We start from the raw sequence: 54,603 nt of genomic DNA on the forward strand, positions 1-54,603 counted from the left end.
GTGCAGGTCGATCATTCCTACATTCCGACCGCGGTGTTCTCGCAGCCGGAGGTCGGTACGGTCGGTCTGACGGAGACCGAGGCGCGTGCGCAATTCAGCCACGTCGACATCTACAAGACGACGTTCCGCCCGATCAAGGCGACCATGTCCGGCCGCGACACCCGCGTGCTGATGAAGCTCGTCGTCGATGGCTCGACCGACCGCGTGCTCGGCTGCCACATCGTCGGCGATTGTGCCGCCGAGGTCACCCAGGTGGTCGCGATCGCGGTGAAGATGAAGGCGACCAAGGCCGACTTCGACGCGACGATCGCGCTGCATCCGACCGCGGCCGAAGAGCTCGTCACCATGCGCACGCCGACGGCGCGGCATGTACGGCAGGCGGCGGAGTAAGAGCAGCACGAGCGGCTCTCAAGCGAACAGGATTTGGTCGAATTGGCGCGTGCTTACCCTCCCCCCTTGTGGGGGAGGGTGGCTTCGCGGAACGCGAAGCCGGGTGAGGGGTCTCTATCCTCACGAACGGTCGCGCCAGTGGAGAACCCCTCATCCGGCGCTTCGCGCCACCTTCTCCCACAAGGGGAGAAGGAAGAACACCTCCGGCGCCTAGCTGAGAACCTTCTACCCGTACAAATATCCAACCGGCTTGCCTTCGGTGCGCAGGGGGCGGACGTCCTTGTGCGTGATGATCTGGCCGGCGAGGCCGTCGATCTCGTCGCGCTGCGTCGGCGCCCAGCTGCGAAGCTCGTTCATGCCCTTCAGCAGGCCGAGCCTGAGGACCTGGGTGTTTTCGCCGACGCCAATGAGGCTGATCGACTCCTTGCCTGCCGTCACCACATCGCCGGCGGAAAGTTCAAAGCTCTCGCCGGACCTTTTCTTGAACTCGGCTGTGCCGCGAATGACGCGATAGATCACGACCTCGCCCTTGGCGAAACAGGTCGGGTCCGCGGCGATCGACGTGCTCTTCGGCAGGAGTGACTGGCCACGCGGGTCGGTTGCGATGATGTGGCCGGTGACGAGATGGCCGCTCGGCACTTCGATGCCGATGTCGCGCACGTACACCGGCATGGCCGATTTGATCGGACTGTCGACGAGCGGCTTGAACAGCGCGTCCAGCGCGAGGGGATCCTGAAGCCAGAAGCCCGCGTCGGCCGGCCGGTTGTGCAGAGGGTGGCTCCAGGCCACGCGCGGCGTCTCGGCCTCGTTGATCTGGTCCGGACCGACGATGGTCGGGTTCGGAAAGGTCGTCGGATCGGTCACGAAGGCTTCGAGGAATTTGCCGGAGTAGCCCATCGAGATCGGGTCGGGCACCACGGTCTGCGGCGTCTTCAGGCTTTCTTCGGTCGAGAGCCCCGACCAGGTGTAGAACAGCTGGCGGTGGACGATCGCGCTTTGCAGCATCGCCGCGCCGGGGCCGACATTGTAGAAGCGCCCGTCGTAGTCGAAGGTGAAGGCGCCCGAGGTGACCAGCACGAGCTGAAAGCCGCCCGGCGGAAGATGAAGATGGAAATCGGTGGGGCCGGTGTCCGGGCGGTAGATCGGGAGGTTCGTCGCGACTTCGTGCAGGAGGAAGGTTTCGTTGTTGGCGTGGAAGCCCTCGTTCGCGCGGTTGTAGAGGGCCTGCGGCCGGTACGTCGCCTCGAACCTGGCATTCCTGTCGCGATCGATCGCCACGAAATCCTGAGCGTTGAGGCGTAGTGGCGCGCCGTTCGGATGGGTGAGGCCGGTAAATTTGAGATCGCCGGCGGCATGCACGTTCATGGCACTCTCCGATCTTTGCCGCTCATCCGGTCTCCGGGCGCACGCATCTTGCTGCGCCAATTCGTGGGAGCAGGGAATCAGGCCTGACGCTGCCCTGCGAATTCTGGGCCAGTCGAGATGCAGCACGATGCGCGGGCTCGGCGGCTCCGCACGGCGCGATGAAAAATCGAGATTGCACCGGAGGTTAGATGGCGCGTTAGGCTGGCTTGCCCGGGCCTCATCGCCGAGCCCGCAACCCCGGCGACGGGGCGCGTCTTGTCTAATTTGTCGGCAAGCCCCGGCGCGGGCGTGCAGCCGCGCAGGTCGCGTCGATCAGCAAAGGCCGGCGGCCGGGCACGAGAAACCGCTCATTCGAATGGCTGACGGACGATCCGCTCGGGCTTGCCGATCGGGCTGTCCGCCCATTTCGCCATGTCCACTGTTCGCGCGTCGATGCCTTCGCACCAGAGGCAGCTGAGCTCCGCGCGGCCCTTGGCCGAAAGCAGCGGTACAAGTCCGTGGCCGCAGCCAGCGCAAGACGTGACGCGATTCACGCGTTCCTCCACGATCATCGAATTCAGGAGCGACATTGTCGTTCGCCAAGCTTGCGCGGGCGCTATGACGGCGAACGAACGCTTCCGATCGGAGCGCTCGCGCCCGAGATCGTCGAGGCTGCGATCCAGCGCGAGACCGCCCCGATGTCCTCCGAATTCTCGCGATAGGCGCGAAGCTGGAACTCCGCCGAGCTGCCGCGCTCCACGATGGTCCGGCAGTGCTCGACCTCGGCGGTGCAGTTCAGCGCGGCTGCGTCCTGGGCGACGTCGTCGATGATCCGGGCCAGCAGCTCCGAGATGGTGACCGGCCCGTCCTTCGAGGCAAAGATGCAATCGGTGCCGTAGCGCTGGGCCCGCCATTTGTTCTCGACCGCAATCGCGCGCTCGACCACTGTGACCTCCTTCGACCGATGCGGCCGCAGATAAAGATGGCGCGTCAGGCAGCGATAGAGCGAGGCGATGGCAACGGCGTCGTCGATGAAAGTGCAGGTGTCGGGCGCGCGAAGCTCGAGCGTCGGATGCCTCATGGACGGCCGCATCGCCCACCAGATGTGGCTCTCGTCGGGAATCACGCCGGAGCGTTTTAGCGCGCCGACATATTCGTCGTAGTCGTGCCTGTTTTCGAACAGTTCGGGCAAGCCGGTGCGCGGCAGCTCGGAATAGGCGGCAAGCCTGTAGCCCTTCAGCCCGGTCTTGTGGGAATTCCAGAACGGAGAGGAGGCCGACAGCGCGATGAACAGCGGCAGATGCGGCAGCATCGCCCGCATCACCGCCATGCGCTTCTCGGGATCGGGCAGCTGGACGTGCACATGCATGCCGCACATCATGTTGCGGTGGCCGATGCTGCGCAGATCCTCGATCATCTCCTCGTAGCGCGGCTTCGGACTCGGCTGCGACATGCGCCAGACCGCGGTCGGATGCGTGCCGCAGGCCATGATGACGAAGCCGTATTGCGCGGCGACGTTGGCGACCTCGCGGCGGAGGAACCGCAGCTCCTCCCGGGCGTCATTGACATCGACGTGAACGTTGGTGGCAACCTCGAGCTGGGATTGCAGCATCTCCCGCATCGCCTGGCCGCCGGTGGACCAGTTCACCGACTCGAACAGCGCGTTGGGCGTTTCGATGGCGACCTCGAGGCTGCGGCGATCGGCGAGGAAGTATTCCTCCTCGATGCCGAAGGAGTATTCAGCCGCCTTGCCCCGTCCGCCGGCAGAGCGGATGACGAGGTGCTGCTTGTCATCGGAGGAATCGAGGCGCAGCAGTTTCAAAACGTCTGACGCAAATGGCTCTGAAGCAAATGTCATGGGGCCACCCGGCAGTGGTATTACCTGCGGGCAATAATCCGTCTGACCCGGGCCGGTTCCGCGTCGGCCCCGGAAATTGCAAGGTCGAACGGAACAATCTTCACGGTTTCGGACGCGCGCGCGACCAGGGCGTGATTCGCCGGCACTTCCGTCCAGTCCGTTTCCTTGTCGAATGGCTCGGACACGACGACAACCTGGCCGCCGCCGGCCTCGCGATAATAGAGTGTGTTGGCGGCATCGTTGACCGCGACGCGAAACGCATAGAGATCCCTGCCGTTTGCGATCGCGCTGGTAAAGCGCAGGCGCTCACGAAGCTCGCCCTCGTTGACCAGGCCAATCAGCGATTGCAGCACGGTTTGCGTTGCGCCAATTGGATCGCGGTCGAGACCCGCGCCCATCATGGCGAGGAACACAGCTTCCGAATCGGTCGTGCCCAGCCGCGAGGGGTAATAGGCATCGGGGATCAGCGCCTCGACCTTGCGCCGAAGGCGATTCCAGCTGCCGACGAAGCCGTTGTGCATGAACATCCACTGGCCGCAGGCGAACGGATGACAATTCTGCCGCGTCACCGCCGTGCCGGTGGCGGCGCGCACATGGGCGAAGAACAGATGCGACCGCAGATGGCGGCAGAGGTAGCGCAGGTTTTCGTCCGACCAGGCCGGACGGGTCTCGCGATAAAGGCCGGGTTCCGGATGCTCGCCATACCAGCCGAGACCAAAGCCGTCGCCGTTCGAGCCCGCGGTGGATTGCAGCGAGCGGATACTCTGCGCGATCAGCGAATGCTCGGGCTCGGTGACATAGGGTTCGAACGAGGTGGTCTCGCCCCGGTATGCGATCCAGCGGCACATAAGGGTTCCTGTCAGGATGTGGCGTAAGGTTCACCAACAGGATCGCCTGTGTTGGGTTCCCGGCGATGTGTTCTGCAGAGTCCGGATCATTTCTGTGGCGTGTTTTAGACGTTCATTTACCCTGCATTGCGGGAACCCGCGCATTAATACATCTCTTAACGCCGACACGGTTAGGTTGCGCGCGAATTTTGAGTGCGCATCATGAGCCGATTTGTTCTTTTCACCTGCATGGCGTTCGTCTCCACGTTCGTGGGCGTCTCCTGGGCGATTCGCGGATTTCCGGTGTCGCACGTTTCGCCAGTCGGTGAATTGAGGCCAACGCTCAGTTCCTCGTTCGGCGATGAGCATTCAAAGGCCAGGCAGCGGAAGGATTGGGAAGCGGAGCACACCCTGCAAAGCGACAAGGACCCGAAGCAAGACGCACTGCGGATGGGCGCATTGCAGGCAAGCACCGCTTACGCGATGTCGCCGTGCGACGACACCATGAAGGCGAACCTGAGGGCGGCTACGGAGGCCTATGCGCGGGGCTGGGTGAAGATCTACGACTGCCCAAATCCGAGAATGGGCATGTTCTGCAGTGAAGAGAAGCGCGATCGGGCGAACGCCGCGTATTCCACGCCGCTGGACGTTCGCGTCAAGGCGCAGCTGGCCGATGCGTTCAAACAAAAGGGCATCGTCAAGGAAGACTTCCCGGAGGATATCCGCGACGTCGTTCTCTGGTTCACCGGGCCTGGTATGTTGTTTGATCCGTCTCCGGTATGCCTGCCACGGCAGCAGGCGTCGGCGAGCTTCAAATGAGCCGCGTCTGGTTCATCGTCTGGGCGCTTGTCATCTGGCAGGTCGCCGCCTGGGCATTCGCTCCGCAGAAGACAGCCCAGCAACCAGCAGCACCCGTCGATGGTCCGGGTTATGGCTCCAACGAAGAGATCTTCGTGGACGGTCGCGCAGGCTTGCGCCGCGAGACCGCTCTGGCGTTCGAGCGCCCTTATGGATCGCGTTGCGCGGGAGAGGGGCGGAAGCAATTCGTCGCCCATATCGACTACTACTATTATCGTCGTCAGAACGACATGGAACACTACCCCAAGATTTTCGGGAAAGCCGGGGCAGACTACATCGCCAGGCAATGGTCGACCGGAGACGACAAGCGCCTCGAACGCCTGACGCAGGAAGCCTACGCGCAAGGCTATCTTGCCCTATCGGATTTCGGTGACGTCGGGCGCAAACTGGCGGAAGCCGTTGTGAGGGGCGGGCGCGTCGTCGCGCATTCCTGCGCAAGCTGACTCAGGTTGGCAGCGGGATCAGCGCTGCGACCTCGCGATCGCCGTGGTTCTCGCTTGCGGCGAGACCCTGCGCGACGCCGACCCGATCGGCCTCGGGCCGGTTCTGGCTCATCTTGCGCTTGCCTTCGAACCGCACCACGGGGATGCGCACGCCGACGATCCCTCGCAACTGCGCGGCGATGAAGTCAGCAGGCGCGTCACTGACCGCCCACGGCTTTGCGCGCGCGCCTTCGTGCTTTTTGGTCAGCCGCGTCACGGCCTCGAGCAGGCGCTCCGGCTCCTGGAAGAATTCCACCGGGCCGTAGGCATGCACGGCGACGTAATTCCAGGTCGGCACGACCTTGCCGGTCTCCTGCTTGGTCGCATACCAGGACGGCGTCACATAGGCATCGGGGCCGTTGAAGATGGCGAGCGCATCGCCGATCGGCGGCAGCTTCCATTGCGGGTTGGCTTTCGCGACATGTCCGTACAACACGCCGTGCTCGCCTTCGCTCTCGTCGAGGAAGAGCGGCAGGGGCGTGGCGACAGGGCCCTCGCTCGTCGCCGTCACCAGGCTGGCGAGGCGCGTACCGCGGATGGTCGCGCGGATGCTGTCGATGTCGTCGTCCTTGAAGGCGGGCGGGATGTACATGGCGTGTCTCCGTTCTCGATGCGGAGATAGCCGGAATCTGGTCTATATGAAACGGCCAGTTCTGTATGATTTGATCAGTCCAGTTCGGCGACGGCCTGCGCGAGAAGCTTGCAGCCTCGCTCGATCTGCGCGATCTCCAGCGCCGAATAGCCCATTACGAGACCGACAGTCTTCCGGGTCCGGCTCGGCGGTCGGCTTGGGCCGACCAACAACGCCGAGACGGGATAGATGCCGACGCCTTTCGCGCGCGCCGCTCGGATCAATGCATCTTCGCGCTTCTGCGCCAGATCGTCGAGCCACGCCACCACGTGCAGGCCCGCCGCCGTGCCCTCGATCCGGACGCGATCTCCGAACCGGCGGCGCAACGCGCCGATCAGTGCCTGCTGACGCTCGGCGTTGCGCCGGCGCACGCGCCTGACGTGGCTGTCATAGGCGCCGCTTTCGAGCATCGAAGCGAGAGCGTGCTGTTCGATCAGCGGCGTGTGCCGGTCCATGATCTGCTTGGCGGCGGCGAACAGGGATCGCAGCCCGGCGGGCACGACGAGGTAGCCGATCCGCAGGGTCGGCGAGAGCGTCTTGGAGACGGTGCCGAGATAGATCACGTTGTCGCTGCCCTCCAGCGCATGCAGCGGCGGGATCGGTTTTGTGTCGTAGCGGTACTCGCTGTCGTAATCGTCCTCGATCACGTAGGCGTCGTGCTTGCGCGCCCAGGCGAGCAATTGGTGCCGGCGTCCGATCGGCATGACGCCGCCGAGCGGATACTGATGCGATGGCGTCACATAGGCGAGCCGGGCCTCGATGCCGTCGAGCCGCACTGTCTCCAGTCCGTCCGCGTCAACGGGGATCGGCACCGTTTCGGCGCCCGTCGCCGCGAGCGTGTGCCGCGCCATCTGGTAGCCGGGATCCTCCATCACGAAGCGGTCGCCGGCGTCGAGCAGGAGGCGCGCGCAGATGTCGAGGCCCTGCTGCGAGCCGTTCACGACAACGATCTGATCGACCTCGCAGCGGACGCTTCGCGATCGCCACAGATAGCCCTGAAGCGCGGTCCGCAGCCGCAGTGCGCCGCAGGGGTCGTCATAGGCCAGCCGCTCGGGCTTGCGCGCCATCGCCGCCGTCACGGCCTTCTTCCATGCCGGCTCCGGGAAATCCGACGGCGAGAGCTCGCCATAGCGGAAGTTGGCGATGAGCCCGCGCGGCGGCTCGGTCCAGCGCGGCGGGTCCGACCGCAGCCGCTCGCCGAAGGCCGACAGAAGCGGCTTGCGCGCCGAGGGCCGCGATGCGGCGCGCGCGCGTCCGCGCTCGACGACGGCGCGGGCAACCCGCGGCCGCGCGCCATGGCGTGTCTCGATAAAACCTTCGGCGGCGAGCTGTTCATAGGCGACGGTCACGGTCGAGCGCGCCACGCCCATCTCGCCGGCAAGCGCCCGCGACGACGGCAGCAAGCCGTCGATCCCGTAGACCCGCGTCAGAATCTGATCCCTCAGGGCTTCGTAGATCTGGCGCGCGCCCATGCGGCCGGCGCGATCGCCGGGAGTCGTCTTCATCTGGATCATCCACATTCCTGGCTCGGCGTTCGTCCGAACGGACGATGCTGGAATGTGGTTCTAATCCCGTTCGCCGAGAGTTTCGACGTAAGCCTTGCCGTAGGGATAAAAATGCTCCTTGTGGCCCTGATCCCAGAGGGCCTTCAGTCCGGGCGCGGTGATGTCCCAGTCCGGACGGCAACTCATGCTGACGGCTCGGAGATCCTGGCGAAGCTCTTCGACGGTCGGGCGTCCGAAGAACCAGTAGCCGTTATAGATCTTGTGAACGCGCAGGCCTGGCTCCAGCACGATGACATGCGGGATCATCGGATTGTGGACGGGATCGGTGTATTCGGCGATGTCGAGATCCTTCTGAACGATCCGCCGCGAATCCGACAGGAAAGGCCAGTGCGCCCCGACGCCGCTGCGATATTCGCTGGTCTGGGTGATGTTGTCGGTGGTGATCGTGACCAGCCGGCAATAGCCGACCTCCATCTCGCGATGGAGTTGCAGCAGGCCTTCGGCCTGGCGGCGATCCTTCGGACAGAAGCCGCCGCGGCCGAGAACGAGCACCATCGGATCGCCACCCTGGAGCTCGGAGAGCTTCCGGTGCTTGCCGGTGTGGTCGCTGAGCTCGTAATCGGGGAAGGTTACTCCCGGCATCATGTCAGGTCGCATTGAACTCTCCCATGTCTTCGAATTCTCGCATGTCTTCGCGCATGTCTGGCGTGAGCGCCGACACTCACAGATCGATCACGACGTCGCCCTGGGGCCGTGAACAGCAGATCAGAACATTGCCGTCCGCAGGTGCGTCGAGCGGGTCCGGCGCATAGCTGACCGCGCCGGCCACGAGCCCGCTCTCGCAGTTGTGGCACACCCCGGTCCGGCACGACCAGCGCACGGGAACGTCGCAGGCTTCGGCCAGTTCGAGCAGGCTGGCATATGATGGTCCCCAGCAGACATTGAGGCCGCTGCGGGCGAACGAGACCATCGGGCCCGGGCCGGTTGCGCCGGCCGGCAAGTGCGTCCGCTTCTGCGGGGAGGCCGCTATGCCGGGTGTCAGGGATGGTCCGGCGCCGAACATCTCGGTGTGAACGCGATCCGGCGCGACGCCGAATGCGGCAAGCCCGCGCGAGAGATCAGTCATGAACGGTGCCGGCCCGCACAGATAGAAATCGCCATCTGATGGGACGCCGAGGGTTTGAAGCACCCGGAGGTCCAGATGTCCGGTCGCGTCGAAATCCACATTGAGACGATCGCCCGGATCGGGCGCGCTGTAGCAGACATGGCTGTGATGGTGAGCCAGCCCAGCCAACAGCTCGCGCACCTCGGCGGCGAACGCATGTTCGCGACCGTTGCGGGCGCCGTGCAGCCACCAGATTTCTCGCGTCGATGCTTCCGCGGCGAGCGCGTGCAGCATCGCAAGCACCGGCGTCACGCCGATGCCGGCACTCAGCAAGACGACGGGCCGTGGATCTTGCCGCAGCGTGAAACTTCCGCGCGGCGCGCCGATCTGCACGGCGTCGCCAATCTTGACCTCGTCGGCGATATACTGGCTCGCCGCGCCGTGGGCTTCGCGCTTGATGCTGATGCGCCAGGACGCGGCATCGGAGCGGCTGGACAGCGAATAGCTGCGCGTCATCGCCGGTGCAGTGGCGGAGCCGAGCCGCACGACGACGAACTGCCCGGGCAGGGCGGCGGCGACGGGATGTCCGTCTGTGGGTTCGAGAATCAGCGACGTCACGTTGCCGCTTTCGGCGATCTTGCGCGCCACGCGAAACGGCCGGAAGCCGCGCCAGGCCGGAGGCGGGCTCGATGCCGGGCCGAGCCCGGCGTTTCCCGCTGTCGTGTCCATGCGTTGCTGCTCGAGCAGCGCCTCGAAGGAATGACGCCAGCCGCCACTCAGCGCCGGAATTTTCAGCGCGCGTTCCAAGCGGTCGCGCGGGTGAGGGGGCAGATACAGCAGCGCATTGATCTCGGACACGCTCATGCGCTCGGGCCCGCTGGCGACCTGCACGATCTCGTTGCCGGCCTCGACGTCGCCTTCCTCGATCACCCGAAAATAGAAGCCGGGCCGGCCGTGCCTGACAAGCAGGGCGGCCATGTCCGGCTCTTCCATGCGAATGCCGAGCCGGTAGCAGGTGACGCGCGGCTGCGTCACCTCAAGCAGGGCGGAGCCGATCCTGTAACGGTCTCCGATGCAGACGTCCCTGTCGGCGAGGCCCTCGACGGTAAAATTCTCGCCGAATTGACCATGGACGAGGTTCGATCGACCGAGGTGCTCCTGCCAGTATTGATAGGATTCCTGCTGATAGACGTAGACCGCGCGCTGCTCGCCGCCATGACCGGCGGTATCGCCCTGGCCATCGCCGTCGATGTTGAGCCGCCGCACCCTGCGCGGACCACTGACGGGTGCCTTCCAGATTCCGGTATGCACGGTCCTGCCTTGCCACGCGATGTCGCGCGGCAGGCCGACATTGAGGGAGAGCAAACGGGCCATGGGGTTCCCCGGCGTGACGGGCGCGGCTCTGGCGGATTCCAGGTCGCTGCAATGCCAATCTGCATCCATGTCGGATTTTTGGCCCGTTAGTCGTTGTTAGACGTTGCTAGCCGGTCTTGTCGCCGGCTCTCTGCGCCCCGATCTGGGGAGCAGACACCGCAAGACGGGAGAGCGCGATGGATGATCAGGTGATGCTGGCGGCCCTTCAGCGCCATTGGGATGCGTCGGACGCGAATGATTTCGAGGCCGAGCATGACATCTACCGCGAGGACGCGGTGCTCGACTATCCGCAGTCCGGCGAGCGCATCCGCGGCCGCAGGACGATTCAGGAAAGCCGGTTCGTGCAGCCCAACAAGAAGCGCTTCACGGTGCGGCGGATCATCGGCGGCGGGGATCTCTGGGTGAGCGAGTTCGTGCTGACCTATGACGGGGTGCCGTCCTATGTCGTCAGCATCATGGAATTCCGCGAAGGACTGGTGGCGCACGAGACGCAATATTTCGGCGAGAGGTTCGATCCCGCACCGTCTCGCGCTCATGTTGTCGAGCGGGTGAATTGAAGGAGCGACGCTGTCGAGCGCAGCGAAGCAATCCAGGCTGCCGCGGCGGAACGATTCTGGATTGCTTCGCTGCGCTCGCAATGACGATTCTGATGCAGTTGCGCGTCAAACGGCGGTCTCATGCCCCGGACGCGGCGCAGCGCCTCTTCGGCGGTGCGCTGCTGAGCCGGGGCCCATATTGCAGCGGAATGCGTAGCTTTCTGGGTCCCGGCTCTGCGCAGCAACGCGAAGGGCGTTGCAGCGCGTCCGGGACACGGAGAGACGCGCACTATTGCTGAACCAAACATAGTGACACGGAACTCGATGCGGCGGCTGGTCGCACTCCGTTCGCCTTGATTCCGGCCCACCCATCTTTATTTCTAGACCGAACAAGAATCCGGGCCCCTCTGGCGAGGACGCCGACCATGTCGGCAAAACCTCGCGATGTCGGATGACCTGTCCCGCGCGAATGCGATGGATCGGCCGATCGTCGGGCCTTCTCTGTTTCCTCCGACCCAATCGTCCCCATCGCAGCTCCGCGCGGTCATTTCGCAACGTAAGGGAGCTACGATGTCTGACGCCGCCACTTCAAATCCGACCGAGATTGAGATCACCGAACCGTCCAGGCTGAACGAGCAGGCCGCGGTCGCGTTGGTCATTGCCGGCGCGCTCGTCGCCGTCGCCGACCGGCGCGTTTCGCCGGTCGAGCGCGACGAGGTGATCCGCTTCATCAGGGATCGCGGACTGGCGCCGCACATGAGTGACGACCGGCTGTTTGCGATATTCGACGAACTGGCGGAACGGCTCGAGGAGCCCGACTTTGCCAATGTGGTGATCGACACGTTGCGTCCGGTCTCGGACCTGCCGCTGTCGGCCCATTTGATGGAACTGTCGGAGCGCGTCGCGGCTGCGGACGAGGACGTGCATCCCCATGAGGTGCAGGCGATCAAGCTGTTGCGCCTGCTGACGCTGGTGCTGCCGCGCGCAAAGCCGGTGACGCCGGGCAGCGCAGGCACTGAACGGCGCGCCGCCACGCAGGAGTGAGCATGAGTGCAACATCGGACGAGCGTACGACAGGAAACGTGGGCACCACCGGCCAGATGGCCGGTGGCGACCCGCGTCTCGACAAGCTCGTCCGTCGCCTGCCGCCGCGCATGGGCGACACCGTCACCTATCTGCTCAAGCCGTCCAGCCGTTGGGTGAGGATCCCGTCGGGCGCGCTGCTCATCATTGGCGGCGTGCTCTCCTTCCTGCCGGTGCTCGGAGTCTGGATGCTCCCGCTCGGCCTCGCATTGCTCGCCGAAGACGTTCCCGCGTTGCGCGCCTCGCGCTCCAAGGTCCTGGATTGGGTCGAGCGGAAGAAGCCGCAATGGCTCGATCCGTCTGCATCGAAAAATGATCAATCATGACTGAATTCATCACCGCCGACGCGCTGAGCGCGCTGCTCCAGGTCATCCTGATCGACCTCGTGCTGGCCGGCGACAACGCCGTCGTCATCGGCCTTGCCGCCGCCGGTCTGCCGGCCGAGCAGCGCCGCCGCGCCATTGTCGTCGGCATCGTCGCCGCCACAGCCTTGCGGATCGTCTTTGCCGGCGTCGCGACCCAGCTCCTGCAGGTGATCGGCCTGCTGCTCGCCGGCGGCGTGCTGCTGCTGTGGGTGTGCTGGAAGATGTGGCGCGAGCTGCGCGAGCAGGCCGCGCATACCGAGCTCTCGTTAAGCCATGGCGGCAGCGCGGGCAGCGCACCGGCGTCGCGCAAGACCTTCGGGCAGGCGGCGTTGCAGATCGTCGCCGCCGACGTCTCGATGTCGCTCGACAACGTGCTCGCGGTCGCAGGCGCCGCGCGCGAGCATCCCTACATCCTCGCGTTCGGACTGTTGCTGTCGGTCGCGATGATGGGCGTCGCCGCCGATCTGCTCGGCCGGGTGTTGCAGAAGCAGCGCTGGATCGCCTATGTCGGTCTCGCCATCATCGTTTACGTCGCCTTCGAGATGATCTATCGCGGTTCGCTCGAACTCGCGCCCGTCATCGCGAGTCTCTGAGGCGACAAGTCCTGCCTGCAATCCGGAGTGATCCATGACGCCTGAACCCAAAGCACCTTCGGCTCACGCCGGGCCGCGACCGAAAATCGGCCCATTCGCCCAACTCATCTTTGGCTCGCGCTGGCTGCAAGTGCCGCTCTATGTCGGCCTCATCGTCGCGCAGGGCGTCTACGTGCTGCTGTTCCTGAAGGAGCTCTGGCACCTGGTTGCGCACTCGTTCGACGCCAGCGAGCAGCAGATCATGCTGGTCGTGCTCGGACTGATCGACGTCGTCATGATCTCGAACCTGCTGGTGATGGTGATCGTCGGCGGCTACGAGACCTTCGTCTCGCGGCTGAACCTGAACGGCCATCCGGACGAGCCAGAATGGCTGAGCCACGTCAATGCCAGCGTGCTGAAGATCAAGCTCGCGATGGCGATCATCGGCATTTCCTCGATCTCGCTGCTCAGGACCTTCATCGAGGCCGGCAATCTCGGCACCACGCGCAGCAATTTCACCGAGTCCGGCGTGATGTGGCAGGTGCTGATCCACCTGACCTTCATCATTTCCGCGATCGGTATCGCCTGGGTCGACCGCCTCAGCGAGAGCGGGCACCGCAAGGAGAGCGGTCACGCCTGAGGGGCGGATCCGCTCTCTCAGCCGCGGATGGCCAGATACAACGGACGCCGTCCGCGCGTCAGCGTCTCGGACGGCGCTTCGCCGAAGGCCAGTCTGTAGCTCCTTGAGAAGTCGCCCAGATGCCAGAAGCCGTTGCCGAGCGCGGCGGCCTTGACGGTCAAGCCATCGCCCCCGGTCATGAGCTGGACGCGAACGGCCCATAACCGTTTGAGACGCAGATAGTGATGCAGGCTCACGCCGTGCACCGCGTGCGTCGCGACCTGGAGGGTGCGCACGGACACGCCGAGCGCGGCGGCGAGGTCGTTGCTGTAGAGCGGCTTGCTGCCGAACAACGCAACGACGTCGTCGAGATGCGCGATCAGCTTGCGGTGCTTGTCGAATGAACCGGGGCGGGCGGTGCGTGCGCCTGCCGGCAGCAGGGTGGCGTCGAGGCCGGCGAGCAGCGTTTCCTGGATCGGGCGGTAGAGCGCCTCGAACTGCCGGGGATCGTTGCATGCCGACGCCTGCGAGAACATCTCCACGATAGCCGCGCGCAGGCGCGCCATCGGATCCTCTTGCGCGCGCACATAGGCGAGGCGGGGGGCGAAATCCGCCCAGCCGCGATGGCGCATGTCCGAGTTGAATCGCAGCATCAGATAAGTGTTGGGATGATGCTCGATCGCCGTGACGGGGGTTTTGCCGCGCATGACGGCGATCGTCGAACTATCGACCTCGCGGCCATTGGCGATGGAGTGAAAGGTGAGGGGAACAACGAGGCCGACGCCGTTGTCGGTGCCGATCTCGGCCTCATACCGCCGTGCAAAGGAGCGCTGGAGCACGAAGAGCCCGTCGCGCAGCGGCAGGATGGCGCGAGACAGCGAGAATTCCCGCGGACGGAGCGGCGTGCTGGTGCCGAGTCCGAGCACCTCGTTGGCGCGAAAATCGTCGAAGTCCGAGAAGCGCTCGACGCCGAGGACGCGCGATGGTTTTAGCCGACGTACCGGCATTTCGGGATCCCAGGGCATGTCGGGGTGAGGGGGTTGAATTCGCAAAAGCGTATCAGAGGCCCGACCACCGGCCATATTCCGGGAAACTACTGCCTGCGCGGCTGCGACAGGGGAAGTCGGCGCGATGCTGTGAGGACTTCACGCGCAAGCACGCGAGTCCGGCAGTTCAGATCGTTCACTTCAGAATTTCTGCGCACCGTAGGATGTGATCCGACGTCAAGCCTCGCGTTGCTTGTGGAGATGCTCCGCCACCACGCTTCCAGAGCGTCGCGCTCGCAGCCGAGCCTGACGCTCATGCCGCCGGCGAACTTGATCCAGTCGGCGAAATGGTCTCTGCCAACCGCGATCACCACGGGAATGTCGGCGTCGAGCGCGCGTCCGATCAGATGGGACAGGCCCTTACCGTCGCGCTCGCGCTTGCCGAAGCGGTTGATGATGACGAGATCTGCGCCATGCGAGAGGGCGTCCGCGATCCGCATCCCCGCATTTTGCAGCCGCGCGAGATCGAGACGGCAGCCGCGGGCGGCCGGATCGAAATCCCGCGCGAGCAGAAGCGTCTCGCCGCTGTGAAGCAGCACCGCCGACAGGCTCGAATCCGCGCATTGGCCGGCCTGAACCATGCCGACGACGCGACAGCCACGCGCATTCAGATCCGCCGCGAAGCTGCGCAGGACTGCGTCGGGGTCCTGATGCGCCTCGTAGACGAGGGCGGCGAGGTCGCATTGCGCATCGAACATGGTCCGCCTCCGTTTGACGGCAGAGAATTGGGGCCGCGACGCTTCCGCCGCGGCCCCGGTTTTCCGATCAGGCCGCCGGCGGGCCGTTGATGATCTGGAGCTGGGTGAATTCGGCGAGACCTTCCTCGGCGAATTCGGTGCCGATGCCCGACTGCTTGGCGCCGCCGAACGGGATGTGCGGGGCCATGTCGAGGTGCTTGTTGATCCAGACCGTGCCGGATTCGAGCTGGTTAGCGACTTCGTGCGCACGCTTGACGTCGGACGACCAGACCGAAGCGCCGAGGCCGTAGGTGGTGGCATTGGCGCGGCGGATCGCATCGTTCTTGTCGGAGTATTTGATCAGCGGCAGCACCGGGCCGAACTGCTCCTCGTCGACCAGCTTCGAGCCCTCCTGGATGTCGCGCACGATGGTCGGCTCGATGAAATAGCCGGGACGGTCCATCGCCGAACCGCCGGCGACCACCTTGCCGTTCTTGCGGGCGTCCTCGAGGAACGTCTTCACCTTCTCGTACTGCATCTTGTTCTGCAGCGGCCCGAGCTTGGTGCCCTGCTTGGCGCCGTCGTCGACCACCGTGCTTTTGGCGATCGCGACCAGCTCGTTGCAGAGCTCGTCATAGACGGACTCGTGCACATAGAGCCGCTTGATGGCGAGGCAGACCTGGCCGGAGTTCTGGAACGCGCCCTCGAAGATGCCGGGAGCGACCTTCTTCGGGTCGACATCGTCGAGCACGATACCGGCGTCGTTGCCGCCGAGCTCGAGCGTGATGCGCTTGAGCGTCTGCGCCGCGCTCGCCATCACTTTCTGCCCGGTGGCGGAGGAACCGGTGAACGAGATCTTGCGGATATCAGGGTGCTTGGTCATCTCGCCGCCGAGGTCGTTGGCGTCGGTGATGAAGTTGAGAACGCCCTTCGGCAGGACATCCTTGATCAGCTCGGCGAAGCGCAGGGTCGCGAGCGGCGTGGTCGGCGCCGGCTTCACCACCAGCGTGTTGCCGGCGATCAGCGCCGACGGCAGCTTGAAGCTGAGGATCAGGAGCGGATAGTTCCAGGGAATGATGGCGCCGACGACGCCGAGCGGGCGGCGATAGGCTTCCACCTTGCGGTCACCGGAATCCTCGATCACCTTCATCGGCAATTCGAGCGAGCTGAGGTAGCGGAAGAACGCAGCCATGCCGAGGACCTCGCCGGTGGCGTCGCCAAGCGGCTTGCCTTGCTCGCTGGTGAGGATGTGGGCGAGCTCGCCCGAATTGGCTTCGATGACGTCGGCCATCTTGTTCACGAGCTTGCGGCGTTCTCCCATCGGGGTCGCGGCCCAGGCCGGGAAGGCGGCCTTCGCCGCGGCGACGGCGGCATCAAGCTGCGCCTTCGAGGCACGCGGACACTGCGCCAGAACCTCTTCGGTCGCGGGATTGAGAACCGGCATGGTCTGGTCGCCGGGCACCATCTTGCCGTCGATGAGAAGATTGTAGTCACTCATTGGTTTTGCGCTCCCTTGCAGAAACGGGCCGTTCGGGGCCTCGTTATATCGAACTATATATCACGACTTCGCCGAACCGACCATGGCGGCCGGTTCGATCAATTCCAGAAAAGCGGGCTGGACGCCGGTGGACATATCGATATATCGTGATGAATATAGCGAACCGCGTTCCGGGACTGGCGATGGAAATCAAGGTGAGGCAGCTCACGACCTGCGAGGTGGCGTCCGACGGCGGTGCGATCTCGCTGGGCTTCGAGGATCTGGCGGGCAATCCCGCTGCGGTCAGCGTCTCGCTCAACCAGGTCGGCGCCCTCATCATGACGCTGCCCGGGCTGCTCGAGGCGGCGCTGAAGGCCCGCTACGGCGACCAGAGCCTGCGCTACGCCTTTCCGCTGGCGTCCTGGGCGATCGAGCAGGCGACCGATACGACCCAGCGCATCATCACGCTTCAGACCGAGGACGGCTTCAAGGTGCGCTTCTCGATCCCGAAAGCCGAGCAGAGCCTGCTCGGCGAAGCGCTGACCCAACCGATGCCGGAAATGTCGGTGCGGCCGAACTAGCGGCTTGAGCCAAAGGCGCAAATGAAACGCGGCCTGAGAATGGAATTGCCGATTGGGCCGGTCAAACGCCGGAAATATTGCGCGCGTCGTCTGAACTAGAGAACCGCATTGCCTGTTCGCCAGCCTAAAGTTGCGGGCGCGTGGAGGTGGGCAAGCGATGAGCGATGTTCGAACGGGATTCCTGGATGCTATCGGCAACACGCCATTGATCAGACTGCGAATGGCGTCGGAGGCCACGGGTTGCGAGATCTATGGCAAGGCCGAATTTCTCAATCCCGGCGGCTCGATCAAGGATCGCGCGGCGCTGGCCATGATCAACGATGCCGAACGATGCGGCAAGCTTGGGCCAGGAGGCGTCATCGTCGAAGGAACAGCCGGCAATGTCGGAATCGGCATAGCGCTCGTGGCGAATGCACGCGGCTATCGGAGCGTGATCGTGATGCCTGACACGCAAAGTCAGGAGAAGAAGGACATGTTACGGCTGTGCGGTGCCGACCTGCGCCTGGTGCCTGCCGTTCCCTATTCCAACCCGGGTCATTACGCGCGCTATTCCGGTCAGCTAGCCGAGGAGCTCGGTGCCTTCTGGGCTAATCAGTTCGATAATGTCGCCAATCGGGAGGGACACTATCGCACGACCGGTCCAGAGATTTGGCGGCAGACGGATGGAAGACTCGACGGCTTCACCTGTGCCGTCGGGAGCGGCGGTACCTTGGGGGGGATCGCGCGGGCCCTCAAGGAGCGAAATCCCGGCATCAAGATTGCGCTCAGCGATCCCATGGGGGCCGCTCTCTACAATTGGTTCACCAAAGGCGAACTGACGGCAGAAGGAGACTCCATCACCGAAGGGATCGGGCAAGTCCGTGTGACCAGGAACCTCGAAGGTACGCCCATCGATACGGCATATCAGATTACGGACGAGGAAGCCTTGCCTGTTCTGTTCGACCTGATCGAGCATGAAGGACTGGTGTTGGGCGGCTCAAGCGCGATCAATATCGTTGGAGCCATGCGACTTGCGCGCGACCTCGGTCCAGGCAAGACCATCGTGACCATCCTTGCGGATGGCGGAGAGCGCTATCAATCCAAGCTGTTCAACCCGGAATTCCTGCGCAAGAAAAATCTGCCCCTGCCACGCTGGATGCGATAGCGAGCCGCCGGCGGCCCGGTTGCTACCCGTCCATGCGCGCCCGCCCGTTCACGATTTCCGCGAACGGCCGATGTCGCTCCTGAGTGCTTCCAGTTCCTTGTGCACGGCGCGGGCGGCGTCGCGCTCGATCTTGCGGTAGCGCGCAACGAGCTTTTCGCCAAACGGGGTCAGCATGGCGCCGCCGCCGTTCTTGCCGCCGGCCTGCGGCTCGACTGCGGCATGTCCGCAGATGCGGTTGATTTCGTCGACCAGATCCCAGGCGCGCTTGTAGGACATGTCCATCGCGCGGCCGGCCGCCGAGATCGAGCCGTGCTCGCGGATCTGCTCCAACAGCTCGATCTTGCCGGGCCCGATCCGATCCTCGCCGTCGAGGTCGATACGAAGGCTCAGCTGGGGGAGGGATTTGGCGCTCGCGCGCGACATGACGGGGTCTCTTGGGCACTGCCTTGCGAGATTGCCACTCTTGCCCGTCGCGGACAAGTCGAGGGCGCCCGATTTCCCAGAAGATGGATCTTTGTCGAGGTCTGCAGAGCCCGTGCCCTGATCGCTGCATCTTATTCCGCGGGGCTTCCGACCACCGCGCCCTGACTGACGTCCTCGCGGGCGAGGATCATCAAAAGGCCGACGATGATGAGCTCGACCACCGCGAAAGCAATGAAGGCGCCGGTGAACGAGCCGGCCGAGGCGTTGATGATGGCGCCCATCATCCAGGGCGCCACGAAGGCCGAGAAGATGCCAAATACCTCGGCGTATCCAATCGCGGCCGGTGCGAGCGCGTCGGAGTATTTTTCGCTGAGCAGGGCGAAGATAGCGCCGCCGCCGAGCAGCGCGATACCGCTGAGTGCTGCAAACAGCACCAGCATCGAGAACGACATCGGTGTGACCACGCTCCACAGGAACATCAGCGCGGTCAGGAAAGCGAGACATGCGGTGAGTTTGATCATGAACGGCTTGCCGAGCCGATCGGACATGTAGCCGCCAATCACCAGGAATAGCACCTGCGACAACCCCATGACGGTGCCGATGACAGCGCCGGCTTCCGGCGGCATGTGCTGTACTGTGATGAAGGCCGGCACCACCCAGGTGGCGGTGCCGGCGATCGCGAAGGTGCAGGCCACGATGCCGAAGCCGCCGACCGCGATCCATTTCGAGCGGAAGATCTCGCCGAGCGGCAGGTGCTCCTGTGGTGTTTCGTTGCCCCAGGTGAAACCGTCGATGCCGAGCTCGCGCGGATTGTTGCGGACGACGAGTGCGTCGACGGCTGCAACGAGCAGCGTGCCGATTGCCAGCACGGCGAAGAAGGTCCGCCAACCGGTCGCAATCGTCAGGGGAATGCCGAGCGCGAAATCCATGGTGATGGCGAGGCTGTAGGCGGCGAGGATGATGCCTACCACCGAGCCACGCCGACTTTGCGGAAACCAGCCGAAGATCAGCTTCATGTTGCCGATGAAGATGCCGGCGTCGAAGAAGCCGATCACGAGCCGGAGCATCACGAGCTGTGTGTAACTTTGCACGAACACCTGGAGCACCATGCCGATACCAGTGCCCGCAAGCCCGATCAGCAGCATGTTGCGCGCCGTCATCGACCGGCTGACCGGCGACCAGACGACCATGCCGATGCCGTAGGTCAGCGCAAAGATGCCTTGGGCGAGTCCCGCCTCGGCGGGATTGAGCTTGAGGCTCTCGGAGACGAAGGGCAGTACGGCCGCGAAGGCATACCAGTCGGCGGCGAGAAAGATCTCGCAGAGGATGGCGAGGGCCAGCATGCCTTTTTGCCACCGGCCTATCCGACGGCGGTCGTTCTCGGAGATGGACGTCCAGGTTGTTGTCGGCATGGTCATCATCGGTTCTCGCGGTTTGCGTGTCGACGGAATCGGCGTGGCCTCAGGCGGGCGGCGGCAGGAAGTTGACCTCGTGTTCGGCGGCACGTCGCACGACCTCCTGCGGATCGGGGAGATTGTGGATGCGCTCGAACAGCTCTTTCAGCGACCGCGTCGGTGCGACCCAGAACAGGCTGGTGGCGGTTTCACCCGACTTGTTGAAAATGCCGTGGGGGATGCCCTTGGGCATGCGGACGAGGTCGCCGGCCTTGGCGACAAAGTCCTTGCCATCGAGCCAGAGGTCGTAGCGGCCGCTCAGCACATAGACGAATTCATCCTGGGTCGGATGCACGTGCGGCGGCACGAAGGTGCCATCCGGAAACACGGCATGCCAGGCCATCGACGCCTCGGAATGCTGCTTCAGCGTGTAGGTCTGGCCCAGAATGTTCCAGATGACGTTGCCAAAGCCTTCTTTGGCAGGGGTCACGCCCGGAGGCATCTCGATCATGGTGGTGTCCTCTGTTGTGTGCGGATCAATCGGCGAGAAAATCGGTGACGTAGTGTGCGGAAGACGGGGTTTCCTCGAACAGGAGATGACCGGTCGCCGGCACCAGCGTCACGCGTGCGTCGGGGAGCCCTGTTTTCCAGGCATCTGCCTGGGCGGTCGGGCGCAAGCGATCTGCGGCCCCCCACAGCACCAGCGTCGGCATCGTGATCCGATGCAGCCAGTGCGCGAGCTTGGGATTGCCTTGCGGTTCGCCGCGGATCAGCTTGGCAAAGCCCGTGACCTCGCGTCCAAGCCGGGCGTCGAAGGCCGGATCGGGCGCCTTGGGAAAGTAACGGAGTGCCGCGGCCGGATCGTGCGCGAGATAGGCTGGCAGTTCTTGCGGTGCGATCTCGAACAATCCGGGGGCAGGCGCGCTTCCGACCACAAGACCGGCGGGCGCAACCAGCACCAGCTTGCGGACCCGATGCGGCTGACGGATCGCGAACTCCGCGGCAAGCCATCCGCCGAGCGAGAACCCGGCGAGGTCGAACTGCTCAAGGCCCAGTTTGTCGAACAGATCCATGTAGTGAAGGACGTGATCCTCGACGGTGTCGATCGTCTCGGCGTCGCCGGAGTCGCCAAAGCCCGCATGATAGGGGATGATGACCGTGTGCCGCTTCGCCCAATCGCGCGCCATCTCGAAGCCGGTGAAGGTGCCGGTGCCGTGCAGGAACACCAGCGCCGGGCCGCTTCCGATGCTGTGGACGACGGTCCGCACGCGGTTGATCGTATATTCCGCGCGGGAGAAGCCGGTCAGATCCGGCGAGGGTTTGACGGTATCAAGCATGGTCATCTCCGGTTGAACGCGGCAGAGCCGGGCGTTGGTGAGTCATGCGGCGGCTTCCTGGCGACCGCTGAGAAGTGAGGCGAATTGTTCGACGGCGTTGGCGAGCCGCGCGGCCGTCATTGGTGCGAGCGGCTCGCCCGGTACGATCTCGCCGCTGCTGGCGTAGATCGCCGTCGAAACGGTGCAGGCTTCGAAGAAGCCGAACAGCGGGCGGAGCTGGTGCTCGACCACCAGCGAGTGGCGCAGGCCGCCGCCGACCGCGGTCAGCAGCACCGGGCGATTGCGCAGCACGCTGGGTTCGATCAAGTCGAATACGTGCTTGAACAATCCGGGATAAGAGCCCTGGAACACCGGGCATCCGATCACGAGGCCGTCGGCCTGTTCGATGGCCTCGACGACGGCGCGCGCGCTGTCATCGAGTGCAGTCCGGGTGAAGCCGGCGATGCCGCAACCGGCATCGACAAGGTCGAGGACGGTGGTCTTCAGTCCATGCTGCGCCTGAAGATCGGCAGCGACGGCTTCCACCAGCATGCGCGACTTCGCCGGGCGCCAACTATTGCCGCAGAAGCCAACGATGCGGGATGTCCTCACCTCGACGCCCTCGTGTCTGGTCGCTTGCTCAGCCCGTCACCCCGAAGACCGTCCATTGCGCACCAGGGCCGGGGAGGCCGAGCAGCGCGCGGCCGCACTCTTCGACGATCTGGTCGGCCATCAGGATGTGCTGCGTGCCCGAATGGATGTCGCGATAGAACCGCTGCATCGGCGTGTTGTGCAGCGATGCGCCGCGCGCGGCGCGATGCGCGAAGGTGGCGACATCCGACAGAACGTCGTGGACGTGGCGCAGTGACAGCTTGATCATCGTCATCTGCTCCAGCGACGGACTTTCACCGCCGGCGCAAGTCTCCGAGACGTCCTTCCAGGTTTCGTGGACCAACGCACGTGCTGCGCGGAAACGAGCTTCGGCCTGCGCGAACTGGAACTTGAAGCTCGCGCTGTCGCGCGACTTGCCGAATGGATCCTGGCGCTGGACGATCACCTTGACGAGTTCGTCGAGCATGCGGCGGCCGACACCGACAGCCCAGGCGGAATGCGCCCAGGCGCTGTAGCCTGCCAGCCCCAGTGCACCCTGCACACCACCTCGGCGCGGCGCACCAATGTCAAAATCGTAGGTCATGTGCGTGGGCACGAACAACTCGTCGCCCTCGCTCAAAGTGTAGTCGAAACTTCCGGTCGCGCGCAGGCCGAGCACGTCCCAATTGCCCATCAACTTGATGGTCGCGCGCGGATGGTGGGTGACCACGATCTTGGGCTGGCCGTTCGGGCCGAACACCATGTCCTTGCCGGATGCGTCGGTGACGAAGCAGCCTGAATGGACCCACTCGGCGTGCTGAATGCCGCTGCCATAGGCCCAGTTGCCGCGGATCATGTAACCGCCATCGACCGGTCGGGCGAAGCCGCGCGGCACGCCGTTGCCGGCAATCGTAATGTCGGGCCCGCCCGCGAAGACTTTCTTGATACCCTCGTCCTCGATGTAGATGGCGAGCGTCGTGCCTTCCATGTTGTTGCCGATGACGCACCAGCCGGCGGAGGCGTGTGCGTAAGCGAGCCGCTCGATCACGGTCATGGCGTCGTAAGGCAAAAGCTCGGCGCCGCCGACCTCCTTCGGGAACAGCATGGTGTAAATGCCGGCCTTGCGCAGCGCCGCCACCACGTCGTCAGTCAGATAGCCCTGTGCCTCGGCTTCCGCGGCCCTGGATTCGACTAGCGGTAGCAGCGCGTCGAGGCGCGCATGGAACTCGGCCGCCGTCGGGGTCGCGGAAGGTTTTACGGCGAGTTGCACGGAAGGGCTCATGGTCGGTGTCTCCACGTCGGGCTGTTGGTTCTTCGCGCAACGCTGCTGGACGCGAAGATCTGGGTCGGGCGGAACAGACGTTGGTCGCGGGCAAGACTCCGCCCACACGCGCCAATGACTGTTGGTGCGCGCGACGAACGGCTCGCGTTGGTGTCGAGATGTCCCCGTCGGAACCGCGCGAACGTCGTTACGCGATCCCGATGGCCGGGATGCTAGAGATGAGGCGGCCAAACCAGCAATCCCCCATCATGGGGGGTATTGGCCATGCTGCTCTGCCGCAAAGCTGGGCCGGGAGAGCAGTTTCTTGCCGCTTCTTTTCGCTTGACCAAAGATCAGGCGAGGCAGAAATTTTAAACCTATAACAATCGGCAATGACGCGCGTGTGTCCGAGGGCACCCCGCGTTCGCGCGAGGAGTGGCGGTGAGAGCCGAGCAGGAGCATTTGGATGGTCTGCCCGAGCGCCAGCTCGCAGATCGACTGATGTCCATCGCCGAGAGCCGCTCGGTGCGCGCGCTTGGCATTGCCTGCTGCTCGGCGATCACGGAATTGACGGGATCGCCGACCGTCGGCCTCTATTTGCTCGACGGGCTCGAACCGGAACTGGTCTACAGCCGGCACGTCGCAGAAGGCCTGCTCGACAATTACAGGGCCGGCTTCTGGAAGCGCGACCCGGTGCTCGACTGCATCATGACCCAAGGCCGCGCGGTCGACGGTGAAACGGTGATCGGTCCGCAGCAATGGCGGCACAGTCCGTCCTTCGAGATGCTCCACGAGTGGGGCTTTGCATACAACATGGGCGGCCCGTTGTGGTGCGGACAGAAGATCGTCGGCGTGCTGTTTACGGCGACGACCGATACGGACGCGCCCTACACGATGCGGTCGCGGCAGCGCATGGAGATGCTGTGTCGGGCCGGCTCGCTCGCTTTGACCAACATGACGAACGCGGGCGCGATCGACGCCCATCCTGCCGCAATCCGGATCCCCGAGCCGGCAGCGACGCCGGTGGCGACGCTCTCGGCATCGCTTCCGCCACGGTCCGCGGACGTCGCCATCCGGGTCTGCCGCGGCCAGACCAACAAGGAAATCGCCCGCGAGATGGGGATTTCCGATCAGACCGTGAAGGAGCACGTCGCGAACCTGTGCCGACGCTTCGGCGTGCACAACCGCACCGAGCTTGCGGCCTGCTTGCTGAGTCCGAGCGCCCGGCAATAAGGTGCCGCGCCAGATCAGATATGATTGACAATCAACTTGAGCGAGCCGACGAAGATCGGCGGTTGCCGGTACTGCGCATGGCACGCATCCCATCGGCCGGACGCGAGATCGTTGCCGAGCCGAGCATCACCGCACGGCGTGCAGCTCCAGAAACGCCTTCACGCCGGTCACGTTGCCGGTATCCGACGGCACGTAGCCGGGCAGGGTGGCGACGGCGGCGCGGAAATCGGCGCTGCGCATGATCTCCAGGATGCGTTGCATCGGCCCGGTATCGAGGAAGGCGCGCTTGCAGACGAAGAAATAATCCTCGGTGAGGATGCGGATGAAATCGAGGCCGAAGTGGCGGGCGGCCGCCTCGACGCCAAAACTCGCATCCGCCATGCCGCTCGCGACATAGGCCGCGACGGCGGCGTGGGTGAACTCGATCTGCTGCGCGCCGTTGATCTTGCTCTCGTCGATGCCGTTCGCGGCAAGCAGCTGGTCGAACAACAGCCGCGTGCCGGAATCATGGTCGCGGTTGACGAAGCGGACTTTTGGACTGGTGAGATCCTGAAGCGAAGCGATGCGCAGCGGATTGCCGCGCGCGACCATCAGCCCCATCTCGCGCGTGACGAAACTGATGATGCGATCCTCGCGCGGATCGAGCCATTCGCGCGCCGCCTTGATGCCCTGCGCGCGCAACGCGCCGTGCGGCAGATGCAGGCCCGAGAGGTCGCAGGCGCCTTGCGCCAGCGAGACCAGCGAATGCTGGTTGCTGACATAGCGCAGGTCGACGCCGATGCCGGGCTCGCGATCGAGGAATTCGCGCAGTTTTGCCACGGCAAAGCCGTGGCTGGCGTGAACGCGGATCACCGAAGGGCGCTGTTCGAGGAACGGCTTGATCTCGCTCGCCAGCTCCTGCGCGAGGTTTTCGAGCTGCGGCCCGAGCCGGGCCTGCATGCGCTCGCCGGCCCATACCAGCCGCTCGCCGAATGGCGTGAGCTTCGAGCCCTTGCCGCGCTGGGTTTCGACCAGAGGGGTTCCGAAGAACTCCGACCATTGCTCGATCAGATTCCAGACGTGCCGGTAGGACAGGTGCGCATCGCTGGCCGCGCTCGTGATCTTTCCGGTCTTCCGGATTTCGTTGAGCACGCCGAGCATGACAACCGCGGTGCGCGGGCTACCCTCGTGGCGAAATCGCCAGACGGCTTCGATCTCGATCTGAAGCATTCGGCTTCCTTATGAACTACGCTTCATATGTGGGGCGTCCATTTGCAAATCATATCATATTTACTCCAGCTAATAGGCGCCTAGTCTGGTATACCAGAACAGGAGTAAATATGATGTCTGTTGCATATGACTTTGCGCATTTGCCGGCCACCGAATTCATGGCCTGGCCGCAGCATCTGCTCATCGACGGCCGCCGCGTCCCCGCCAGCTCCGGCCGTACCTTCAAATCCCTCAATCCCGCCACCGGGCAGGTCATCGCCGTCGTCGCCGAAGGCGGCGAGGCTGATGTCGAGCATGCGGTCGCCGCCGCGCGGCGCGCGTTCGAAGGCCCGTGGCGCACGATGCGGGCGTCGGAGCGCGGCCAGATCCTGCTGCGCTGGGCGGACCTGCTCAAGCAGCATTCAGAGGAAATCATCGAGCTCGAGTCGATCGATGCCGGCAAGCCGATCTCCGCGACGACGCGCCAGGACTTTCCGGCCGCGGTCGACACGCTGATCTACTACGCCGGCTGGGCCGACAAGATCAGCGGCGACGTCGTGCCCGTGCGCGATGACGCGTTGACCTATACCGTGCGTGAGCCGGTCGGCGTGGTCGCGGCAATTGTGCCGTGGAATTTCCCGCTGATGATCGGCATGTGGAAACTCGCGCCGGCGCTGGCCTGCGGCTGCACCATCGTGATGAAGCCGGCCGAGCTGACCTCGCTGTCGGCGCTGCGCATCGCCGAGCTTGCGCTCGAAGCCGGCGTGCCGGCGGGCGTCTTCAACGTCGTCACCGGTCCGGGCCGGGTCGTCGGCGACGCGCTGGTCAATCACCCTGACGTGGACAAGGTGACCTTCACCGGCTCGCCCGGCATCGGCCGTGGAATCATGAAGGGTGCGGCGAGCAACTTCAAGCGCGTCTCGCTCGAGCTCGGCGGCAAGTCGGCCAACGTCATTTTCGACGATGCCGATCTCGAAGCGGCCTCCAAGGCTGCGGCCTCAGGCATCTTCTTCAATGTCGGCCAGGTGTGTTCGGCCGGCTCCCGTGTGCTGGTGCAGGAGAAGGCTTACGACGAAGTCGTCGAGCGTCTGGCGGCGCGCGCAAAGTCGCTCAGGATCGGCGATCCGCTCGATCGCAAGACGGCGCTCGGTCCTGTCATCTCCGAGAAGCAGATGAAGTCGATCCTCGACTATGTCGACATCGGCCAAAAGGAGGGCGCGACCCTCGTCACCGGTGGCGAGAAAGTCGGAGATCGCGGCTATTTCATCAGCCCCGCGGTGTTCGCAGGCGTCGCGCACGAGATGCGGATCTCGCAGGAGGAGATTTTTGGCCCCGTCGTCAGCGTCATCAAGTTCAAGGACGAGGCCGACGCGCTCAGGATCGCCAATGGCACGGCCTACAGCCTCGCCGCCGGCGTCTGGAGCCGCGACATCGGCAAGCTCCAGCGCTTCGCCAAGCGGGCGCGCGCTGGCACGGTCTGGATGAACACCTATGGCTACACCGACGTGCGCCTGCCCTGGGGCGGCGAGCGCGACTCCGGCCTTGGCCGTGAGCACGGCACCGCCGCGCTCGACAATTTCACCGAGCCGAAGGCTGTCTGGATGAATCTGGCCGTCTGATAACCTCCCGATCGGCCAATCCTGGGCCCGCCTGACCATCCGGTCAGGCGGGCTCTCTTTTCGACATCGATAAAATTGTCTGCATTCCGCTCAGTGGCGGAAAACCCTGCGGACAAGAAGGCTGCTGCCTTAAACCTCCGCTTTGGAACCGGCGTGCATCCTGCCTGCCAAAGGTTGGGGCATCGGCATGTCTGTTCTCAGGGAGATCGTTGCGGCGGTTGCGGGAGTCTACGCGCTCCTGTTCGTCTGCGACGCATTGTTCGGCGTCGGCGAGGCGCGTTTCGACGACGCCTATTACAGCGCCAGCTTCTACGCGCCGAAGCCGAAGGAATTCCGCTTCGCCAGCGACACGCCGCCGGCGGTCCGCGTCAGCGAGGCCTTCGCGCAGTTTGCGCCGGGCGAGGCCAAGCCGAACCGGCGCTACTCGTCTCTGACGACGATCATCCGCTAACGCTTCACTCCCCCTGGATCCATTCCGCCACGCCGCGCCACAGCGTGTCGCGGTGCTCGGGGCGGAAGAAGCCGAAATGGCCGATCGTCTTGGCGCCGACGTCGGACGGCTTGACCGTCAGCACCTCCGGCTTGATCGCGGTGAAGCCGCTCGCGAGCAGCTCGACCGCGGGCCGCGTCGCCCAGGGATCGTCGGAGAAGCAGAGCGCGCGCAGCTCGCCCTTGAACTTTGCGAAGTTCTCCAGCGCCGGTAATTTGGAGTCGAACAGATAGAGCGGGCTGGAGACCCAGTCGGCCCATTGCAGGAAGACGCCCCTGGGCAGATCCTCGCCGATGCCGGCCCAGGCCGGCGCGTAGCCGAGCGCGTGGACGAGCGGCGCACCGACGAAATTCATGAAGGCGTAGACGCGATATTTTTCCGGCGACGCCATCAGCCGCCAGGTCGCGGCCTGCGAGGCCACGAAGGCGGCGCGTGAAATGTCGCTGTTGTTGTCGATCAGCCCCAGCGCCTGGCCGCCGAAGGAGTGGCCGACATAGGCCAGCGGCTGGGTCGTGTAGCGCTCGCGCATCCAGCGCACCGCCGCGGTGACGTCCTGCGCCGCCCAGTCCGACATCGAGGCCTTGAATCCGACCAGCGATTTCGGCTGGTTGTAGCCGACCATCGCCGGCTGCCGGGAATCGCCGATGCCGCGATAATCGTAGGTCAGGACCGCGCAGCCGCGATGGGCGAGGTACGAGGCAAGGCCGCGATAGATTTTTCGCGGGACGGCGGTGGCGGAGTTGATCAGCACGGCATGGCGTTTGGTGCCGCGCGGCAGGAACAGGGTGCCGGCCAGCGGATAGCCGTCCGTCGCCGGGAAGGTGATCTCGTCGATGAAAACGTCGTCGCGCGCCGCGTCCATGGGCAGCCAATGTCCTGCCGGTTTCCTTGCCTGCCCTCAGCAAATGCGAATTCGGCTTTCCCCGCAAGGGTTTGCAGTGCGAAATGGATTTACAACTGGCGGCGGGGGACTGGGCTGTGTATAAGGCGGCCCTCGCAACCCACAGATCAGGTTGTGCTTTTTACTTCACGGAGAGATTGCGATGTCCCAGCGGTGGACGCCCGAGTCCTGGCGCAGCAAGCCGGTGCTACAGGTGCCCGATTATCCCGACGCCAAGGCCTTGGCCGACGTCGAGGCGCAGCTTGCGACCTTTCCGCCGCTGGTGTTCGCGGGCGAGGCGCGCAATCTGAAGAAGTCCCTGGCTCGCGTTGCAGCCGGCGAGGCCTTCCTGCTCCAGGGCGGCGATTGCGCCGAGAGCTTTGCCGAGCACGGCGCCAACAACATCCGCGATTTCTTCCGCGTGCTGCTCCAGATGGCGGTGGTGCTGACCTATGCCGGCGCGGTGCCGGTGGTGAAGGTCGGCCGCATTGCCGGCCAGTTCGCAAAACCGCGGTCGTCGCCGACCGAGAAGATGAACGGCGTCGAGCTGCCGAGCTATCGCGGCGACATCGTCAACGACATCGCCTTCACCAAGGAAGCGCGCGTGCCGGACCCGCAGCGCCAGCTGATGGCTTACCGCCAGTCGGCTGCGACGCTGAACCTGCTGCGGGCGTTCGCGACCGGCGGCTTTGCCAATCTCGGCAGCGTGCATCAATGGATGCTCGGCTTCCTGAAAGATTCGCCGCAGTCGCGCCGCTACAAGGAGCTGGCTGACCGCATCTCCGACGCGCTCAATTTCATGCAGGCCTGCGGCCTCGACCTCGAGAGCCATCCGGAGTTGCGCGCGACCGATTTCTACACCAGCCATGAGGCACTGCTGCTCGGCTACGAGCAGGCCATGACCCGCGTCGATTCCACCACCGGCGACTGGTACGCGACCTCGGGCCATATGATCTGGATCGGCGACCGCACCCGCCAGCTCGATCACGGCCATGTCGAATATTTCCGCGGCATCAAGAACCCGATCGGCCTGAAGTGCGGCCCGTCGCTCAAGCCCGACGAGCTCTTGAAGCTGATCGACGTGCTTAACCCCGACAACGAGCAGGGCCGGCTGACGCTGATCAACCGCTTCGGCTCCGACAAGGTCGCCGATCATCTGCCGGGACTGATCCGCGCCGTGAAGCGCGAGGGCAGGGTTGTGGTCTGGTCGTGCGATCCCATGCACGGCAACACCATCACCTCGACGTCGGGCTACAAGACACGCCCGTTCGACCGCGTCCTGTCGGAGGTGAAGTCGTTCTTCACCATCCACGCGGCGGAAGGCACCCACGCCGGCGGCGTGCATCTGGAGATGACCGGTCAGGACGTCACCGAGTGCATCGGCGGCGCCCGCGCGATCACCGACGAGGATCTCAACGACCGCTACCACACGGTCTGCGATCCCCGCCTCAATGCCGAGCAATCGATCGACATGGCTTTCCTGATCGCGGAGCTCCTCAAGCAGGAACGCGCCGGCAAGGCCAGGCCGATGCCGGTCGCCGCGGGGCTCTAACACCTTGCTGCGGATCTGGAAGGCGACGATCAATTCACGCAACGGTCTGGCCTTCGCGTTCCGGTCGGAGCAGGCCGTTCGCGAGGAGATCTTTGCGCTCATCCTGTCGGTGCCGCTGGCGTGGTTCGTTGCCGCGACGGCGCTGCGGGCGGTCGAGCTGGTCTGTTCGGTTGCGTTCGTGCTGACGGTCGAGCTGCTCAACACCGCGATCGAGAAGCTTGCCGACCGGCTGACCATGGATCACGACAAGCAGATCGGCCGGGTCAAGGACATGGGCTCGGCCGCGGTCGGCGTTGCGCTGCTGATGGCCGGCGCGTTCTGGATCATCGCCATCATCGAGCGGTTGGGGTTCCTCTGAAGCGGAGTGCGGCGGCCATGACCGAACGTCTCAACGTATTCGCGGTCACGCTCGCCCAGCTCAATCCGACCATGGGCGACATCGAGGGCAATGCCGCGAAAGTGCGTGCCGCGCGCGCGCAAGCCAGGTCCGACGGCGCCGATCTCGTGCTGTTTCCGGAATTGTTCATCGCCGGCTACCCGCCGGAAGATCTGGTGCAGAAGCCGGCGTTCCAGGACGCCTGCCGCGCCGCGATCGAGGCGCTCGCGCGCGAGACCGCGGATGGCGGCCCGGCGATGCTGGTCGGCACGCCTTGGGTCGAGGACGGCAGGCTCCATAATGCCTGCGCGCTGCTCGATGGCGGAAAAATTGCCGGCTTGCGCTTCAAGTGCAACCTGCCGAATTACGGCGTGTTCGACGAGAAGCGGCTGTTTTCGCGCGGCCCCGCCGCAGGTCCCGTGACCGTGCGCGGCGTGCGGATCGGCGTGCCGATCTGCGAGGACATCTGGCTGGAGGAGTCCGAGGATTACGAGAACGTGGTCGAGACGCTGGCCGAGACCGGCGCCGAGATCATCCTGGTGCCGAACGGCTCGCCCTATGCCCGCGACAAGAGCGATGTGCGCCTCTCGGTCGCCGTGGCGCGTGTCACCGAGAGCGGCCTGCCGCTGGTCTATCTCAACCAGGTTTGCGGCCAGGACGAGCTGGTGTTCGACGGCGGTTCCTTCGCGCTCAACGGCGATCTCTCGCTCGCGGCGCAATTGCCGGCGTTCGAAGAGAGCGTCACCACACTGCGCTTCACCAGGAACGGCGACGATTGGCGCTGCGCGGGGCCGATTGCCGCGCAGCCGGAGGGCGACCACGCCGACTACGCCGCCTGCGTGCTGGGCTTGCGCGACTATGTCGCCAAGAACGGATTTCCCGGCGTTCTGCTCGGCATCTCCGGCGGCATCGACTCCGCTCTCTGCGCGGCGATCGCGGTCGATGCGCTGGGTGCCGACCAGGTGCACGGCGTGATGCTGCCTTATCGCTACACCGCGGCGAGCTCGATCGCGGACGCGGGCGAGCTCGCCGGGCATCTCGGAATCCGCTACGAGGTGCTGCCGATCGCTGAAGCCGTGACCGGCTTCGAGACCATCCTGTCCGGCATCTTCAAGAATCTGCCGCCCGATATCACCGAGGAAAACCTGCAGGCCCGCACCCGCGGCACGTTGCTGATGGCGATCTCCAACAAGACCGGGCTGATGGTGGTGACGACCGGCAACAAGTCGGAAATGTCGGTCGGCTACGCCACGCTCTATGGCGACATGAACGGCGGCTTCAATCCGATCAAGGACATCTACAAGACGCAGGTGTTTCGGCTGGCCGCGCTGCGCAACCACTGGAAGCCCGACGGCGCGCTCGGGCCCGCGGGCGAGGTCATTCCGCCCGATATCATCACGCGCCCGCCGACGGCGGAGCTGCGCGAGAACCAGACCGACCAGGACTCGCTGCCGCCTTATGACGTGCTCGACGCCATCCTGGAGCGTCTGATCGAGCGCGAGGAGCCGCTCGACAAGATCATCGCCGCCGGCTTCGACCGCGAGACGGTCACCCGCATCGATCATCTGCTCAACGTCGCCGAATACAAGCGCCGCCAGGCCGCACCGGGCGTGAAGGTGACGGCCAGGAATTTCGGCCGCGACCGCCGCTATCCCATCACCAACCGCTTTCGCGACAAGGGCGAGCCGTTGCCTGCGGCGGACGAGACGCTGGTCTCGCGCGGCAGCACGGCGTCGATCGACGCGTTCGAGGGCTGAACTTCAGTCTTGAGCGACAGCGGACCCTATGACGGGGTTGCGAAGAACAGAACCCGCAGGAGGTGCGTGTATTCGGATTCGAGCACCATGATTGTCACAAACACCATTACTGCGATCGGTGGCAGCAGGATGGCATAGGCGAGGGCCAGCCGCTCCCAGGCCATGTGCATGAAGACGGCGACGATCAGGCCGGCCTTCAACACCATGAACAGCAGGATCAGCGACCACCTGGGGTAGCCGTGTAGGCCAAAGTAGTCGACGAGGTAGGAGCACGTGCTGAGGACAAACAGCCAGCCCCAGACCACGAGGTAGAGCCTGATCGGGTGCTGTTGCCCCTTGGCGTGCACGGCTGCTGTTGCGACTGCGCCGTGCGCCGGAGCGTGAAGCTGGCCTTCCATGTGTACCGTCGCGTTTGTCATGCGCCGACCTCACCAAAGATAGAACAATGCAAAGATGAACACCCACACGAGATCGACGAAGTGCCAGTACAGGCCCGTGATCTCGACGATCTCGTAATAGCCCTTGCGGCTCGTGAAGAAGCCGCGCCTCTCGACGTCGAAGTCGCCGCGCAAGACCTTCCGCGCGATGGCGATCAGGAAGATCACGCCGATCGTCACGTGGGTGCCGTGGAAGCCGGTGATCATGAAGAAGCTTGCACCAAACTGCGGTGCACCCCACGGATTGCCCCAGGGCCGGACGCCCTCCATGATCAGCTTGGTCCATTCGAAGGCCTGCATTCCGACGAAGGTTGCGCCGAAGGCCGCCGTGACCAGCATCAAGGCCGCGGTTCTGACGCGATCGCGGCGGTAGCCGAAATTGACGGCCATCGCCATCGTGCCGCTGCTGCTGATCAGGATAAAGGTCATGATGGCGATCAGGATCAGGGGGATGTGGTTGCCCCCGATATTGAGCGCGAAGACTTCGCTGGGATTCGGCCACGGCACGGTCGTGGACATGCGCGCCGTCATGTAGGAGAGCAGGAAGCAACTGAAGATGAAGGTGTCGCTGAGGAGGAAGATCCACATCATGGCCTTGCCCCAGGACACGTTCTTGAAGGCACGCTGATCGGACGCCCAGTCGGCGGCGATGCCGCGCCAGCCTTCAAGCCGCGCAGGCGATTGGCCCGAATGTGTCAGCACGGTTTCAGCCATCTGGTCTCGCCTCCCTAGCTCAGCAATTGACGGCAGATGTTGACGAAATCGTCGGTCCAGCCCGTGAGAAGACCGAGCAGGACAAGCCAGACCAGCAGCAGGAAATGCCAGTAGATGGCGCACAGCTCCACGCTCAATCGCACCTCGGCGATCTCGGTGCCGCGCCACACCTTGGCCGAGGTTCGCCCGAGGGCCACCAGGCCGCCCGTCAGATGCAGCCCGTGCACAGCGGTCAACAGGTAGAAGAAGGAATTCGCCGGATTGGACGCCACGAAATATCCGGCAGCCCCGAGCCGTTGCCAGGCCAGGAGCTGTCCGGCGAGGAAGATCACGGCAGATGCTCCGCCCGCGAGCAGACCGATCTTGACGCTCTCGGTATCGTGTCGCCCAGCAGCCACGTACGACCATTGCAGCGCGACACTGCTCAGGACCAGGACGCCCGTGTTGACCCACAGCAGCCGCGGTACCGGCAGCGGCCGCCAGTCCACCACGCTCATGCGCATCGAGTAGGCGCTGATGAAGAGGACGAATAATGCGCTGGCGACGGCGAGAAACACGCCAAGTCCGACCTTCGCCGCCGGCCAGGTCATGCTATCGCCGCCGGGGAAGTCACCCACCGAGCCTTCCTCCAGCCAGGGCTTGGCCATCAGCCGCTGCTGCGACAGCCACCATCCGGCGATCACCGCAAGCACAGCCAGGAACAGGATGATGGCGCTCACGAAGCAGCTCCCTGAACGAGCTGCGTCCCGCGTGGCGGCTGGTTCTGCGGAATGAAGTCCTCCGCGGCACCAGGCACACTGTAGTCATAGGCCCAGCGGTACACGACCGGGAGCTCCTTGCCCCAGTTGCCGTGCCCCGGGGGCGTCTCCGGCGTCTGCCACTCCAGCGTCGTCGCCCGCCACGGATTGCCGCCTGAGGCCTCACCCTTGAACAGGCTCCAGGCAAGATTGAACAGGAACACCATCTGGCTGAAGCCGACGGTCAAGGCCACCACGGAGATGAAGGCGTTCAGTGTATGGGCCGAGGACGGGATGAACGCCGTGTCGCCGAGTTCGAAATACCGGCGCGGAACCCCGAGCAGTCCAAGATAGTGCATGGGGAAGAAGATCAGGTAGGCGCCGAGGAAGGTGACCCAGAAGTGAAACTTGCCGAGGACGTCGTTCAGCATCCGTCCCGTGACCTTGGGGTACCAATGATAGATCGCGCCCAGCACGACCATGATCGGCGCCACGCCCATCACCATGTGGAAATGCGCGACCACGAACATGGTGTCCGAGAGGGGCACGTCCACGACGACGTTGCCGAGGAAGAGGCCGGTGAGGCCGCCATTCACGAAGGTGATGATGAAGCCGAGGGCGAACAGCATCGGCACCCGGAGATGAATGTCGCCGCGCCACAGGGTCAGCACCCAGTTGTAGACCTTAATCGCGGTGGGGATCGCGATGATGAGCGTCGTGGTGGCGAAGAAGTACCCGAATTGCGGGAACATGCCGCTCACATACATGTGGTGCGCCCACACGACGAAGCTGAGCGCACCAATCCCCACGATGGCCCAGACCATCATGCGATAACCGAAGATGTTCTTGCGCGCATGCGTGCTGATTAGATCGGAGACGATGCCGAAGGCAGGCAGGGCGACGATGTAGACCTCGGGGTGGCCGAAGAACCAGAACAGGTGCTGGAAGAGTAGCGGGCTGCCGCCGCCATATTTCGACAGCTGTCCCATCTCGACGAGGGAGGGCATGAAGAAGCTGGTTCCCAGGAGACGGTCGAGCAGCAGCATCACCGAGGCAACGAAGAGTGCGGGGAATGCGAGCAGCGCCATGACGGTCGCTGTGAAAATGCCCCACACGGTCAGGGGCAGGCGCATCAACGTCATGCCGCGGGTGCGCGCCTGCAGCACCGTGACCACATAGTTCAAGCCGCCCATCGTGAAGCCGATGATGAACAGGATCAGGGACGCCATCATGAGAATGATGCCCCAATCCTGCCCGGGCGTTCCGGAGAGGATGGCTTGCGGCGGGTATAGCGTCCAGCCGGCGCCGGTGGGGCCGCCGGGCACGAAGAATGTCGAGGCCAGCACCAGGACTGCGAGCAGATAGACCCAGTAGCTCAGCATGTTCACATAAGGGAAGACCATGTCCCGGGCGCCCACCATCAGTGGGATCAGGTAGTTGCCGAAGCCGCCGAGGAACAATGCGGTGAGCAGATAGATCACCATGATCATGCCGTGCATGGTGATGAACTGGAGGTACTGGTTGGCATCGATGAAAGAGAAGGTGCCGGGGAATCCCAGTTGCAGTCGCATCAGCCACGACAGCACCAGGGCCACCAGCCCGATGGCCGAGGCCGTCAGCGAGTACTGAATGGCGATCACCTTGGCGTCCTGCGAGAAGACATACCGTGTCCACCAGCTCCTTGGATGATAGAGCTCGACTTCAGGTACTTCGGCAGGCGGGATGCCTGCGATCCCTTCATATGGAATATCGACCATAGAAACCTCCTCGGTCGTTTCCATCGGGGGTGAGGCGTTGGCCTCGTGCACCCGATCCATCTTCGCGGCGGGCAGCCTGCTACCTGCCGCCGGATTGGTACGTCGCTTTCACGACAGCTCTTGCCGGCGACAATTCGGCAAACGTCTTTTGTTGCTCCAGCCAAGCGTGATATTCACGCTCTTCGTCGACGATGACCTTGGCCCGCATTTGATAATGAGCAGCGCCACAAAGCTCCGCACATAGAACATCGAACGTTCCGGTTCGGATCGGCGTTATCCAGAAATAGGTCACCATGCCGGGGACCATGTCCATCTTGGCGCGAAATTCGGGCACGTAGAAATCGTGCAGGACATCAACCGAGCGGAGAAGAACCTTGACCGGCTTTCCCATTTGAAGGTGCAGGTCGCCGTTCTCGATCACGACGTCGTCCTGCGCGTGCGGGTCGTCACGATTGAGTCCCATCGGATTGTCAGAAGCGATGTTGCGGACATCGGATGTGCCCAGCCGTCCATCCTTGCCCGGAAGGCGGAAGCTCCATTGCCATTGCTGGCCCATGACCTCGACCTCGGTGGCATCCGCGGGCACCGTCACGAACTGGTGCCAGACCACGAGGCCAGGCGCCAGCATGGCCGCGACTCCGACGCCGGTCCCGACGCTCAGCCACCATTCGAGCTTTTTGTTTTCGGGGTTGTAGTCGGCCCGTCTTCCCTCTTTGTGGTGAAAGCGGAAGACGCAATACGCCATGAAGGCGATGACCGCGACGAAAACGAAGCCCGTGATCCAGAACGTGATGTTGATGGTGTGGTCGATATAGGCCCAGTTCGTGGCGATCGGCGTCCACCACCACGGGCTGTAGAGGTGAAACAGCACCGAGCCGATCGCGACCAGAAGCAGTATCAGAGCGACAGCCATCCTGATCCATCCTTGCCATCGAAGGCTACGGATACGAATCCAGGGCGGAGCTCATGTATGTCGCGATGGCGGACTTTCTCTACGCGGACATCTATGCTGACATATGCGCCATCGCGGCGCCTCTTGCCTCGCCCATTCAACCGGTCGCGATGTTCAAGAGGAAGACCGCGACCGCTGGGGGCGTCCAGACTTTTAAAATGATCCCCCGCGAACCCGGCGTCAATAGCATGTCAACACGCTTAGGCGGCGTGGGCGATCCATGTTGCTGTGCAATCTGGCGAGCGTCGGTCGCATTCTCGATGTGATGCATCGCACAAAATATGCGACGCACAATTCACCCAGCCGGCAGCGCTGGTCATTCCAGATCGCGCGCGTTAAGCTCGGGGCGCAGGTCGCGACGGGTTTCGTCCGGCTAAGCTCCTTCCTCGTTGAGCCTGGAACTGCCGTACTCGGCTCGATCGCGTCTCCCGCACATAAGGGCGGATACGCGCGGCCGGAAAGCGCGCCGTTTGCCGCCGCGACTTTCAGCAGAGGAGGGTGTGTCCATGGCCACTCTTTATTCCGACAACATCGTAAAGCGGCACCTGTTCGGCGAAGCGGCCTCCTATCCCATTCGCAAGATCAGCTTGTCCGACCTGACCGAGGCCCTGCGCCTGGGTTGGGAGGATTTCCAGGCGATGCCGAGCCACGCGATCGTCGTGTGCGTGATTTATCCTGTTCTCGGTCTCGTCCTGTTCAGGATGGTTCTCGGCTATTCGGTGCTGCCGCTCCTGTTTCCGCTGGCTGCCGGCTTTGCCTTGATCGGCCCTTTTGCCGCGATCGGTCTCTATGAACTCAGCCGCCGTCGCGAGCGCGGCGAGGAGGTCGATGCTTGGGATGCGATCAAGGTGCTGCGCGCGCCGTCGTTCGGCGCCATGGTCGAGCTCGGCGTGCTCCTGCTGGTCCTGTTCGGGGCCTGGATCGGTGTCGCGAACGCAATCTATGTCACGATCTTCGGTCACGCGGCGGCCGCAAGCATTCCCGACTTCGCAACGCGGGTGCTGACGACGCCGGAAGGCTGGTCGCTCATTCTCGTCGGTTGCGGTGTCGGCTTCCTGTTTGCGGTTGTGGCCTTGTGCGTCAGCGTCGTGTCGTTTCCATTGATGCTCGACCGGCACGCGACCGCGATCGACGCGATCCGCACGTCGCTCCGAGCGGTGGCGGCGAATCCGGTTGCGATGGCCGGATGGGGCGTCATCGTCGCGGCACTGCTCGTGATCGGCTCGTTGCCGTTCTTCGTCGGTCTCGCTGTCGTCCTGCCGGTGCTCGGTCATGCCACCTGGCACCTCTATCGGCGGGTGGTCGAGCCGAATCCGAATCCTCCGGACGAGCCGCCGCCGCCCCCGAAGGGAAAGCGCTACGCAGCGGACTTTCCGGCCAATCTCTTCCCGTGGAGCCGCGAGGGTAAGCAGTAACAGCGAAACGGCCGCACCTGGCGGCCGCCTTCGCGAGCATGACGGGTTACGGCCTACTTCTGCTGCTGCGGCAGGAACGTCGGGCCGACCGAGCGGATCGGCTTGTTCTCCGACGAATTGGTGGCCGTGCCGGTATCCGCGGGCGCTGCCGCAGCCGGTGCGCTGGCCGTCGTCGGCGCGGGAGCCGCGCCCTTCTTGGCCGTCGCAGGCGTGCCCTTGTTGAGCCGCTGCTGCTGCATCTTCTTGGCGCTCTCCTCGGTGACGATGATGTCACCCTGCTGCTCGGCCGCCGCCTTGTCGTCGGCGGATTTCAGCGCGTCGGCCCAGGTCTGGCCCGCGGCCTTGCAGGAGCAGGACGGGTTGAACTCGCTGCGGAATTTGAACGCGGTCGGCAGCGCCGTGTAGGGCTGGCCGCTGGTGGAGACCGCGGAGTTCATGTCCTCGCCGGGATTGCGATGGGTATAGAGCACGGCTTCCGCGGCCGGGCACAGCGCCTTGCAGGTCTTCTCGTCGTCGGGGAAGCGCGCCGGCACGGTGGCAAACGAGACCGGGAAATAGGCGCCGTCGCAGGTGCGCACGCACACGGTGCGGTAGGTGCCGGATTGCGGCCCGAGATCGGAGGGCGGCACGCCTTGCGGATTGTTGGGGTTGTTGCCGCCGCCGCCGAACAGATTGTTCAGGAAGTTGCCGCCGCCTTGCGATTGCGCGGCGTTGGCATATTGCGGGCCGCAATTGTTCTGCGCCAGCGCCGCCAGCACCGAGCGGCGCTGGTTGTCGCGCTCCGGGCTGAAGCCGCCGGGGCCGCCGCCGCGCAGGCGTTCGAGATTGCCGGTGATCTGGTCCAGATTGGCGCGCATCTGCTGGATCTGGGTGTTGACCGGGCCGCATTGCGCCGACTGGCCGTTGAACAGCGAGAAGAAGCCGGAGGAATCGCAGCCCATGCGCTTGGCCTGCATGGTGACGCGGTCGAGCTCGGCCTGCTGCTTGGCCTGGGAATCCTGATAGCGGCGGATCTGGTCTTCGCGCGCGGGGTCGCCACCGCCGCCGCCACGATCGAGCGCGGCGAGCTGGCCTTCCAGCCGCACGCACATCGGATTTGGTCCAAGCCCGTTCTGGCCGGGCTGAGGCGGCGGGCCGGGCGGGCCGGCTTGCGCGAAAGCACCGTTGGCGAGCACGACCGTGCTCAGAAGCACAGTGCAGGCAAGGATGGAGCGAGCACGGGAGAGAGACAAAAATTCAGGCATATCCGCCATTCTAGCGAGGTCACGGCCCCAAGTGACTTCCAATGCGATTTTGGGGGCCGACGCGCGCCCTCCAATAGCCGCTTCCTGCGGCATCGTCACGTCGTTTCAGGGGCCGAAAACTGGTCCTAAGGTCCGCCAGCTCCGAGGGAATTCAGCGCTGGCAGGTGATTGCAACATATTCGTCGCAATGGCCATGGGAGCAGTTTGTGCCGGTTTTGGGGACAGAGCCGGTAATTTCGTCGGGATCGACCCGGCGATAGGCCGAGGCCTGGGCAAAATCGCGTGACTGGCAATAGGTGCGCGCGACCTGTGCGCCGCATTTCTCACCCTTGGCGAGGCACTGGTCGACACCGTAGCCGTCCGCCTGGTTGGCGATGATAAAGACGCGGGTCTCGGCGAACGCGCTGGATGCCGCGATGATGGAGGCACAAGAGACGAGCGCGAGCAGGGATCGCATGGGTGCACCGGGGCTTTAGGGAACCGCCGGCTTCCAAGTAAACTCAAAAGGTTAAGGATGATGAACCATCAAGGCGGGGCGGCCGTGCTTTGCGGAGATAAAACGGCGTTTTCGCGGCTCTCTTGACGCGGGGGCGCCTGATAGCCCATATGTGGCCGCATGTACGGTCTCCTCGCCATTTGTGGCATTTGCCGCGAGATTACGAGCTAGCGATTCGCTGGCTGGAGCCGTCTTTTCTCAAAAGCATTGAGAGCACTGGACGCCCGGCCAACAGCCGACGGGTATCCATATGGAATTGCGCCTCTACGATACGCTGAGCCGGGACAAGCGCACCTTCGTGCCGCTCGATGCAAAGAACGTCCGCATGTATGTCTGCGGACCGACCGTCTACGACTTCGCCCATATCGGCAATGCGCGGCCGGTGATCGTGTTCGACGTGCTGTTTCGGCTGCTGCGCCATCTCTATGGCGAAGCGCACGTGACCTATGTCCGCAACATCACCGACGTCGACGACAAGATCAACGACCGCGCCGCGCGCGATTTTCCCGGCCTGCCGCTGAACGAGGCGATCCGGAAAGTCACCGAGCAGACGGGCAAGCAATTCCACGCCGACGTCGACGCGCTCGGCGCGCTTCGGCCGAGCGTCGAGCCGCGCGCGACCGAGCATATTGGCGAGATGCGCGAGATCATCGAGAGGCTGATCGCCGGCGGCTTTGCCTATGCAGCCGAGGATCATGTGCTGTTCTCGCCGCCGGCGATGAACGCGGCCAATTCCGGCCTGCCGCGCTATGGCGCGCTGTCCAATCGCTCGCTGGACGAGATGGTCGCCGGTGCCCGCGTCGACGTCGCGCCCTACAAGAAGGGCAATACCGACTTCGTGCTGTGGAAGCCGTCCAAGCCGGGCGAGCCGTCATGGCCATCGCCGGCCGGGATCGCCGCGCAGGGACGCCCGGGCTGGCACATCGAGTGCTCGGCCATGGCCTGGAAGCATCTCGGCGAGTATTTCGACATCCACGGCGGCGGTATCGACCTCGTGTTTCCGCATCACGAGAACGAGGTAGCGCAAACCTGCTGTGCCTTCCACCAGCAGCGCATGGCGAACTACTGGATGCACAACGGCTTCCTCCAGGTCGAGAGTGAGAAGATGTCGAAGTCGCTCGGCAACTTCGTCACCATCCACGAGCTGCTCGCGGACTGGCCGGGGGAAGTGCTGCGTCTGAACATGCTGAAGACGCATTACCGCTCGCCGATCGACTGGACGCTGAAGTCGCTGGAGGAGAGCGCCAGGACGCTCGACGACTGGTATCGGGTCGCGGCCGATGCCGAGCCCGGCCGGCCGGCCGCGTCCGTGGTCGAGCCGCTGCTCGACGACCTCAATACGCCGCTGGCGATCGCGGCGCTGCATGGCCTGCGTGGCAGCGACGTGAGCGCGCTGGCGGGCTCGTTGCGCCTGCTCGGCTTCCTCGCCGAAAGCGCTGCGCAGTGGGAAGGGCGCAAGCAGCAGGCCAGCGGGGTCGATGCCACGGAAGTCGAACGCCTGATCTCGGAGCGGACGGCCGCCCGTAGCCGCAAGGACTTCAAAGAGTCCGACCGCATTCGCGATCTGCTTGCCGCGATGGGCGTTGCGATCAAGGACTCCAAGGACGGGACGACCTGGGAGGTCGCGCGATGAAGCGGCCCGACACGCCTTTTCCGCGGCATTGGCTCTATTACATCGCGCTGAAAATCCTGCTGCTCGGCGCCGCCGTGGCGTTGGCGCTGAAACTCTATGGGATGTGGTGAAGACGATGGCACAAGCACACCCGAAGCCCGGCTTGCGGCCGTTCCTGCCTGATGACGTGCCGGTCCTCGCCGCGATCTTCACGGCAAGCATCGAGGAGCTGACCGGCGAAGACTACAACGAGGCGCAGCAGCAGGCCTGGATGGAGGCGGCGGAGAGCGAAGAGTTCGGCAAGCGGCTCGCGGCCGACCTGACGCTGGTCGCCACGCTGGAGGGCTCGCCCGTCGGCTTCGCCTCGCTGCGCGGGGCCGATCACATCCGCATGCTTTATGTGCATCCCGCCGTGACCGGTCAGGGCATCGCGACCATGCTGGTGGACGCGCTGGAGAAGCTCGCCGGCGGCCGCGGCGCGACCAGCCTATCGGTCGATGCCAGCGACACCGCGCAGAACTTCTTCGCCAAGCGCGGCTATGTCGCCATGCAGCGTAACAGCATCACCATCAACGACGAGTGGCTCGCCAACACCACGATGAAGAAGACACTCGGAGCCGCGCAATGAGCAAGGAGCGTCTCTATCTGTTCGACACCACGCTGCGCGACGGGGCGCAGACCAACGGCGTCGATTTCACCCTGACCGACAAGCAGGTCATCGCGGCGATGCTCGACGATCTCGGCATCGACTATGTCGAGGGCGGCTATCCCGGCGCCAATCCGACCGACACCGAGTTCTTCGGCACCAAGCCCAAACTCAAGCATGCGCGCTTCACCGCCTTCGGCATGACGCGCCGGGCAGGGCGCTCGGTCTCCAACGATCCCGGCGTGGCCGGGCTCCTTGAAGCGAAGGCCGATGCGATCTGCTTCGTGGCGAAGTCATCCGCCTATCAGGTGCGTGTCGCGCTGGAGACGACGAAGGAAGAAAATCTGGCGTCGATCCGCGACAGCGTCGCGGCGGCGAAGGCTGCGGGCCGCGAGGTCATGCTCGACTGCGAGCACTTCTTCGACGGCTACAAGGAGGATTCAACCTTCGCGCTGGCCTGCGCCAAGGCCGCCTATGAGGCCGGCGCGCGCTGGGTGGTGCTGTGCGACACCAACGGCGGCACCATGCCGAACGAGATCGAGGCTGTTGTCGCCGAGGTGACGAAGCACATCCCGGGCGACCATGTCGGCATCCACGCCCATAACGACACCGAGCAGGCCGTGGCCAATTCGCTCGCCGCGGTGCGCGCCGGCGCGCGGCAGATCCAGGGCACCTTGAACGGCCTTGGCGAGCGCTGCGGCAACGCCAATCTGTGCTCGCTGATCCCGACGCTGAAGCTCAAGAAGGAGTTTTCCGACGCCTTCGAGATCAGCGTCACGCCCGAAAAGCTCGCTACTCTCGTCAAGGTCTCGCGAACGCTCGACGACATGCTCAACCGCGTGCCGAACCGGCATGCGGCCTATGTCGGCGAGAGTGCTTTCGTCACCAAGACCGGCATTCACGCTTCCGCCGTGCTGAAGGACCCGCAGACGTATGAGCACGTGCTGCCGGAATTGGTCGGCAATCATCGCAAGGTGCTGGTGTCCGACCAGGCCGGACGCTCCAACGTCATCGCGGAGCTGGACCGGGCCGGCATTGCCTATGAGAAGAGCGATCCGAAGCTGACGCGCCTCGTCGAGGAGCTGAAGGAGCGTGAGGCGGCGGGCTACGCCTATGAATCCGCCAACGCCTCGTTCGACCTCTTGGCGCGGCGCACGCTCGGTAAGGTGCCGCATTATTTCGAGGTCGAGCAGTTCGACGTCAATGTCGAGCAGCGCTACAATTCGCACGGCGAGCGCGTCACCGTCGCACTTGCAGTGGTCAAGGTCGACGTTGCCGGCGAGCGCTTGATCTCGGCCGCCGAAGGCAACGGCCCCGTCAACGCGCTCGACGTCGCGCTGCGCAAGGATCTCGGCAAGTACCAGAAGTACATCGAGGGCCTGACGCTGATCGACTACCGCGTCCGTATCCTCAACGGCGGCACCGGCGCGGTCACGCGCGTGCTGATCGAGAGCGAGGACGAGAACGGCGATCGCTGGACCACGGTCGGCGTGTCCCCGAACATCATCGACGCCTCGTTCCAGGCGCTGATGGATTCGGTGATCTACAAGCTGGTGAAGTCGGGGGCGCCGGCGTAAGGGGACGGTGCGACCACAAACGCCGTCATTGCGAGCGAAGCGAAGCAATCCAGAGTCTTTCCGCGGTAGCAGTCTGGATTGTTTCGTCGCTTCGCTCCTCGCAATGACGAGGGGAGAGAGGGGGAGTGCGACCAATGATCGACCACATCTCCGTCGGCGTCACCGATCTCGATCGCTCCGCGACATTCTATGAGGCTACGCTCGCTGCCCTCGGGCTCGCGCGGCTCGTCGTGCGGCCACGGACGATCGGCTTCGGCAAGGCCTATCCCGAGTTCTGGATCAACTTACGCGAGGGGATACCGCACGTAGCAGCGGAGAGCGGCGTGCACATCTGCCTGCGGGCGAAGACGACGGCCGAGGTCGATGCGTTTCACGCCGCGGCGCTGTCCGCCGGCGGTGCGTCCGACGGCGCGCCGGGCATCCGCCCGCATGACCGCGTGCGCTACTACGCGGCCTTCGTGACCGATCCCGATGGCAACCGGATCGAGGCGGTGACGTTTCCGGCGGAGTAGGACGCTAGAGCTTGCGCGCCACTTCCGGGGCGAGCTGCGTTTCAGATTCGGCGATCTGCGCCGCTGCCGCCTTCAGCTTCGGCAGAATATCCTCGACGCGATCGGCCTTGAGGATGTCGACCGAAAGGCCGGCGCGGATGAACTCGGTCTGGCGCATGTGCGACAGCAGCGAGAACAGCGGCTCCCAGAAATTGTCGAAGTTGGCGAGCAGCACCGGCTTGGCGTGACGGCCGAGCTGTTTCCAGGTCAGCTGCTCCACCAGCTCTTCGAGCGTGCCGACGCCGCCCGGCAGTGCCACGAAGGCGTCGGAGCGCTCGAACATTAGCCGCTTGCGCTCGTGCATGTCGGGGGTGACGATCATCTCCTGCACGCGCGTCAGCGCGTTTTCGCGCTTGCGGAGGAATTCGGGAATGATGCCGGTGACGGTGCCGCCGTGATCGAGCACGGAGGTCGCGACCGAGCCCATCAGGCCGAGCGAGCCGCCGCCATAGACCAGGCGGATCTTGTTCTCGGCGAGGGCCTTGCCGAACGCCTTGGCGCCTTCGGTGAAGCTGGGATTGGTTCCTGGGCCGGAGCCGCAATAGACACAGACAGTTTTGATCGTGCTCATTGGTGCCATGATGCATTGCAGCGAAGGGGCGTCAAGCCCAATCGGTGATTCGGATCCCCCGGAAATCTACCGGTAAATGGCGACAAACAATCAAAGATTCGCCATCTGGCGGGGTGCGCTGGCATCGGGAAGGCTTTATATGACGGGCGAAAATCGCAAATCGTAACGCTGCCCGCACCCGGCGGGCCTTCAGGCTTCTTGATGGACCAACCTCAATCGTTCGACGGCGCAGACGTTCCCGATCCTCCCGCGGGGGGACCGCTGGAGCGGGCCACGCTGATGGGCACGCTGGCGCATCTTTGGCCCTATATCTGGCCGGGCGACCGTTTCGACCTGAAGATGCGGGTGGTCTGGTCGATGGTGCTGCTGCTCGCCGCCAAGCTGATCACGCTGACCGTGCCGTTCAGCTTCAAATGGGCGACGGATGCGCTGACCGGCGCCAACACCGCGCCGGTGCAGCCCGACAACTGGCATCTCTGGGTGATCGCCTCGCCATTGCTGCTGACCGCAAGCTATGGCGTGACGCGCATCCTGATGGCGGTGCTGACGCAATGGCGCGACGGCATCTTTGCCCGCGTCGCCATGCATGCGGTGCGCAAGCTCGCCACCATCACCTTCATCCACATGCACGAGCTGTCGCTGCGCTTCCACCTCGAGCGCAAGACCGGCGGCTTGACGCGCGTGCTCGAGCGCGGCCGCGAGGGCATCGAGGTCATCGTGCGCATGGTGATCCTGCAGCTGATCCCGACCATCGTCGAGGTCACGCTGCTGCTGGCGGTGCTGCTGTGGCAGTTCGACTGGCGCTACGTGGTGGCGACGCTGATCACGGTCGCGGTCTACATGTACTACACCTACATCGCGACCGAGTGGCGGATCGGCATCCGCCGCAAGATGAACGATTCCGACACCGAGGCGAACACCAAGGCGATCGACTCGCTGCTCAACTACGAGACCGTGAAATATTTCAGCGCGGAGACGCGCGAGGCGCAGCGTTACGACAAGTCGGTCGCGCGCTACGAGGAGTCGAGCGTTCAGGCCTATACCTCGCTCGCGGTGCTCAACACCGGCCAGGCCGTGATCTTCACGCTCGGGCTGACCGCGACCATGCTGATGTGCGCGATCGGCGTGCGCAACGGCACCAACACGGTCGGCGATTTCGTGCTGGTCAATGCCATGATGATCCAGCTCTACCAGCCGCTGAATTTCATGGGCATGGTCTATCGCGAGATCAAGCAGGCGATCATCGACATCGAGAAGATGTTTGGCGTGATCGGACGCGAGGCCGAGATCAAGGACATGCCCGATGCGCAGCCGCTGGTGGTCTCGGCCGGCAATCTGCGTTTCGAGGACGTGCGCTTTGCCTATGAGCCGACGCGGCCGATCCTCAAGGGCATCAGCTTCGAGGTGCCGGCCGGCAAGACGGTCGCGATCGTCGGCCCGTCGGGCGCGGGCAAGTCGACGATTTCGCGTCTGTTGTTCCGCCTCTACGACGTCTCCGGCGGCAAGATCCTGATCGACGGGCAGGACATCCGCGAGGTCACGCAGGATTCACTGCGCGCCTCGATCGGAATGGTGCCGCAGGATACGGTGCTGTTCAACGATACCATCCGCTACAACATCCGCTACGGTCGCTGGGATGCCGATGATGCCGAGGTCGAAGAGGCGGCGCGGCTGGCGCAGATCGACCATTTCATCCGCATGGCGCCGATGGGTTACGAGACCCAGGTCGGCGAGCGCGGCTTGAAGCTGTCCGGCGGCGAGAAGCAGCGCGTCGCCATCGCGCGCACCGTGCTCAAGGCGCCGCCGATCCTGGTGCTGGATGAGGCGACCTCGGCGCTGGACACCCACACCGAGCACGAGATCCAGGGCGCGCTCGACCGCGTGGCGAAGAACCGCACCTCGCTGGTGATCGCGCACCGGCTTTCCACCATCGTCGGCGCCGACGAGATCATCGTGCTGGACCAGGGCCGCATCGCCGAGCGGGGCACCCACGCCAAGCTGCTCGCGCAGGGCGGCCTCTATGCCAGCATGTGGAACAGGCAGCGCGAGGCCGAGGCGGCACGCGAGAAACTGGCCAAGATGGCGGATTCCAGCGAGGCGCCCAACCGGGAGCCGCCGCCGGTCGATGACGCCCTCGCGACATCCGCGGCCGCGGAGTGACCTTGTCTCGGGTCCCAACTCTGGCCTAAACAACTCCACCGCGCGGGGGCGACCCGGCGCCATCAACTCCCAGGCGGCAGATAGCGATGTCCATCCTCGATTCGATCCAGCGTCAGATCCCGCCGATCCACAAGGAGGGCTATCCCTTCATTGGCGGCTTTGCGCTGGCAAGCCTGATCCTGTTCTGGCTGTGGTCGCCGCTCGGGTGGATCGGCACGATCCTGACCGTGTGGTGCGCGCTGTTCTTCCGCGACCCCGTGCGCGTGACGCCGGTGCGCGAGGGGCTCGTGGTGTCGCCGGCCGACGGCCGTGTCTCGATGATCACCATGGCGCTGCCGCCGGCCGAGCTCGGGCTCGGCGACCGGCCGCTGCCGCGCATTTCGGTGTTCATGAGCGTGTTCAACTGCCATGTGAACCGCAGCCCGATCGCGGGCAGGGTGGACCGCATCGCCTACCGGCCAGGCCTGTTCATCAACGCCGAGCTCGACAAGGCGAGCGAGGACAATGAGCGCAACTCGCTCGTGATCACGACGCCGACGGCCAGGATCGGTGTGATCCAGATCGCGGGGCTCGTCGCCAAGCGCATCGTCTGCTTCGTTAGGGAAGGGCAGGCGATCGGGGCGGGCGAGCGGTTTGGCCTGATCCGCTTCGGCTCGCGCCTCGACGTCTATCTGCCGCTGGGCACCAAGGCGCTGGTGTCGGAAGGCCAGACCGCGATCGCCGGAGAGACGATTTTGGCCGATCTTGCCGGGGACGACCCAAGCCGCGCCTACCGCGCCAATTAACCATTGGTCGGTGCATCAGGGCCTTCCGCCGCAATGGCGGAGGGGGACGCGGCTTGCTATATCTCGCCTTGAGGTAAGCCATGACCCCCTACGATTTCAAAGATCCTGACGTGCGCCGCCGGCGGTTCCGCCCGATCCCGGTGCGGATGCTGGTGCCCAACGTCATCACGCTGCTGGCGATCTGCGCCGGCCTGACGTCGATCCGGCTGTCGATCGAGGGGCGGATGACGCTCGCGGTCTACGCCATCGTGTTCGCGGCCGCGCTCGACGGCATCGATGGTCGCGTCGCACGCATGATCAAGGGCCAGTCCAAGTTCGGCGCCGAGCTCGACAGCCTCGCCGACTTCGTCAATTTCGGCGTGGCGCCCGGCCTGATGCTGTACTTCTGGCAGCTGCACGAGCTCGGCAATGCCGGCTGGATCGCCGCCATGGTGTTCGCGATCTCCGGGGGCTTGAGGCTCGCGCGCTTCAACGCCACCATGGACGATCCGAACAAGCCGGCCTTCGCCGCCAATTTCTTCACCGGTGTGCCGGCGCCGGCCGGCGCGATCACGGTGCTGCTGCCGATCTACGTCGCGTTTCTCGATCTCGGCCGGCTGCCCGCGGCGGTGACGGCGGCCTATACGCTGCTGATCGCCTTCCTGATGGTGTCGCGTCTGCCGGTATTCTCCGGCAAGACCAAGCGCATGCGCGTGCCGCCCGAGCTGGTGCTGCCGGCGTTCGTCGCGGTGATCGTCTTCATCGCCATCCTGATCGCCTATCCCTGGCACGTACTGTCGATCGGCACGGTGCTGTATCTGCTCGGTTTGCCGCTCGGCTACAAATCCTACCGCGACCAGGCGCGCGCGATGGCGGCCACCGCGCCGTCGGGAGGCGAGGTCCCGTCGCCGCCTTCCGCGCCGACGCTGGCCAATTTGTCGGAGCCGCCGCACGAGGACGACGACCGGCCGGGACGGCTGCACTGAGCGGTTTTCGCGGATATCTGCCATGAGGGCGGCCGAGTTGGGTTGAAGCCCGATCTCGGCTATATCGCCCTGTGCCGGCGGCACCGCGCCAACAGCGGCCGCCAATCTGGGAGAGAACGCCGTGACTGATACCGCGACCGGGCCGCTGCCCGCTTCCGTCCTCGAAGCGCTGGGCCGCTATGACACTCCGACGATCTGCAATGCCATGGAGATCGTGGCGCCCGAGCGCCGGTTGATCGGCTACACCACCAAGCAACTGGTCTGCCCATTTCCCGACCTGCCGCCGATCGTCGGCTATGCCCGCACGGTTGCGATCCGCTCGGTGCTGAAGTCCTCGCTGCCGGCCGAGGAGCAATCCAAGCGCCGCATCGAATATTACGAATATGTCGGCACCGGCCACGGTCCGCGCATCTCGGTGATCCAGGACATCGACGGTCCCGACGTCGGCTACGGCGCGTTCTGGGGCGAGGTGCAGAGCAACGTGCACAAGGCGCTCGGTTGCCTCGGCGTCATCACCGACGGCTCAATTCGCGACATCCCGCAATGGGCCCCGGGCTTCCAGGCGCTGGCCGGCTCGATCGGCCCGTCGCATGCCTGGGTGCATGCGGAAAGCTTCGGCGGCGAGGTCCGCGTTGCCGGCATGACCGTGAAATCCGACGATCTGATCCATGCCGACCAGCATGGCGCGATTGTGATCCCGCTCGACATCGCGGCAAAGCTGCCCGAGGCTGCCGAGCTCTGCGGCCGCCGCGAGACGCCGATCCTGGAGATCGCGCGCAGCCCCGACTTCTCGCTGGAGAAGCTGAAGGCCGCGCTGAAGCGCTCGGCTGAGATTCACTAAGGACGACCGAACGACTTACGGCCGCGGTGCTGCCGGCCGTGGGCCGCCCTGTTCCGTCAGAAACAGGGCGGCCTGATCCGGCTCGCCGAAGACCGCGGCGGCGCATCCGATCAGGGTGAAGCCGCCGGCGAGATCCCAGAGGGTGATGTTGTCGGCATCATCAGGGACGTGAATCAAGCGCGCTGCGATCACGGCAAAGCCCGCCTCGACAAACAGCAAGACGCTGAACGTCGGCAGGACGAGCTCCGGCTCGAGCAGGTGGAGCGCCAGTACCGCGGGCAGCGCGGTGAGAAGACCGAACAGCGTCAACATGGCAAAACGGCTCCTGCGATGGAGCATGCCGCCCGGCGATAGAATACTGCATGATCTCTCGTCGCGGATGTGGCGCAGGGCCGCAGTCGGAGGACGCTCAATGAAGATGAACGGCAAAACCGTCCTGATCACCGGTTCAACGGACGGCGTCGGCCGCCACGTCGCGCGCCGGCTGGCCGAAGCAGGTGCGAGGGTCCTGATCCACGGTCGCGATGCCGTGCGCGCGAAGGCGCTGATCGACCAGATCGTGCAGGCCGGCCACGCCGCGCCGACATTCTACCAGGCGGACTTGTCGTCGATGTCAGGTGCGCGAGAACTCGCCGCGGCCGTTATCCGCGATCACCAGCGTCTCGATGTGTTCGTCAGCAACGCCGGCATCGGCTCGCAGAACGACGGACCGCAACGGCAGGAAAGTCCGGACGGCTATGAACTGCGCTTTGCCGTGAATTACCTCTCGGGCTCCCTGCTTGCGCACCTGCTGTTACCGCTGTTGAGGTCCGCGGCACCTTCGCGCGTCGTCAATGTTGCCTCCCTCGGTCAGCATCCGATCGATTTCGACGACGTCATGATCAGCAAGGGCTACAGCGGTTCACGTGCCTACGCCCAGAGCAAGCTCGCGCAGATCATGTTCACCATCGACTTCGCGGAGGAATTGAAGCGTATGGGCATCACCGTCAACGCGCTGCATCCGGCGACCTACATGAACACCACGATGGTGCGCGCCGGCGGGATCACGCCGATCTCAACGGTGGAGCAGGGCGGTGCGGCGATCCTGCACCTCGTCGAGGGCGACGACGTCGCCGGCAAGAGCGGGCTGTTCTTCAACGGCATGAACGAGACGCGCGCCAATCCGCAGGCCTACGATGCCGGCGCGCGCAGGCGCCTGCGCGCGCTCAGCCTCGAGTTGACCGGGCTTTCGTCCTGAACTGCTGTCCTGGCGCCCCGCAATCATGGTTAGCGAAGTGTTGAGATTCCCGTCGGTCGCGGGCAAAGCCGGCGTCCTGTCAGCGCGCTGCGCCGGTCTGGCGCGCCGGCTCAACTTAACCTTTACGCGGCTTTAAGGGCGGCACTCTAGGGTTTCCGATGCGGTTCGGGGTTGGGCCGCGCCAGCGGCCAGGACGGCCGTTGTTGCGTTCGCGTTGGAGTGTCCCATGGATATCATGACGAGCGTCGGGCTCATTGCGGGCATCATCGTCATTACGGCGATGATCTTCATGGGCGGCGACCTCCACATGTTCATCTCCGAACATGCCATGATCATCATCTTCGGCGGCTCTATCTCCGCCACCATGATCCGCTTTCCGCTCAGCGCGCTCCTGCACGGCCTTCCGCTCGGCGCCAAGTTCGCTTTCACCATGAGCCGCCTGTCGGCGCACGACCTCGTCGACGAGCTCGCCCGCATCGCCGAGATCGCCCGCAAGCAGGGCCCGGTCGGCCTCGAAAAGGTCGAGACCGACGAGCCGTTCCTGGCCAAGGGCATCCGCTACGTCGCCGACGGCTACGACCTCGACTTCATCCGCGACAATCTCGAGCGTGACCGCGACAACTTCCTCATGCACCTCGACGAAGGCAGCAAGATCTACCGCGCCATCGGCGACTGCGCCCCGGCCTTCGGCATGATCGGTACCCTGATCGGCATGGTGCAGATGTTCGCCAACATGACCGATCCCTCCAAGCTCGGCCCGTTCATGGCGACCGCGCTGCTCGCAACCCTCTACGGTGCGCTCGTCGCGAACCTGTTCTGTCTGCCGATCGCCGACAAGCTGCACGGCAAGCTGCTCGACGAGGAAACCAACCGCACGCTGATCATCGACGGCATCCTGATGATCCGCGACTCCAAGAGTCCGACGCTCGTGCGCGAAATGCTGCTGGCCTATCTGCCGGAGAAGCATCGTCACGCCGAGGGCGAGCCGGTGCCGGCGTAACGCCGCCGCCCGGGATCCTGAGAGATGGCCAAGAAGAAGCGCGGCGATGCTCACGGTGGCGGTCACGGCTGGTTCGTGACCTTCGCCGACCTGATGGGCCTGATGATGAGCTTCTTCGTGATGCTCGTCGCGTTCTCGACGCAGGACGCCAACAAGCTGAAGATCGTCGCCGGCTCCATGCGCGACGCATTCGGCGTGCAGAGCGAAGCGCGCTACGCCGGTATCGTCGAGTCCGACGGCCTGCCGACCCGCCCGCGGCTGAAGAACGTCGACCACATCCAGCCCGAGGACGCCTCCAACACGCCGACGCCGGATCAGGAGGACCGCGACCGCACGTCGGGCGCGAAGATCAAGGTCGACCGCAATTTCGCGCTCGCCGCGGCCTCGCTGCGCCAGGCGCTGCAGGACATGCCGGAACTGACCGAGATGTCCAAGCACATCATGTTCGAGGAGACCAAACAGGGGCTCAACCTGGAGATCGTCGACCAGGATGGCCGCTCGATGTTCGCCGACGGCTCCAAGGTGCCGTATGACCGCACTCGCCGCCTGATCGAGAAGCTCGCGATCCCGCTGAAGGCAACGCCGCTCCGTGTCTCCATCGCCGGCCACACCGCGGCCGGATTCGTGCCGACCCGCAGCGACTATGGCGCCTTCGACCTGTCGGCCGATCGCGCCAATTCCGTGCGTCAGATCCTCGAACGCGAGGGCCTGCCGCCATCCCACATCTTCGCCGTCGCCGGCAAGGCGGACACCCAGCCGTTGTTTCCGGACGATCCCTCGCTCGCGGCCAACCGGCGGGTGACGATCACGCTGATGCGCGAGGATCCGCCGCTGCCGCCGAATTTGAAGCCGTAAAGCGCTTCCCGCGGAGCGGAAGGCTCTAGGCACTTGCGCTACCATCTTACCTGAGGCATGTCGTCGCGCTGGCGACGATCGTTGCTGCGCCGTCACAGCATCCGCCCCGGCGGCTGCTATGGTGGTGTGCCGATTGACAGGCGCGCCGGAACGGTCAAAAGGCGCCGGATCAATTCTCGGGAAGAAGCGTTTCTCATCTCACATGACGGCGAGCATCACATCGACCGACGCTCAGGACGGGCCGGTCACCTCGGGTTTCTGGGGCCTGACGCTCGGAAGCATCGGCGTTGTCTTCGGCGATATCGGCACCTCGCCGCTGTACGCATTCCACGAGGCGGTCAGGGGCGCGGCCCATGGCGAGCCGGTCTCGCGGGTCATGGTGCTCGGCGTGCTCTCGCTGATCCTCTGGGCGCTCTTTATCGTCGTCACCGCCAAATACGTCCTGCTCCTGCTGCGCGCCGACAATAACGGGGAGGGCGGCACGCTCTCGCTGATGGCACTCGGCCAGCGGGCGCTCGGGCGGCGAAGCTGGTTCCTGCTCGCGCTCGGCGTGGTCGGCGCCTCCATGTTCATCGGCGATTCCATGATCACGCCGGCCATCTCGGTGCTGTCGGCGGTCGAGGGTCTGAAGCTCGTGACCCCCGCCTTCGAACACTATGTCGTGCCGCTCACCGTCATCATCCTGGTGCTGCTGTTCGCGGTCCAGAGCAAGGGGACGGCGCTGGTGGCCTCGGCCTTCGGGCCGGTGATGGTGGTCTGGTTCACGGTTCTTGCGGTGATGGGCGCCGTGCACATCGCCGACGATCCGTCGGTGCTGGCGGCCATCAATCCCTATTACGCGCTGCAGTTCCTGCTGTCGCACGGCACGATCGGCCTGGTGACGCTCGGCGCCGTGTTCCTTGCGGTGACGGGCGGCGAGGCGCTCTACGCCGATCTCGGCCATTTCGGCCGCAAGCCGATCCAGTCGGCCTGGATGTTCTTCGTGCTGCCCGCGCTCTTGATCAACTATTTCGGGCAGGGCGCGCTGGTGCTGTCCGATCCCAGCGCGATCGAGCATTCGTTCTATCGCATGGTGCCCGAGAGTCTGGTGCTGCCGCTGGTTGGACTTGCGACCGCGGCGACCGTGATCGCGAGCCAGGCCGTGATCACCGGCGCCTATTCGCTGGTCTATCAGGCGGTGCAGCTTGGTCTCCTGCCGCGCTTCGAGGTGCGCTACACCTCCGAGACCCATGCCGGCCAGATCTATCTGCCGCGTGTGAATCGGCTGCTGCTGATCGGCGTGATGCTGCTGGTGCTGTTGTTCCACACCCCCAGCAATCTGGCTTCGGCCTACGGCATCGCGGTCTCCACCACCATGGTCGCCGACGGCGTCATGGGCTTCGTCGTGATCTGGAAACTGTGGAACTGGCGCGCCGCGACGGCCGCGGCGGTGATCGTGCCCTTCGTCGTGGTCGACATCAGCTTCTTCAGCGCCAATCTGCTCAAGCTGCTCGAGGG

General features: G+C 64.6%; 57 protein-coding genes (2 of these 57 only partly in view). 29 read left to right on the plus strand and 28 right to left on the minus strand.

Annotated elements, in window-relative coordinates; all coding sequences use genetic code 11:
- Window positions 1–390 carry the end of a glutathione-disulfide reductase gene (gene gor / locus ACKWRH_RS17105; RefSeq protein ID WP_445221525.1) on the plus strand. Its footprint begins 999 nt before the window's first position, so the window shows 390 of its 1,389 coding nt (coding positions 1,000–1,389); its start codon lies beyond the left edge, outside the window; its stop codon occupies window positions 388–390.
- 225 nt (window positions 391–615) lie between these two features.
- On the opposite strand, the gene ACKWRH_RS17110 is transcribed toward gor, so the two are convergent.
- The 4 genes from ACKWRH_RS17110 to ACKWRH_RS17125 form a co-directional block, all read right to left on the minus strand.
- Complete coding sequence (locus tag ACKWRH_RS17110) at window positions 616–1,755, minus strand: hypothetical protein (protein ID WP_445221526.1); 1,140 nt, start codon at window positions 1,753–1,755, stop codon at window positions 616–618.
- A gap of 347 nt (window positions 1,756–2,102) precedes the next feature.
- Window positions 2,103–2,324: a hypothetical protein gene (locus tag ACKWRH_RS17115; protein ID WP_445221527.1), complete on the minus strand. Its 222-nt coding sequence runs from the start codon at window positions 2,322–2,324 to the stop codon at window positions 2,103–2,105.
- A 26-nt stretch (window positions 2,325–2,350) separates the two neighbouring features.
- Entirely contained in the window at window positions 2,351–3,592 is a 1,242-nt protein-coding gene (locus ACKWRH_RS17120) for a carboxylate-amine ligase (RefSeq protein WP_445221528.1), read from the minus strand.
- Window positions 3,593–3,612: 20 nt separating this feature from the next.
- Complete coding sequence (locus ACKWRH_RS17125) at window positions 3,613–4,440, minus strand: class II glutamine amidotransferase (protein WP_445221529.1); 828 nt, start codon at window positions 4,438–4,440, stop codon at window positions 3,613–3,615.
- A gap of 201 nt (window positions 4,441–4,641) precedes the next feature.
- On the opposite strand from ACKWRH_RS17125, the gene ACKWRH_RS17130 reads away from it, so the two are divergent.
- The gene (locus tag ACKWRH_RS17130; protein ID WP_445221530.1) at window positions 4,642–5,238 is read left to right on the plus strand and encodes a hypothetical protein; all 597 of its coding nucleotides are present in this window, start codon (window positions 4,642–4,644) and stop codon (window positions 5,236–5,238) included.
- Entirely contained in the window at window positions 5,235–5,720 is a 486-nt protein-coding gene (locus tag ACKWRH_RS17135; protein WP_445221531.1) for a hypothetical protein, read from the plus strand. The genes ACKWRH_RS17130 and ACKWRH_RS17135 overlap by 4 nt, the downstream gene beginning before the upstream one ends.
- A 1-nt stretch (window position 5,721) precedes the next feature.
- Here the strand turns inward: ACKWRH_RS17135 and ACKWRH_RS17140 are convergent, their stop codons facing one another.
- The 4 genes from ACKWRH_RS17140 to ACKWRH_RS17155 all read right to left on the minus strand — a co-directional run bounded on the left by ACKWRH_RS17140 (window position 5,722) and on the right by ACKWRH_RS17155 (window position 10,374).
- On the minus strand, window positions 5,722–6,351 hold the full coding sequence (locus ACKWRH_RS17140; RefSeq protein ID WP_445221532.1) for an FMN-binding negative transcriptional regulator: 630 nt from the start codon (window positions 6,349–6,351) through the stop codon (window positions 5,722–5,724).
- Window positions 6,352–6,425: 74 nt separating this feature from the next.
- Entirely contained in the window at window positions 6,426–7,904 is a 1,479-nt protein-coding gene (pdxR, locus tag ACKWRH_RS17145) for a MocR-like pyridoxine biosynthesis transcription factor PdxR (protein ID WP_445221533.1), read from the minus strand.
- 51 nt (window positions 7,905–7,955) lie between these two features.
- On the minus strand, window positions 7,956–8,552 hold the full coding sequence (locus ACKWRH_RS17150; protein ID WP_445221534.1) for a redoxin domain-containing protein: 597 nt from the start codon (window positions 8,550–8,552) through the stop codon (window positions 7,956–7,958).
- A 64-nt stretch (window positions 8,553–8,616) separates the two neighbouring features.
- Window positions 8,617–10,374 (minus strand): MOSC domain-containing protein, encoded by a 1,758-nt coding sequence (locus ACKWRH_RS17155; RefSeq protein WP_445221535.1) that lies wholly within the window; start codon window positions 10,372–10,374, stop codon window positions 8,617–8,619.
- 176 nt (window positions 10,375–10,550) lie between these two features.
- On the opposite strand from ACKWRH_RS17155, the gene ACKWRH_RS17160 reads away from it, so the two are divergent.
- The 5 genes from ACKWRH_RS17160 (at window position 10,551) to ACKWRH_RS17180 (ending at window position 13,570) form a co-directional block, all read left to right on the plus strand.
- Window positions 10,551–10,931 (plus strand): nuclear transport factor 2 family protein, encoded by a 381-nt coding sequence (locus ACKWRH_RS17160; RefSeq protein WP_445221536.1) that lies wholly within the window; start codon window positions 10,551–10,553, stop codon window positions 10,929–10,931.
- A gap of 549 nt (window positions 10,932–11,480) precedes the next feature.
- Window positions 11,481–11,954 (plus strand): TerB family tellurite resistance protein, encoded by a 474-nt coding sequence (locus ACKWRH_RS17165; protein ID WP_445221537.1) that lies wholly within the window; start codon window positions 11,481–11,483, stop codon window positions 11,952–11,954.
- Between the two features lie 2 nt (window positions 11,955–11,956).
- A complete protein-coding gene (locus ACKWRH_RS17170) occupies window positions 11,957–12,319 on the plus strand; it encodes a hypothetical protein (RefSeq protein WP_445221538.1) in 363 nt (120 codons plus the stop codon).
- A complete protein-coding gene (locus ACKWRH_RS17175) occupies window positions 12,316–12,951 on the plus strand; it encodes a TerC family protein (RefSeq protein WP_445221539.1) in 636 nt (211 codons plus the stop codon). The genes ACKWRH_RS17170 and ACKWRH_RS17175 overlap by 4 nt, the downstream gene beginning before the upstream one ends.
- 34 nt (window positions 12,952–12,985) lie before the next feature.
- Window positions 12,986–13,570, plus strand: a complete 585-nt coding sequence (locus ACKWRH_RS17180) for a TIGR00645 family protein (RefSeq protein ID WP_445221540.1) — start codon at window positions 12,986–12,988, stop codon at window positions 13,568–13,570.
- A gap of 17 nt (window positions 13,571–13,587) precedes the next feature.
- Here the strand turns inward: ACKWRH_RS17180 and ACKWRH_RS17185 are convergent, their stop codons facing one another.
- The 3 genes from ACKWRH_RS17185 to ACKWRH_RS17195 all read right to left on the minus strand — a co-directional run bounded on the left by ACKWRH_RS17185 (window position 13,588) and on the right by ACKWRH_RS17195 (window position 16,770).
- Window positions 13,588–14,556: a helix-turn-helix domain-containing protein gene (locus tag ACKWRH_RS17185; RefSeq protein ID WP_445221541.1), complete on the minus strand. Its 969-nt coding sequence runs from the start codon at window positions 14,554–14,556 to the stop codon at window positions 13,588–13,590.
- A gap of 86 nt (window positions 14,557–14,642) precedes the next feature.
- A complete protein-coding gene (locus tag ACKWRH_RS17190; RefSeq protein ID WP_445221542.1) occupies window positions 14,643–15,293 on the minus strand; it encodes a DUF2478 domain-containing protein in 651 nt (216 codons plus the stop codon).
- A gap of 67 nt (window positions 15,294–15,360) precedes the next feature.
- Complete coding sequence (locus tag ACKWRH_RS17195) at window positions 15,361–16,770, minus strand: aldehyde dehydrogenase family protein (RefSeq protein ID WP_445221543.1); 1,410 nt, start codon at window positions 16,768–16,770, stop codon at window positions 15,361–15,363.
- 182 nt (window positions 16,771–16,952) lie between these two features.
- Here ACKWRH_RS17195 and ACKWRH_RS17200 point away from each other — a divergent pair, with 182 nt between their 5' ends.
- Both ACKWRH_RS17200 and ACKWRH_RS17205 read left to right on the plus strand, forming a co-directional pair.
- Window positions 16,953–17,330 carry a hypothetical protein gene (locus ACKWRH_RS17200; RefSeq protein WP_445222427.1) on the plus strand — a complete coding sequence of 126 codons (378 nt, stop codon included), beginning with the start codon at window positions 16,953–16,955 and terminating at the stop codon, window positions 17,328–17,330.
- Window positions 17,331–17,487: 157 nt separating this feature from the next.
- Window positions 17,488–18,474, plus strand: coding sequence for a cysteine synthase A (locus ACKWRH_RS17205; RefSeq protein WP_445221544.1), 987 nt, complete (start codon window positions 17,488–17,490; stop codon window positions 18,472–18,474).
- Window positions 18,475–18,522: 48 nt separating this feature from the next.
- Here the strand turns inward: ACKWRH_RS17205 and ACKWRH_RS17210 are convergent, their stop codons facing one another.
- The 6 genes from ACKWRH_RS17210 to ACKWRH_RS17235 form a co-directional block, all read right to left on the minus strand.
- Window positions 18,523–18,897 carry a winged helix-turn-helix domain-containing protein gene (locus ACKWRH_RS17210; protein ID WP_445221545.1) on the minus strand — a complete coding sequence of 125 codons (375 nt, stop codon included), beginning with the start codon at window positions 18,895–18,897 and terminating at the stop codon, window positions 18,523–18,525.
- A gap of 131 nt (window positions 18,898–19,028) precedes the next feature.
- A complete protein-coding gene (locus ACKWRH_RS17215; protein WP_052435626.1) occupies window positions 19,029–20,240 on the minus strand; it encodes an MFS transporter in 1,212 nt (403 codons plus the stop codon).
- A gap of 118 nt (window positions 20,241–20,358) precedes the next feature.
- The gene (locus ACKWRH_RS17220) at window positions 20,359–20,802 is read right to left on the minus strand and encodes a cupin domain-containing protein (protein WP_028159377.1); all 444 of its coding nucleotides are present in this window, start codon (window positions 20,800–20,802) and stop codon (window positions 20,359–20,361) included.
- A 25-nt stretch (window positions 20,803–20,827) separates the two neighbouring features.
- On the minus strand, window positions 20,828–21,628 hold the full coding sequence (locus ACKWRH_RS17225; protein ID WP_445221546.1) for an alpha/beta fold hydrolase: 801 nt from the start codon (window positions 21,626–21,628) through the stop codon (window positions 20,828–20,830).
- A gap of 42 nt (window positions 21,629–21,670) precedes the next feature.
- Window positions 21,671–22,219 (minus strand): NAD(P)H-dependent oxidoreductase, encoded by a 549-nt coding sequence (locus ACKWRH_RS17230; RefSeq protein WP_445221547.1) that lies wholly within the window; start codon window positions 22,217–22,219, stop codon window positions 21,671–21,673.
- 28 nt (window positions 22,220–22,247) lie between these two features.
- Window positions 22,248–23,480, minus strand: a complete 1,233-nt coding sequence (locus tag ACKWRH_RS17235; RefSeq protein WP_445221548.1) for an acyl-CoA dehydrogenase family protein — start codon at window positions 23,478–23,480, stop codon at window positions 22,248–22,250.
- A gap of 420 nt (window positions 23,481–23,900) precedes the next feature.
- Between ACKWRH_RS17235 and ACKWRH_RS17240 the strand changes: the two genes are divergently transcribed.
- The gene (locus ACKWRH_RS17240; RefSeq protein ID WP_445221549.1) at window positions 23,901–24,692 is read left to right on the plus strand and encodes a response regulator transcription factor; all 792 of its coding nucleotides are present in this window, start codon (window positions 23,901–23,903) and stop codon (window positions 24,690–24,692) included.
- A gap of 126 nt (window positions 24,693–24,818) precedes the next feature.
- On the opposite strand, the gene ACKWRH_RS17245 is transcribed toward ACKWRH_RS17240, so the two are convergent.
- Window positions 24,819–25,901, minus strand: coding sequence for a substrate-binding domain-containing protein (locus ACKWRH_RS17245; RefSeq protein ID WP_445221550.1), 1,083 nt, complete (start codon window positions 25,899–25,901; stop codon window positions 24,819–24,821).
- 113 nt (window positions 25,902–26,014) lie between these two features.
- Between ACKWRH_RS17245 and ACKWRH_RS17250 the strand changes: the two genes are divergently transcribed.
- A complete protein-coding gene (locus tag ACKWRH_RS17250) occupies window positions 26,015–27,499 on the plus strand; it encodes an aldehyde dehydrogenase family protein (protein WP_445222428.1) in 1,485 nt (494 codons plus the stop codon).
- A 187-nt stretch (window positions 27,500–27,686) separates the two neighbouring features.
- Window positions 27,687–27,950, plus strand: coding sequence for a hypothetical protein (locus tag ACKWRH_RS17255; RefSeq protein WP_028146709.1), 264 nt, complete (start codon window positions 27,687–27,689; stop codon window positions 27,948–27,950).
- Between the two features lie 4 nt (window positions 27,951–27,954).
- Here ACKWRH_RS17255 and ACKWRH_RS17260 read toward each other — a convergent pair whose 3' ends face one another.
- The gene (locus ACKWRH_RS17260) at window positions 27,955–28,851 is read right to left on the minus strand and encodes an alpha/beta hydrolase family protein (protein WP_445221551.1); all 897 of its coding nucleotides are present in this window, start codon (window positions 28,849–28,851) and stop codon (window positions 27,955–27,957) included.
- Window positions 28,852–29,032: 181 nt separating this feature from the next.
- Here ACKWRH_RS17260 and ACKWRH_RS17265 point away from each other — a divergent pair, with 181 nt between their 5' ends.
- The 3 genes from ACKWRH_RS17265 to ACKWRH_RS17275 are packed head-to-tail and all read left to right on the plus strand — an operon-like array spanning window position 29,033 to window position 32,554.
- Entirely contained in the window at window positions 29,033–30,421 is a 1,389-nt protein-coding gene (locus ACKWRH_RS17265; protein WP_445221552.1) for a class II 3-deoxy-7-phosphoheptulonate synthase, read from the plus strand.
- Window positions 30,422–30,425: 4 nt separating this feature from the next.
- Window positions 30,426–30,779: a diacylglycerol kinase gene (locus ACKWRH_RS17270; RefSeq protein ID WP_063983991.1), complete on the plus strand. Its 354-nt coding sequence runs from the start codon at window positions 30,426–30,428 to the stop codon at window positions 30,777–30,779.
- A 17-nt stretch (window positions 30,780–30,796) separates the two neighbouring features.
- The gene (locus tag ACKWRH_RS17275; protein WP_445221553.1) at window positions 30,797–32,554 is read left to right on the plus strand and encodes an NAD+ synthase; all 1,758 of its coding nucleotides are present in this window, start codon (window positions 30,797–30,799) and stop codon (window positions 32,552–32,554) included.
- Window positions 32,555–32,580: 26 nt separating this feature from the next.
- Here ACKWRH_RS17275 and ACKWRH_RS17280 read toward each other — a convergent pair whose 3' ends face one another.
- The 5 genes from ACKWRH_RS17280 to ACKWRH_RS17300 all read right to left on the minus strand — a co-directional run bounded on the left by ACKWRH_RS17280 (window position 32,581) and on the right by ACKWRH_RS17300 (window position 37,112).
- Window positions 32,581–32,973: a cytochrome C oxidase subunit IV family protein gene (locus ACKWRH_RS17280; protein ID WP_445221554.1), complete on the minus strand. Its 393-nt coding sequence runs from the start codon at window positions 32,971–32,973 to the stop codon at window positions 32,581–32,583.
- Window positions 32,974–32,982: 9 nt separating this feature from the next.
- Window positions 32,983–33,705: a heme-copper oxidase subunit III family protein gene (locus ACKWRH_RS17285; RefSeq protein WP_445221555.1), complete on the minus strand. Its 723-nt coding sequence runs from the start codon at window positions 33,703–33,705 to the stop codon at window positions 32,983–32,985.
- Between the two features lie 14 nt (window positions 33,706–33,719).
- On the minus strand, window positions 33,720–34,424 hold the full coding sequence (locus ACKWRH_RS17290) for a cytochrome c oxidase subunit 3 (RefSeq protein WP_445221556.1): 705 nt from the start codon (window positions 34,422–34,424) through the stop codon (window positions 33,720–33,722).
- Window positions 34,421–36,199 carry a cbb3-type cytochrome c oxidase subunit I gene (locus ACKWRH_RS17295; protein ID WP_445221557.1) on the minus strand — a complete coding sequence of 593 codons (1,779 nt, stop codon included), beginning with the start codon at window positions 36,197–36,199 and terminating at the stop codon, window positions 34,421–34,423. Before ACKWRH_RS17295 ends, ACKWRH_RS17290 begins: the two co-directional genes overlap by 4 nt.
- A gap of 79 nt (window positions 36,200–36,278) precedes the next feature.
- Window positions 36,279–37,112: a cytochrome c oxidase subunit II gene (locus ACKWRH_RS17300; protein ID WP_445221558.1), complete on the minus strand. Its 834-nt coding sequence runs from the start codon at window positions 37,110–37,112 to the stop codon at window positions 36,279–36,281.
- Between the two features lie 545 nt (window positions 37,113–37,657).
- Between ACKWRH_RS17300 and ACKWRH_RS17305 the strand changes: the two genes are divergently transcribed.
- Window positions 37,658–38,566 carry a DUF2189 domain-containing protein gene (locus ACKWRH_RS17305; protein ID WP_445221559.1) on the plus strand — a complete coding sequence of 303 codons (909 nt, stop codon included), beginning with the start codon at window positions 37,658–37,660 and terminating at the stop codon, window positions 38,564–38,566.
- Window positions 38,567–38,619: 53 nt separating this feature from the next.
- On the opposite strand, the gene ACKWRH_RS17310 is transcribed toward ACKWRH_RS17305, so the two are convergent.
- Both ACKWRH_RS17310 and ACKWRH_RS17315 read right to left on the minus strand, forming a co-directional pair.
- Window positions 38,620–39,819 carry a DUF2865 domain-containing protein gene (locus tag ACKWRH_RS17310; RefSeq protein WP_445221560.1) on the minus strand — a complete coding sequence of 400 codons (1,200 nt, stop codon included), beginning with the start codon at window positions 39,817–39,819 and terminating at the stop codon, window positions 38,620–38,622.
- Between the two features lie 142 nt (window positions 39,820–39,961).
- Window positions 39,962–40,267 (minus strand): hypothetical protein, encoded by a 306-nt coding sequence (locus ACKWRH_RS17315; RefSeq protein ID WP_445221561.1) that lies wholly within the window; start codon window positions 40,265–40,267, stop codon window positions 39,962–39,964.
- Between the two features lie 289 nt (window positions 40,268–40,556).
- Between ACKWRH_RS17315 and cysS the strand changes: the two genes are divergently transcribed.
- The 4 genes from cysS to ACKWRH_RS17335 all read left to right on the plus strand — a co-directional run bounded on the left by cysS (window position 40,557) and on the right by ACKWRH_RS17335 (window position 44,653).
- A complete protein-coding gene (cysS, locus tag ACKWRH_RS17320) occupies window positions 40,557–41,939 on the plus strand; it encodes a cysteine--tRNA ligase (RefSeq protein WP_445221562.1) in 1,383 nt (460 codons plus the stop codon).
- 115 nt (window positions 41,940–42,054) lie between these two features.
- Window positions 42,055–42,546, plus strand: coding sequence for a GNAT family N-acetyltransferase (locus ACKWRH_RS17325; protein WP_445221563.1), 492 nt, complete (start codon window positions 42,055–42,057; stop codon window positions 42,544–42,546).
- Window positions 42,543–44,141: a citramalate synthase gene (gene cimA / locus ACKWRH_RS17330; protein WP_445221564.1), complete on the plus strand. Its 1,599-nt coding sequence runs from the start codon at window positions 42,543–42,545 to the stop codon at window positions 44,139–44,141. The genes ACKWRH_RS17325 and cimA overlap by 4 nt, the downstream gene beginning before the upstream one ends.
- Window positions 44,142–44,275: 134 nt before the next feature.
- A complete protein-coding gene (locus ACKWRH_RS17335) occupies window positions 44,276–44,653 on the plus strand; it encodes a VOC family protein (protein WP_445221565.1) in 378 nt (125 codons plus the stop codon).
- A 4-nt stretch (window positions 44,654–44,657) separates the two neighbouring features.
- On the opposite strand, the gene ACKWRH_RS17340 is transcribed toward ACKWRH_RS17335, so the two are convergent.
- Complete coding sequence (locus ACKWRH_RS17340; protein ID WP_445221566.1) at window positions 44,658–45,263, minus strand: LOG family protein; 606 nt, start codon at window positions 45,261–45,263, stop codon at window positions 44,658–44,660.
- A gap of 201 nt (window positions 45,264–45,464) precedes the next feature.
- On the opposite strand from ACKWRH_RS17340, the gene ACKWRH_RS17345 reads away from it, so the two are divergent.
- The 4 genes from ACKWRH_RS17345 to ACKWRH_RS17360 all read left to right on the plus strand — a co-directional run bounded on the left by ACKWRH_RS17345 (window position 45,465) and on the right by ACKWRH_RS17360 (window position 50,014).
- Window positions 45,465–47,423 (plus strand): ABCB family ABC transporter ATP-binding protein/permease, encoded by a 1,959-nt coding sequence (locus ACKWRH_RS17345; protein ID WP_445221567.1) that lies wholly within the window; start codon window positions 45,465–45,467, stop codon window positions 47,421–47,423.
- An 86-nt stretch (window positions 47,424–47,509) separates the two neighbouring features.
- Window positions 47,510–48,208, plus strand: a complete 699-nt coding sequence (locus tag ACKWRH_RS17350; RefSeq protein ID WP_071915128.1) for a phosphatidylserine decarboxylase — start codon at window positions 47,510–47,512, stop codon at window positions 48,206–48,208.
- Window positions 48,209–48,288: 80 nt separating this feature from the next.
- The gene (locus ACKWRH_RS17355; protein WP_445221568.1) at window positions 48,289–49,173 is read left to right on the plus strand and encodes a CDP-alcohol phosphatidyltransferase family protein; all 885 of its coding nucleotides are present in this window, start codon (window positions 48,289–48,291) and stop codon (window positions 49,171–49,173) included.
- Between the two features lie 121 nt (window positions 49,174–49,294).
- The gene (locus ACKWRH_RS17360) at window positions 49,295–50,014 is read left to right on the plus strand and encodes an RraA family protein (protein WP_028170868.1); all 720 of its coding nucleotides are present in this window, start codon (window positions 49,295–49,297) and stop codon (window positions 50,012–50,014) included.
- 15 nt (window positions 50,015–50,029) lie between these two features.
- Here ACKWRH_RS17360 and ACKWRH_RS17365 read toward each other — a convergent pair whose 3' ends face one another.
- Window positions 50,030–50,326, minus strand: coding sequence for a hypothetical protein (locus ACKWRH_RS17365; protein WP_445221569.1), 297 nt, complete (start codon window positions 50,324–50,326; stop codon window positions 50,030–50,032).
- Window positions 50,327–50,426: 100 nt separating this feature from the next.
- On the opposite strand from ACKWRH_RS17365, the gene ACKWRH_RS17370 reads away from it, so the two are divergent.
- From ACKWRH_RS17370 to ACKWRH_RS17385, 4 genes are all read left to right on the plus strand, one after another.
- Complete coding sequence (locus ACKWRH_RS17370; RefSeq protein ID WP_445221570.1) at window positions 50,427–51,251, plus strand: SDR family NAD(P)-dependent oxidoreductase; 825 nt, start codon at window positions 50,427–50,429, stop codon at window positions 51,249–51,251.
- Window positions 51,252–51,477: 226 nt separating this feature from the next.
- Window positions 51,478–52,251 carry a motility protein A gene (locus ACKWRH_RS17375; protein ID WP_014496127.1) on the plus strand — a complete coding sequence of 258 codons (774 nt, stop codon included), beginning with the start codon at window positions 51,478–51,480 and terminating at the stop codon, window positions 52,249–52,251.
- Between the two features lie 24 nt (window positions 52,252–52,275).
- Window positions 52,276–53,106, plus strand: coding sequence for a flagellar motor protein MotB (locus tag ACKWRH_RS17380; protein WP_354237857.1), 831 nt, complete (start codon window positions 52,276–52,278; stop codon window positions 53,104–53,106).
- Between the two features lie 202 nt (window positions 53,107–53,308).
- Window positions 53,309–54,603, plus strand: partial view of a potassium transporter Kup gene (locus tag ACKWRH_RS17385; RefSeq protein ID WP_445221571.1) — the 5' portion only. The gene runs 604 nt beyond the window's last position; 1,295 of the gene's 1,899 nt are visible here — the first part of the coding sequence; its start codon is at window positions 53,309–53,311; the stop codon falls past the right edge of the window.

The organism is Bradyrhizobium sp. Pa8 (genome assembly GCF_052588265.1).

Excerpts from the sequence above, each read along its gene's own strand:
- ACKWRH_RS17310 (WP_445221560.1), bottom strand. The coding sequence starts at position 39,819 with ATGGCGGATATGCCTGAATTTTTGTCTCTCTCCCGTGCTCGCTCCATC.
- ACKWRH_RS17180 (WP_445221540.1), top strand. The coding sequence starts at position 12,986 with ATGACGCCTGAACCCAAAGCACCTTCGGCTCACGCCGGGCCGCGACCG.
- ACKWRH_RS17200 (WP_445222427.1), top strand. The coding sequence starts at position 16,953 with ATGGAAATCAAGGTGAGGCAGCTCACGACCTGCGAGGTGGCGTCCGAC.
- ACKWRH_RS17350 (WP_071915128.1), top strand. The coding sequence starts at position 47,510 with ATGTCCATCCTCGATTCGATCCAGCGTCAGATCCCGCCGATCCACAAG.
- ACKWRH_RS17170 (WP_445221538.1), top strand. The coding sequence starts at position 11,957 with ATGAGTGCAACATCGGACGAGCGTACGACAGGAAACGTGGGCACCACC.
- ACKWRH_RS17195 (WP_445221543.1), bottom strand. The coding sequence starts at position 16,770 with ATGAGTGACTACAATCTTCTCATCGACGGCAAGATGGTGCCCGGCGAC.
- ACKWRH_RS17285 (WP_445221555.1), bottom strand. The coding sequence starts at position 33,705 with ATGGCTGAAACCGTGCTGACACATTCGGGCCAATCGCCTGCGCGGCTT.
- ACKWRH_RS17115 (WP_445221527.1), bottom strand. The coding sequence starts at position 2,324 with ATGTCGCTCCTGAATTCGATGATCGTGGAGGAACGCGTGAATCGCGTC.
- ACKWRH_RS17245 (WP_445221550.1), bottom strand. The coding sequence starts at position 25,901 with ATGCTTCAGATCGAGATCGAAGCCGTCTGGCGATTTCGCCACGAGGGT.
- ACKWRH_RS17125 (WP_445221529.1), bottom strand. The coding sequence starts at position 4,440 with ATGTGCCGCTGGATCGCATACCGGGGCGAGACCACCTCGTTCGAACCC.
- ACKWRH_RS17295 (WP_445221557.1), bottom strand. The coding sequence starts at position 36,199 with ATGGTCGATATTCCATATGAAGGGATCGCAGGCATCCCGCCTGCCGAA.
- ACKWRH_RS17110 (WP_445221526.1), bottom strand. The coding sequence starts at position 1,755 with ATGAACGTGCATGCCGCCGGCGATCTCAAATTTACCGGCCTCACCCAT.
- ACKWRH_RS17185 (WP_445221541.1), bottom strand. The coding sequence starts at position 14,556 with ATGCCGGTACGTCGGCTAAAACCATCGCGCGTCCTCGGCGTCGAGCGC.
- ACKWRH_RS17265 (WP_445221552.1), top strand. The coding sequence starts at position 29,033 with ATGTCCCAGCGGTGGACGCCCGAGTCCTGGCGCAGCAAGCCGGTGCTA.
- pdxR (WP_445221533.1), bottom strand. The coding sequence starts at position 7,904 with ATGATCCAGATGAAGACGACTCCCGGCGATCGCGCCGGCCGCATGGGC.
- ACKWRH_RS17340 (WP_445221566.1), bottom strand. The coding sequence starts at position 45,263 with ATGAGCACGATCAAAACTGTCTGTGTCTATTGCGGCTCCGGCCCAGGA.
- ACKWRH_RS17175 (WP_445221539.1), top strand. The coding sequence starts at position 12,316 with ATGACTGAATTCATCACCGCCGACGCGCTGAGCGCGCTGCTCCAGGTC.
- ACKWRH_RS17220 (WP_028159377.1), bottom strand. The coding sequence starts at position 20,802 with ATGATCGAGATGCCTCCGGGCGTGACCCCTGCCAAAGAAGGCTTTGGC.
- ACKWRH_RS17325 (WP_445221563.1), top strand. The coding sequence starts at position 42,055 with ATGGCACAAGCACACCCGAAGCCCGGCTTGCGGCCGTTCCTGCCTGAT.
- ACKWRH_RS17315 (WP_445221561.1), bottom strand. The coding sequence starts at position 40,267 with ATGCGATCCCTGCTCGCGCTCGTCTCTTGTGCCTCCATCATCGCGGCA.
- ACKWRH_RS17130 (WP_445221530.1), top strand. The coding sequence starts at position 4,642 with ATGAGCCGATTTGTTCTTTTCACCTGCATGGCGTTCGTCTCCACGTTC.
- ACKWRH_RS17235 (WP_445221548.1), bottom strand. The coding sequence starts at position 23,480 with ATGAGCCCTTCCGTGCAACTCGCCGTAAAACCTTCCGCGACCCCGACG.
- ACKWRH_RS17280 (WP_445221554.1), bottom strand. The coding sequence starts at position 32,973 with ATGACAAACGCGACGGTACACATGGAAGGCCAGCTTCACGCTCCGGCG.
- cysS (WP_445221562.1), top strand. The coding sequence starts at position 40,557 with ATGGAATTGCGCCTCTACGATACGCTGAGCCGGGACAAGCGCACCTTC.
- ACKWRH_RS17160 (WP_445221536.1), top strand. The coding sequence starts at position 10,551 with ATGGATGATCAGGTGATGCTGGCGGCCCTTCAGCGCCATTGGGATGCG.
- ACKWRH_RS17260 (WP_445221551.1), bottom strand. The coding sequence starts at position 28,851 with ATGGACGCGGCGCGCGACGACGTTTTCATCGACGAGATCACCTTCCCG.
- ACKWRH_RS17345 (WP_445221567.1), top strand. The coding sequence starts at position 45,465 with ATGGACCAACCTCAATCGTTCGACGGCGCAGACGTTCCCGATCCTCCC.
- ACKWRH_RS17215 (WP_052435626.1), bottom strand. The coding sequence starts at position 20,240 with ATGCTGGCCCTCGCCATCCTCTGCGAGATCTTTCTCGCCGCCGACTGG.
- ACKWRH_RS17365 (WP_445221569.1), bottom strand. The coding sequence starts at position 50,326 with ATGTTGACGCTGTTCGGTCTTCTCACCGCGCTGCCCGCGGTACTGGCG.
- ACKWRH_RS17335 (WP_445221565.1), top strand. The coding sequence starts at position 44,276 with ATGATCGACCACATCTCCGTCGGCGTCACCGATCTCGATCGCTCCGCG.
- ACKWRH_RS17300 (WP_445221558.1), bottom strand. The coding sequence starts at position 37,112 with ATGGCTGTCGCTCTGATACTGCTTCTGGTCGCGATCGGCTCGGTGCTG.
- ACKWRH_RS17210 (WP_445221545.1), bottom strand. The coding sequence starts at position 18,897 with ATGTCGCGCGCGAGCGCCAAATCCCTCCCCCAGCTGAGCCTTCGTATC.
- ACKWRH_RS17205 (WP_445221544.1), top strand. The coding sequence starts at position 17,488 with ATGAGCGATGTTCGAACGGGATTCCTGGATGCTATCGGCAACACGCCA.
- ACKWRH_RS17305 (WP_445221559.1), top strand. The coding sequence starts at position 37,658 with ATGGCCACTCTTTATTCCGACAACATCGTAAAGCGGCACCTGTTCGGC.
- ACKWRH_RS17275 (WP_445221553.1), top strand. The coding sequence starts at position 30,797 with ATGACCGAACGTCTCAACGTATTCGCGGTCACGCTCGCCCAGCTCAAT.
- ACKWRH_RS17225 (WP_445221546.1), bottom strand. The coding sequence starts at position 21,628 with ATGCTTGATACCGTCAAACCCTCGCCGGATCTGACCGGCTTCTCCCGC.
- cimA (WP_445221564.1), top strand. The coding sequence starts at position 42,543 with ATGAGCAAGGAGCGTCTCTATCTGTTCGACACCACGCTGCGCGACGGG.
- ACKWRH_RS17255 (WP_028146709.1), top strand. The coding sequence starts at position 27,687 with ATGTCTGTTCTCAGGGAGATCGTTGCGGCGGTTGCGGGAGTCTACGCG.
- ACKWRH_RS17140 (WP_445221532.1), bottom strand. The coding sequence starts at position 6,351 with ATGTACATCCCGCCCGCCTTCAAGGACGACGACATCGACAGCATCCGC.
- ACKWRH_RS17250 (WP_445222428.1), top strand. The coding sequence starts at position 26,015 with ATGTCTGTTGCATATGACTTTGCGCATTTGCCGGCCACCGAATTCATG.
- ACKWRH_RS17380 (WP_354237857.1), top strand. The coding sequence starts at position 52,276 with ATGGCCAAGAAGAAGCGCGGCGATGCTCACGGTGGCGGTCACGGCTGG.
- ACKWRH_RS17150 (WP_445221534.1), bottom strand. The coding sequence starts at position 8,552 with ATGCGACCTGACATGATGCCGGGAGTAACCTTCCCCGATTACGAGCTC.
- ACKWRH_RS17375 (WP_014496127.1), top strand. The coding sequence starts at position 51,478 with ATGGATATCATGACGAGCGTCGGGCTCATTGCGGGCATCATCGTCATT.
- ACKWRH_RS17155 (WP_445221535.1), bottom strand. The coding sequence starts at position 10,374 with ATGGCCCGTTTGCTCTCCCTCAATGTCGGCCTGCCGCGCGACATCGCG.
- ACKWRH_RS17120 (WP_445221528.1), bottom strand. The coding sequence starts at position 3,592 with ATGACATTTGCTTCAGAGCCATTTGCGTCAGACGTTTTGAAACTGCTG.
- ACKWRH_RS17355 (WP_445221568.1), top strand. The coding sequence starts at position 48,289 with ATGACCCCCTACGATTTCAAAGATCCTGACGTGCGCCGCCGGCGGTTC.
- ACKWRH_RS17165 (WP_445221537.1), top strand. The coding sequence starts at position 11,481 with ATGTCTGACGCCGCCACTTCAAATCCGACCGAGATTGAGATCACCGAA.
- ACKWRH_RS17190 (WP_445221542.1), bottom strand. The coding sequence starts at position 15,293 with ATGTTCGATGCGCAATGCGACCTCGCCGCCCTCGTCTACGAGGCGCAT.
- ACKWRH_RS17370 (WP_445221570.1), top strand. The coding sequence starts at position 50,427 with ATGAAGATGAACGGCAAAACCGTCCTGATCACCGGTTCAACGGACGGC.
- ACKWRH_RS17135 (WP_445221531.1), top strand. The coding sequence starts at position 5,235 with ATGAGCCGCGTCTGGTTCATCGTCTGGGCGCTTGTCATCTGGCAGGTC.